Origin of the sequence: Neisseria gonorrhoeae (assembly GCF_003315235.1) — a bacterium.
Classification (GTDB): domain Bacteria; phylum Pseudomonadota; class Gammaproteobacteria; order Burkholderiales; family Neisseriaceae; genus Neisseria; species Neisseria gonorrhoeae.
Genome location: NZ_QNRU01000010.1, coordinates 1 through 56,884 on the forward strand (window position 1 = coordinate 1; position 56,884 = coordinate 56,884).

Here is a 56,884-nt window from a genome sequence, read left to right on the forward strand (position 1 = left end):
TGTGCCATTGTCCGGGCAGGACGGCTTTGAACATGGACGACAGGGGATAGGCGGGGCGGCCGCGGCGGTCTCTGAGGTAACGGGTTTTTTGACGGTTCAGGTATTGTTCGATCGGCTGCCAATCAATCACCTGGTCCAACTCCGATAGCGGGAAGCGGCCGATGTGTTTGGCAGTCATGGCTTGGGCGGTTTGCCGGAAGAAGGTGCTCATGGGAAATCCCCTAAATGCCTTGGTGGGAATTTAGGGGATTTTGGGGATTTTTGCAAAGGTCTCAAGAGATGTGTTTAAGCACGCGGAAGGCTTTCTGTTTGCGTCAGGTCAAATAATGATGCCGTCTGAAAACCGAATCGGCTTCAGACGGCATTTATATCGTAACGGTCGGATTGGGTAGGTTGGCGCACCTGTCCGGTTTTCGGTTTGGCAAACCGTTTTTTTGTTGGGTTCAGTGTTTTCTGATAGGCGGTTGCGGCATCGGATTTGCCCAGCCCCGCCAGTACGCGGATATGCTCGGCAGCAGATTGTGCCAGAGGTTCAAGGGTGTAGCCGCCTTCGAGTACGGATACGATTTTGCCGGGGCAGCTGGATGCCGTCTGAATGATTTTGTGTGTCAGCCAGGCAAAATCCGCCTCGTGCAGGTTGAGCCTGCCCGATTCGTCCAGACGGTGTGCGTCGAATCCTGCCGACAGCAGCACCAGTTCGGGTTTGAATGCGGCAAGCCGGGGCAGCCACTGTCTGCGGACGGCTTCGCGGAATGTGCGGCTGCCCGTTCCCGACGGCAAGGGCAGGTGCACCATATTGCCGCCGTCGGGCATACCGTTGTTTTCGGGGAAGGGGAAAAGGTCGGTTTCAAACAGGTTGAAAAACAGGATACGCGGATCGTCTTTGAATATTTCTGCCGTACCGTCGCCGTAGTGGACATCGAAATCGATGACGGCAATGCGTTTCAGGCGGTATTCGGCAATGGCATGCATGACGCCGGCGGCAACGTTGTTCAGCAGGCAGAATCCGCCGGCTTTGCCGCTTTTCGCGTGATGCTCCGGCGGGCGGGCGGCGCAAAAGGCGTGCCACGCTTTGCGTTTCATGACCATATCGACTGCCTGAACTGCCGAACCGGCGGAAAAACGGGCGGCGGACAGGGAGTTTTTGCTGATAACGGTGTCGTCGTCCAAACGGCAAATCTTGCCGTCTTCGGGTAGGCAAGATTCCAAACGGTTCAGATATTTGCTCGAGCGGACAAGTGCAAGGCGCGTATCGCTGATTTCTTCCGCCTCTACGGTTTGGAGGTGCTGCCAAATACCGGCGCGGCGCAATGCCTGCTCGATGCAGAGGATGCGGTCGGGCGAATCGGGATGGTTTGCCCCGGGGTCGTGCCCGGTGCAGGAGGGGTGGAAAATCCAGGCGGTCTGGGCGTTTTTGCCCAAAAAAAGGCGCAACAGGGCGTAGAGTTTCAGGAACAGGCGGGTCAGCGGCATGGGTTCGGGAAAGGGGGTGCAGACGGCATACGGTTGGGTATGGGCGGCAAACCCGATATATTGTTTACGGTCTTATGCTATTATATACCCCGCTCGATTTTCAATCATATTTAGAAAGAACGGATAAATTATGAATCAAGCTGTTGCACAATTTGCTCCTTTGGTGTTGATTATGGTGGTGTTCTACTTCCTGATCATGCGCCCCCAACAAAAGAAATTCAAAGCGCATCAGGCAATGCTTGCCGCCTTGAAAGCCGGCGACAAAGTGGTCTTGGCGGCAGGTTTCAAGGGTAAGGTAACCAGAGTCGGCGAACAGTTTTTTACCGTGGATATCGGACAGGGTACAAAAATCGAGGTCGAAGTGGAACGCAATGCGATTGCCGCAAAAGTCGATTGATTTGTGCTGACAAGCCGCATCGGGAAAGCCCGAATGCGGCACTTTGTTTTGAATTCCAACCGAAGGCTTGACCATGTTCCGACACGCAGGGCGGCATATTCAGGATGCTGCCTTTCGGTCTTGCCTGGCAGGGAGGGGTTTTGCCTCTTCTGAAATAGCCCGATTCCGACACCACCGAAAGGGTGGGGTTTCAACCATTAAGGAACAATGATGAACCGTTATCCTTTATGGAAATATCTGCTGATTGTGTTCACGATTGCGGTTGCCGCAGTGTATTCGCTGCCCAACCTATTCGGCGAAACGCCCGCCGTGCAGGTATCGACCAACCGACAAGCCATCATCATCAACGAACAGACTCAATCCAAAGTGGATGCTGCGCTGAAAAACGCGGGCATTCAGACCGACGGGATGTTTGTTGTGGATAATTCACTGAAAGTGCGTTTCAAAGACACAGAAACGCAGCTTAAAGCGCGCGACGTTATCGAAAACACTTTGGGCGAAGGGTATATTACCGCGCTCAACCTGTTGGCGGACAGCCCCGAATGGATGGCGAAAATCAAAGCCAATCCGATGTTTTTGGGTTTGGACCTGCGCGGCGGCGTGCATTTCACCATGCAGGTCGATATGAAAGCCGCGATGCAGAAAACGTTTGAGCGTTATTCGGGCGACATCCGCCGCGAACTGCGCCGTGAAAAAATCCGCAGCGGCACGGTGCGTCAGGCTGAAAACAGCCTGACCGTCCCTTTGCAGGATGCCGGCGATGTGCAAAAGGCACTGCCTCAGTTACTCAAGCTGTTTCCTGAGGCAACGTTAAATTCAGAAGGCAGCAATATTGTATTGGCGCTTTCGGAAGAGGCGGTGAATAAAGTACGATCAGATGCGGTGAAGCAAAACATCACTACACTGCATAACCGTGTAAACGAATTGGGTGTGGCAGAGCCGATTATCCAACAGTCAGGTTTGGACCGCATTGTCGTACAGCTTCCCGGCGTGCAAGATACTGCCAAGGCAAAAGACATCATCGGCCGTACCGCGACTTTGGAAGTCCGCATGGTGGAGGACGATCCTGCCAAGTTGCGCGAGGCATTGGAAGGCAACGTGCCGAGCGGTTATGAGCTGCTTTCAAGCGGCGGGGAGCATCCCGAAACTCTGCTGATCAGCAAACAGGTCGAGCTGACCGGCGACAACATCAACGATGCGCAACCGAGTTTCGACCAAATGGGCGCACCTGCCGTCAGTCTGAGCTTGGACAGCGCGGGCGGCAGCATTTTCGGCGAACTGACTGCCGCAAATGTCGGCAAACGCATGGCGATGGTTTTGATCGACCAAGGAAAATCCGAGGTTGTAACCGCACCGGTTATCCGTACTGCCATTACCGGCGGACGCGTGGAAATTTCCGGAAGCATGACGACAGCCGAAGCCAACGATACGTCTTTGCTGTTGCGTGCCGGTTCTCTTGCCGCACCGATGCAGATTGTCGAAGAACGTACCATCGGTCCGTCTTTGGGTAAGGAGAACATCGAAAAAGGCTTCCATTCGACTTTATGGGGTTTTGCCATCGTTGCTGCATTCATGGTGGTTTATTACCGCCTGATGGGTTTCTTTTCTACTATTGCATTGAGTGCCAACATACTGTTCCTAATCGGTATTTTGTCTGCCATGCAGGCAACGTTGACGTTACCGGGTATGGCCGCGCTGGCGTTGACTTTGGGTATGGCAATCGACTCCAACGTCTTGATTAACGAACGTATCCGAGAGGAATTGCGTGCCGGCGTGCCGCCGCAGCAGGCAATCAATCTCGGTTTCCAACACGCATGGGCGACCATTGTTGATTCGAACCTGACTTCGCTGATTGCCGGTATCGCGCTTTTGGTATTCGGTTCCGGACCGGTAAGAGGTTTTGCCGTCGTACACTGCTTGGGTATTCTGACTTCGATGTATTCGTCCGTCGTCGTATTCCGTGCGTTGGTCAATCTGTGGTACGGCCGCCGCCGCAAATTGCAGAATATTTCCATCGGTGCGGTATGGAAACCTGAAGCCGAAACTGCGGCAGGTAAGGAGTAAGCTATGGAACTCTTTAAAATCAAACGCGATATTCCGTTTATGAGCTACGGCAAACTGACAACCTTCATTTCGTTGGTTACCTTTATTGCCGCCGTATTCTTTTTGGTTACCAGAGGCCTGAATTTCTCTGTCGAATTTACCGGCGGTACGGTAATGGAAGTCCAATATCAGCAGGGTGCGGATGTCAATAAGATGCGCGAACGCCTCGATACGCTGAAAATGGGTGATGTACAGGTTCAGGCATTGGGTACGAACAAACACATCATGATCCGCCTGCCGAACAAAGAAGGTGTTACTTCCGCACAGTTGTCCAATCAGGTTATGGATTTGCTGAAAAAAGACAGTCCCGACGTTACTTTGCGCCAAGTCGAATTTATCGGTCCGCAAGTCGGTGAGGAATTGGTAAATAATGGATTGATGGCTTTAGGTTTTGTCGTTATCGGCATCATTATTTACCTGTCGATGCGTTTCGAATGGCGTTTTGCCGTATCTGCCATTATCGCCAATATGCACGACATCGTGATTATTCTCGGCTGCTTTGCCTTCTTCCAATGGGAATTTTCGCTGACCGTCTTGGCAGGTATCCTTGCCGTATTGGGCTATTCTGTGAACGAATCCGTCGTCGTCTTCGACCGTATCCGTGAAAATTTCCGCAAGCCGGCGATGCGCGGACATACCGTGCCGGAAGTCATTGACAACGCGATTACCGCAACGATGAGCCGCACCATCATTACCCACGGTTCGACCGAGGCGATGGTTGTTTCTATGCTGGTGTTCGGCGGTGCAGCCTTGCGCGGCTTTTCTATGGCACTGACCATCGGTATCGTGTTCGGCATCTACTCTTCCGTATTGGTTGCCAGCCCGCTCTTGCTGATGTTCGGTTTGAGCCGCGACAATATCGCCAAGGAAGCGAAACAGAAGGAAGAAATTGTGGTCTGATGTCAAATGCCGTCTGAAACCGGAAGATGTCTCCGTTTTCAGACGGCATTTCGCCGACATCGCAAAATATCGTGCAGAACAGCAAAAATTGTGTGATAATGCGCTGTTCCTGTTTCAGGAATAGGGAGTTTGCCGTTGTCGAGGCTTGGCAAACTTGTCCGAATCCCATTTGGGGTTCTTTTTATTTTTCGGAGTTTTTCCATTATGGCACTGACCGTAGAACAAAAAGCACAAATCGTTAAAGATTTCCAACGTAAAGAAGGCGACACCGGCTCTTCTGAAGTACAAGTTGCCCTGTTGACTTTCCGCATCAACGATCTGACCCCCCACTTCAAAGCCAACCCCAAAGACCACCACAGCCGTCGCGGCCTGTTGAAAATGGTCAGCCAACGCCGCCGCCTGTTGGCCTATTTGCGCCGTACCCAGCCCGATACGTATCGCGCGTTGATTACCCGCTTGGGTCTGCGTAAATAATTGCGCTTTCCGACACCGCCCAGAAAAATGGGCGGTGTTTTCTTTTCTGTTGCTTTCCGACAAGCTCAAACCCATATTTATTACCCTAAAAACCTTATAAACTAATATAATGCGGGGTTCTTTAGAACCCCTTTTTATTTCATGCTGCCCGTGCGCTTCACAAGAGTTTCAGACGGCATCAGACGTTGCGACTCCCGCCAGCAATCAAACAGCTTTTTATCACCCATTCGAAAATCCGTTTTGCCGGTACTCGTCTTTTTATTGGAGTATTGCCATTATGACCGCAACCACAGCGTCTTCAGCCAAACCTTATCTGCAAATCCAAGGTTTGGTGAAAAAGTTTGGTGACAATTACGCTGTCGATAACATCGACTTGAACATTTATCAAAACGAAATCTTCGCCCTTTTGGGCAGTTCCGGCAGCGGAAAATCTACGCTGCTGCGTATGCTGGCGGGTATGGAAAGTCCCAATCAGGGAAAAATCATCCTTGATGGTCAAGATATTACCAAACTTGCACCCTATGACCGCCCCATCAATATGATGTTCCAAAGTTACGCGCTTTTTCCGCATATGACGGTGGAGCAAAACATTGCCTTCGGTCTGAAACAGGACAAAATGCCTAAAGGCGAAATCGATGCGCGCGTCGAAGAAATGCTGCGTCTGGTTCAGATGACCAAATTTGCCAAACGCAAACCGCACCAATTGTCCGGTGGTCAGCAGCAACGTATCGCCTTGGCGCGCAGTTTGGCAAAACGTCCGAAAATCCTGTTGCTTGACGAACCTTTGGGGGCGTTGGATAAGAAATTGCGCCAGCAAACCCAGCTCGAGTTGGTCAATACGCTGGAACAAGTCGGCGTAACCTGCATTATGGTTACGCACGACCAAGAAGAGGCGATGACGATGGCGACCCGCATCGCCATTATGTCCGACGGTCAGTTGCAGCAGGTCGGCACGCCCAGCGACGTGTACGACTATCCCAACAGCCGCTTCACTGCCGAGTTTATCGGCGAAACCAACATCTTTGACGGTGTGGTGATTGAAAATCATGCCGACTATGCCGTTATCGAATGCGAAGGTTTGGAAAACCACGTCCGTATCGACCATGGTTTGGGTGGCCCGAGCGAGCAGGATCTTTGGGTTAGTATTCGACCAGAGGATATTGATTTATATAAAGAAAAACCCGAATATTTGGGCGACTACAACTGGGCGAAAGGCACGGTAAAAGAAATTGCCTATTTGGGCAGCTTCGCCATATACCATATCAAACTCGCCAACGGGCGCGTCGTCAAAAGCCAAGTTCCTGCACCTTACTGGTATGTGCGTAACATCACGCCGCCGACTTGGGATGAAACCGTCTATATCAGCTGGCCGGAAAACCAACCGACTCCGTTGTTCCGTTGATTTAAGGGGAGTGAGATGAACCTTAATAAACTGAAAAACAAACTGTTCCGCCGTCCGGGGCAGCGTGCGGTGATTGCCGTACCGTATATTTGGCTTTTGGTGCTGTTTCTGATTCCGTTCGCCATCGTGCTGAAAATCAGCTTTGCCGAACAAGAAATCGCCATTCCACCGTTTACTCCTTTAACGACGATAGATGAGGATTTGGGTCGCCTGAACATCGCCGTCAGCTATCAAAACTATGCCGATATTTTCCAAAATTTTTGGCATACCCTTAACCCCTTCGGCGACAGTGAAAACAGTAATATCTATCTGATGACTTATTGGTCTTCAATTAAGACTGCGCTGACGACGACGGTGATTTGCCTGTTGGTCGGTTACCCGACCGCCTATGCGATTTCCCGTGCCAATCCTTCCGTCCGCAATGGTTTGCTGCTTGCCATCATGTTACCTTTTTGGACATCGTTCCTGCTGCGTGTCTATGCGTGGATGGGTTTGCTCGGGCATAACGGCATCATAAACAACTTATTGATTAAGATGGGTATTATCAGCGAACCATTAGATTTGTTCTATAATGCGTTTTCGTTAAATTTGGTAATGGTTTATGCCTATCTGCCGTTTATGATTCTGCCGCTTTACACGCAGCTGGTGAAACTGGACAGCCGCCTGCTCGAAGCGGCTTCCGACTTGGGCGCGGGACCGGTCAAATCGTTCTTGACGATTACCCTGCCTTTGTCGAAAACCGGCATTATTGCAGGTTCGATGCTGGTTTTCGTCCCCGCTGTCGGTGAGTTCGTCATTCCCGAGCTGGTCGGCGGTTCGGAAAACCTGATGATCGGTAAAGTATTGTGGCAGGCATTCTTTGATCAAAACAACTGGCCGTTGGCTTCTGCCGTCGCCGTCGTGATGGTCGCGCTACTGGTTGTACCGATTGCCCTGTTCCAGCACTATGAAAACCGCGAATTGGAAGAAGGAGCCAAATAATGCAGAAATCCAAATTATCTTGGTTCTTGAAACTGATGTTGGCACTATCGCTGGCGTTTCTGTATATCCCGCTGGTTGTTTTGGTCATCTATTCGTTCAACGAATCCAAACTTGTTACCGTTTGGGGCGGCTTTTCGACCAAGTGGTACGGCGCATTGCTGGAAAACGACACCATTTTGGAAGCCGCTTGGCTGTCGCTGCGGATTGCCGTTGTGTCTTCGCTTGCCGCCGTCGTTTTGGGCACGCTGGCGGGCTATGCGATGGCGCGTATCAAACGCTTTCGCGGCAGCACGCTGTTTGCCGGTATGATTTCCGCGCCCATGGTCATGCCCGACGTGATTACCGGTCTGTCTATGCTGCTGCTGATTATTCAGGTGCAGATATTTTTGCAGGGCAGCGAATGGTTGCAACATCTCTACTTCGATCGCGGCTTTTTCACCATCTTCCTCGGACATACGACGCTGTGCATGGCATACATTACCGTTGTCATCCGTTCGCGGCTGGTCGAGCTTGACCAGTCGCTCGAAGAAGCCGCAATGGACTTGGGCGCGCGTCCGCTGAAAATCTTTTTTGTCATCACTTTGCCTTTGATTGCCCCTGCCATTGCTTCAGGCTTCCTACTCGGCATTACCTTGTCTTTGGATGATTTGGTAATTACCTCATTCCTCTCCGGCCCCGGTTCATCCACATTGCCGCAGGTTATTTTCTCCAAGATCAAGTTGGGTCTCGATCCTCAGATGAATGTCTTGGCAACCATCCTGATCGGCATCATCGGAACATTGGTCATCATCGTCAATTATTGGATGATGAGGCAGGCAACCAAGCGCAACCGAGAAGCGGCAGAAGCCTACCGCCAAGAAAAATTGGCTGCCGAGAAAGCAAATTAATTAATAAGGCAGGCTGACCGCATGACTGGGTCAGCCTGTTTTTTTTCAACCGATTTTCTGTTTGGACGATATGGCCCGACAGCCTGTATCATTCCGTCCGAAAATATACCCGATAAAGCAAACACAATGATTCGCCCTGATTTTCAAGAATATCTGCCTTCTTATTATTTTAGTTCGGTTAATCCGCATACTGTTTATCCGAAACTCCAATGCCGTCTGAAAGCCGAAACCTGCATTATCGGCGGCGGTTTGAGCGGTTTGTGTACCGCATTGCCGCTGGCGGAACACGGACATGAAGCCGTCGTTTTGGAAGCCGCACGTATCGGCTTCGGCGCGTCCGGCAGGAGTGGCGGGCAGGTTATCAGCGACTACGCCTGCGGTATGGGGGAAATTGAAAAACAGGTCGGCTTGGAGCAGGCGCAATGGTTTTGGCAACAGTCTTTGCAGGCGGTCGAACTGGTGGACGAACGCGTCCGCAAACATGCCATCGATTGCGATTGGCAGCGCGGTTATGCCACGGTTGCCGTCCGTCCGCAGCATTGGGAAGAGTTGCAGCAGTGGCATGAACACGCCCAACGGCATTACGGTGCGAGTCATTATCAACTTTGGGATAAAGCCGAGTTGAAACAGCAGCTTGACAGCGATATGTACCAAGGCGCACAGTTCGATCCCTTGTCCGGGCATCTTCATCCGCTCAATTACACGTTGGGTGTTGCCAGCGCCGCTGCCGAAGCCGGCGCGCAGATTTTCGAGCAATCCCCGATGACGCGCATCGAACCGTATCAAAACGGTTGGCTGGTTTACACGCCTGAAGGCAGCGTCGAGTGTAAAAATGTGGTCTATGCCGTCAATACTTATGTCGGTTTGAACCCGATATTCCGGCCTTTGGAACGCAAGGCGATTGCCGTCAGCACCTTTATTATTGCCACCGAACCCTTGGGCGCGCGCACAAAAGGGCTTATCCGCAACAATATGGCAGTATGCGACAACCGCCATATTTTGGATTATTACCGCCTCAGCGCGGACGGCAGGCTGCTTTTCGGCGGTAAGGATAACGAATTTATCGACAATCCTTCGCGTATGACCGAGCTTGTCCGCCAAGATATGCTTAAAGTTTTTCCGCAGCTTGCCGATGTTAGAATCGAATATTCGTGGGGCGGGGAGTGCGATATTACCGCCAACCTTGTCCCGCATTTCGGACGTTTGACCTCGAATGTTTTTTATACGCAAGGTTATTCCGGGCACGGGATGGCGATAACGGGCATTGCAGGTCTGGCGGTTGCCGAAGCAATTTTAGGGGACGAATGCCGTCTGAAACCGTTTGAACAGTTGTGCCAGCCGAATATTATCCTGCAACCGTTTTTGCGCAAACTCGGTTCTTTCCTCGGCTCGAAATATTATCAGTGGAAAGACAGCCGTTAAGCGTCGCAGGCAGTATGTTTATCCCCATCGGCGGCAAACGTGAAAAATGCCGTCTGAAACCCGATTTTCAGGCTTCAGACGGCATAGCCGTCCTTATTCCACGTGTTCGCCGTGGATATTCAGATCCAAACCTTCGCGTTCGACATCCTTGCCGACGCGCAGACCGCCGCAGATTTTCCCCACAGCCTTCAAAATCGCCCAACTCATCAGCCCGCTGTATGCCGCCATAATGAACCCGTCTTTTACCTGTATCCACAACTGCTGCCAAACTGCCGCATCCCCGCCGAAAATGCGGTTGTCGAAAAAGATGCCGGTCAATATTCCGCCTACCAGCCCGCCGAATCCGTGTATGCCGAAAGCGTCCAAAGAATCATCGTAACGCAATTTGTGTTTGACGACGGTGACGGACACAAAGCACGCGGCGGCAGTCAATATACCGATGGCGGCCGCGCCCGACGGACCGGTAAAGCCGGCGGCAGGGGTGATGCCGACCAGCCCGGAAACTGCGCCGGAAGCCAGCCCCAAAGCAGAAGGTTTGTGTCCCGCTATTTTCTCGCAGGCAAGCCAGCCTGCCGCGCCGAATACGGCCGACACCTGCGTTACCGCCATCGCCATCCCCGCCGCCGCGTCTGCCGCAAGCGCCGAACCAGCGTTAAAGCCGAACCAGCCGAACCACAACATTGCCGCGCCAATCAGCGTCATCGCCATATTGTGCGGAGGCATCGCCTCGCGCCCGTAGCCTATGCGCCTGCCCAAAACCAAGGCGGCGACGAGTCCCGCGATACCGGCATTGATGTGCACCACCGTACCGCCGGCATAATCCAATACGCCGCCCTTGCTCATAAAGCCGCCGCCCCACACCCAATGCGCGCCCGGCACATAAACCAATAAAAACCATATGCCCGAAAACAGCATCATTGCCGAATATTTCATTCGTTCGGCAAACGCGCCGGTAATAATGGCGGTCGAAATAATGGCAAACGTCATCTGAAAAAACATAAATACCGGTTCGGGAACAGTCGGCGCATTGGGCGACACGGTCAGCATCCGTGCGGCAGCGTCTATCTGCATCCCGCTTAAAAATACGCGCCCCAAACCGCCGATAAAGGCATTTCCCGGCGTGAACGCCAAAGAATAGCCGACGGCGACCCAAAGGATGCCCACCAATGTCGCGATGGAAAAGCTGTGCATCATCGTCGAGAGCAGGTTTTTTTTCCGCACCATACCGCCGTAGAATAAAGCCAGCCCGGGAAGCGTCATCAACAGTACCAAGGCAGCCGCAGTCATCACCCAGGCGGTATCGCCCGAATTGACGGCGGAATAAGGTTTCCACCAGTTTAAAGGTTCTGCCGATAGGGATGCCGGCAGCAAAGATGCCGCCCATATGTGTTTTTTCATTTTGATTAAAGTTTCCTTAATGGTTGGGCCCGTCTTTCGGAAAGGCGGGGTCGGGGCTTGTCCGGGATGGGCGCAAGCCCTGCCGGACCGGCGCGGGGATTTTGCCGATGTGCCGCCCTGTGCGTGAAACAAATCCCTTGTTTGAATATGGAAATATCGCATCCTATCCCTTGCCCCCGTTGTCCGGCGGGAGGATTTATCCTTAGGCGGCGCATATGCGGGCGTATGGATTGTCAACAATTTACTGTAGGAAAATATACAGAGGTTTGGGCGATAAGTCAAAAGATTGTTGACAATATTTTTATTTTATAAAATTAATTTATTGATTAATATATTAAAAATTTCTAATTGGAAATAAAAAATAAAATTTATACAAAAATGGGCGCGGTTCGGCGCAACCTTGAATCAAGTTCCCGCATCGGTTTTCATTGCCGGTAGGGATGCGTTCGAGCCGGTTTTGCAAAGGCCGCGCCTTCGGCAGGCGGACACGGACACTGCCGGCGGTTGCGCCGTTAGCGGGGGGGGGGAGCTGCGCCGGCCGTGCGAATGAAAATGTCGTCTGAAACCCGATTTTCAGGCTTCAGACGGCATTTCGCATTAATGCGGGCGGCGCGTTTATTTTCCGCGCATCAGTTCAAAGAAATCATCATTATTTTTAGATGCTTTGATTTTTCCGTTTAAGAACTCGGTAGCTTCGATTTCGTCCATCGGGTGCAGGAACTTGCGCAGTAACCACATACGTTGCAACTGGTCGTTCGGCACAAGCAGCTCTTCGCGGCGCGTGCCGGATTTGTTGATGTTGATGGCGGGGAAGAGGCGTTTTTCCGCCATACGGCGGTCGAGGTGCAATTCCATATTGCCGGTACCTTTGAATTCTTCGTAAATCACATCGTCCATACGGCTGCCGGTTTCAACCAATGCGGTGGCGATAATGGTCAGCGAACCGCCTTCTTCCACGTTGCGCGCCGCACCGAAGAAACGTTTGGGGCGGTGCAGCGCGTTGGCATCGACACCGCCGGTCAGGATTTTGCCCGAGGCGGGGACGACGGTATTGTAGGCGCGGGCAAGGCGGGTAATCGAATCCAGCAGGATGACCACGTCTTTTTTGTGTTCCACCATACGCTTGGCTTTTTCAAGCACCATTTCGGCAACTTGGACGTGGCGTTGCGCCGGTTCGTCAAAGGTGGAGGAGACTACTTCACCTCGGACGGAACGGCTCATTTCGGTTACTTCTTCGGGGCGTTCGTCAATCAAGAGGACGATGAGTTCGACTTCAGGATAGTTTGCGGTAACGGCGTGGGCAATGTTTTGCAGCATCACGGTTTTACCGATTTTGGGCGGGGCAACCAAGAGGGCGCGCTGACCTTTGCCGATGGGCGAAATCAGGTCGATGGCGCGTCCGGTCAGGTTTTCTTCGGACTTTAAGTCGCGTTCCAGCTTCAACTGTTCGGTCGGAAACAGCGGGGTCAGGTTTTCAAACAGGATTTTATGGCGGCATACTTCCGGGTGGTCGCCATTGATGGAATCCAGTCTGACCAAGGCAAAATAGCGTTCGTTGTCTTTGGGGACGCGCACGCTGCCTTCGATGGTGTCGCCCGTATGCAGGTTGAAGCGGCGGATTTGAGTGGGCGAGACATAGATGTCGTCGGGGCCGGCAAGATAGGACGTGTCCGCGCTGCGGAGGAAGCCGAAGCCGTCGGGCAGGATTTCGAGCGTGCCGGAGCAGGTAAAACCCTCGCCTTTTTTCATCATCTGGCGGACGATGGCAAATACGAGGTCTTGTTTGCGGAATCGGTTGGCGTTTTCGATGCCGTGTTCTTCCGCCAATTCTAAGAGTTTGGAAATGTGCAGGGTTTGTAATTCGGAGACGTGCATAATCAATGATATATAGAATAGAAAGGAAAAGACGGGTGGATGCCGTCTGAAAGAAGAAGCTGACTGTTGCCGGTTGCTCGGAGAGGGGGGAATTGTAGGCAGTCGGCGCGTGGGTGTCAAATATTATCGCGGACGGGGCATCGACAGGAAATGCCGTCTGAACGGAGCTGCTTGGAAAAAATACCCCCGCGCTTTTCAGGCTTGGGGGTATGGGAATTGATTATTTGTTCAATTCATTCGCCAAATACAGCCAAGTTTCGATGACGGTATCCGGGTTCAGAGACACGCTTTCGATGCCTTCTCCAACCAGCCATTTGGCAAAGTCCGGATGGTCGGACGGACCTTGACCGCAGATACCGACATATTTGTTCTGCTTGCGGCAGGCGGAGATGGCAAGATGCAGCATCACTTTGACGGCAGGGTTGCGTTCGTCAAACGATTCGGACACCAAGCCGCTGTCTCGGTCGAGGCCGAGGGTCAGCTGGGTCATGTCGTTCGAGCCGATGGAGAAGCCGTCGAAGTATTGCAGGAATTGTTCCGCCAATACCGCGTTGCTCGGCAGCTCGCACATCATAATCAGGCGCAGGCCGTTTTTGCCGCGTTCCAAGCCGTTTTCTTTCAATGCCTTAACCACTGCTTCGGCTTCGCCCAAAGTGCGGACGAACGGAATCATGATTTCGACGTTGGTCAGACCCATTTCGTCACGAACGCGTTTCAAGGCTTTGCATTCCAAGGCGAAACAGTCTTTGAAGCTCTCGGCAACATAACGCGCCGCACCACGGAAGCCCAACATCGGGTTTTCTTCATGCGGTTCGTATACGCTGCCGCCGACCAGGTTGGCGTATTCGTTGGATTTGAAGTCGGACATACGGACGATGGTTTTACGCGGATAAACCGATGCGGCAAGCGTTGCCACGCCTTCGGCGATTTTATCGACGTAGAAGTCGACAGGGGATGCGTAACCGGCGATGCGGCGGATAATTTCCGCTTTCAGTTCGTCGTCTTGTTTGTCAAATTCCAACAAGGCTTTCGGGTGGATGCCGATTTGGCGGTTGATGATAAATTCCATACGCGCCAAGCCGATGCCTTCGCTGGGCAGATTGGCGAAGCTGAATGCGAGTTCGGGATTGCCGACGTTCATCATGACTTTGACGGGTGCTTTTGGCATATTGTCCAAGGCGACATCGGTAATTTGTACGTCCAGCAGGCCGGCATAGATAAAGCCGGTATCGCCTTCGGCACAGGATACGGTAACTTCCTGACCGTTTTCCAAGAGTTCGGTCGCATTGCCGCAGCCGACGACGGCAGGAATACCCAGTTCGCGCGCGATGATGGCGGCGTGGCAGGTGCGTCCGCCGCGGTTGGTCACGATGGCGGAAGCACGTTTCATCACGGGTTCCCAATCCGGATCGGTCATGTCGGTAACCAGTACGTCGCCGGCTTCGACGGAATCCATCTCGGAAGCATCTTTAATCAGGCGCACCTTGCCCTGACCGACTTTTTGACCGATGGCACGACCTTCGCACAAGACGGTTTTTTCGCCGTTGATGGCGTAGCGGCGCAGGTTGCGGCTGCCTTCTTCTTGGGATTTGACGGTTTCGGGGCGGGCTTGCAGGATGTAGAGTTTGCCGTCCAGGCCGTCGCGTCCCCATTCGATATCCATCGGGCGGCCGTAGTGTTTTTCGATGGTCAGCGCGTAGTGTGCCAACTCGGTGATTTCTTCGTCGGTAATGGAGAAGCGGTTGCGGTCTTCTTCGGGGACTTCGACGTTGGTTACCGATTTGCCGGCTTCGGCTTTGTCGGTGAAAATCATTTTGATGTGTTTCGAACCCATGGTCTTGCGCAGGATGGCGGGTTTGCCTGCTTTGAGCGTGGGTTTGAACACATAAAATTCGTCCGGGTTGACCGCGCCTTGTACGACGTTTTCGCCCAGACCGTAAGAGGAGGTAACAAAGACGACTTGGTTGTAGCCGGATTCGGTGTCGAGGGTGAACATCACACCTGATGCGCCGCTGTCGGAACGCACCATGCGTTGAACGCCGGCGGAAAGGGCGACGATGTCGTGTTCGAAGCCTTTGTGGACGCGGTAGGAAATGGCGCGGTCGTTGTACAGGGAGGCGAAAACGTGGCGCATCGCTTTTTTAACGTTATCCAAGCCATTGATATTCAGGAAGGTTTCCTGTTGGCCGGCAAATGATGCGTCGGGCAGGTCTTCGGCGGTTGCGGAAGAGCGTACGGCAACGGAAATGTCCGCGCCGTCGGCATCGGTAACCATTTTGTTCCATGCCGCTTCGATTTCGGCATCGAGCTGTTCGGGGAAGGGCGTGTCCAAAATCCATTGGCGGATTTCTTTGCCGACGCGTGCCAGTTCGGAAACGTCTTCGACATCCAATTTTGCCAGAGCGGCGGAAATGCGTTCGTTCAGACCGTTGTGTGCGAGAAATGCGCGGTAGGCATCGGCTGTGGTGGCAAAGCCACCGGGGACGCGAACGCCTTTTTCGGTCAGTTGACTGATCATTTCGCCCAGCGAGGCGTTTTTACCGCCCACGCGTTCAACATCTGTCATACGCAGGTTTTCAAACCAGATTACGTAGTTGTCGGCCATTTGTGTGTCCAATCCAAAATATGTTAAAAAAGAAACAAATCCGCTTGCTTATTTTAAGCGATTCGTTCCGCCGCTGTCACGTTTTTATCTGTCCGGACAACCGCTGCGCCGTCTGAAAAATAGCGGGTTCCGGCTGTGTAGCGGTTTGAAACCGATGGCAGGCATATTGTTTTTTTCGGGTATTTCCTTTGTAAAACAGATGGTTTTGAATAGGTTAATGTTTTATGCCGTATTTTTCCTGTTTCTTTTTTTTGGAATTTTATTTTAAAGAAATCTGATTTTGAGATAATTTGTTTTAAAATATGATTTGTTTTTGGGTCTGTACCAGATTAGCAGATATGTTGCCCTCGAAATATGAAGATAACACACTGCAAATTAAAGAAAGAAGTACAAAAAGAACCGCTCCGTTCTTTTGTACCGGAAGTTACCGCCCGTTCTGCCGCCGATATTTTGGGTATCCATCCCGATTCGGCGGCACTGTTTTACCGTAAAATCCGCACGGTTGCCAACCATCGTTTGGCCTTGGCTGCCGATGAGGTTTTCGAGGGCCCCGCCGGGCCGGGCGCAAGCTGTTTCGGCGTACGGCGTAAAGGCGGACGCGGTCGCGGCGCGGCAGGAAAAGCGGTTGTCTTCGGCATTCCGAAACGCAACGGGCGGGCCTATACCGTTGCCGCGGACAATGCCGAGCCTGAAACGTTGCTCCCTGCCGTCAAAAAGAAAATCATGCCGGACGGTATTGTTTATGCCGATAGCCCGGGCAGCCGCGGCAAGTTGGACGCGGGCGGTTTTATCCGTTGCCGCATCAACCGTTCCAAGGAATTTGCAGACCGTCGGAACCACATTAACGGCATTGGGAACTTTTGGAATCAGGCAAAACGCGCCTTGCGGAAATACAACGGAATCGATCGTAAACCTTTCCCGCCGTTGTTGAGGGAATGCGAATTTCGATTTAACTCCGGCACACCGTCCCGGCAGCTAAAAATCCTGCGGGATCGGTGTGGAATTTAGGGATAATCTAGTACAGCCCCTTGTTTTTTGGGGTGTAATCCGAGGTAGGGGCGGCTGGGGTGCTTCTCCCTTGTCTGCCGCTGCTGTTATGATGATATTTTTATTCTGTATTTAAGGAGGGGGTGATGAGCAGTCCGCGCCAAGTGTTTTATATTTCCGACCGCACCGGTCTGACTGCCGAGAATATCGGCGAGGCTTTGCTGAACCAGTTTGGCAATCTGTCGTTCAAACGCCATACGCATCCGTTTGTCGATACGCCGGAAAAGGCGCGCGCGGTGGTGGAGAAGGTCAATCGGAGCCGGCAGGAAAACGGTCAGCGTCCGATTGCGTTTGTCAGTGTGGTTGATGACGAAATCCGCCGGATTATTAAAGGGGCGGATGCTTTTCAGATTAATTTCTTTGAGACTTTTTTGGGACTGTTGGAGAAGGAACTCAATACCGAAGCAACGGTATCCGGGCAGGGGCATCACAGTATCGGCAATACGAAGCGTTACGATGCGCGTATGGAGGCAGTCAATTTTTCTTTGAACCATGATGACGGGGTCAGCGATAAGAACCTTCAGGAGGCGGATGTGATTCTGATGGGCGTGTCCCGTTCGGGCAAAACGCCGACCTGCCTGTATCTGGCGTTGCAATACGGTATCCGTGCGGCAAACTATCCGCTGATTCCCGACGATTTGGAATCGGCCGATCTGCCGCGTATGGTCAAGCCGTATAAAGACAAACTGTTCGGGTTGACTATCCAGCCGGAACGTTTGCAGGCCATCCGTCAGGAACGCCGCCCGAATTCGGCTTATGCGCGCATCGACACCTGCCGCAGCGAAGTGGCGGACGCGCAGAGTATGTTCAGACGGCATGGCATTCCGTTTGCGAATACGACGGACAAGTCGGTTGAGGAACTGGCGGTACACATCCTTCAGGCGTGCAAGCTCAAACGCAGGTTTTGACGGGCTTTGATTCGGTTTGAAGGTGGAAATGCCGTCTGAAATCAGGTTTCAGACGGCAGTTTTATGTTTGTGGGGCGGATATTTTTCAGGGCTGTATTTTGTCCAGACATTCGAGCAGATCGAGCGGCGTGCGGATGTGGAAATCCGCCTGCCATGAGCCGGTATCGTCTTCATCGGAAATATAGCCCCATTCGGCGAGGACGGTTTTCATACCGGCGTTGCGTCCGGCTTGGATGTCGCGTTCCGCGTCGCCGACGTAGAGGGTGTGTTGCGGGTCGGCGTGGATTTTTCCGCAGGCGTGCAGCATGGGTTTGATGCTGGGTTTGGGTTCGCCGCAGGTGTCGCCGCTGACGACGGTGGCGGGCGGAACGGCGAATCCGAGTTTGGGAACGAGTTTGTCGGTGAAGCGCATGGGTTTGTTGGTGATGATGCCCCATTTGATGCCGCGTCTGTCGAGTTCGGCGATGAGTTCGTTCACGCCGTCGAAGAGAGTGGTGTCTTGGGCGTAGCGGCTGTCGTATTCCTCCAGATATTCGGTGCGCCATGCGGTATAGTCGGGGTGTTCGGGCGTGATGTTCGCGCCGAGTTTGAGCAATCCTGCCGCGCCGTGGCTGGCTTGGGTGCGGATTTCGTCCATGCTTTTTTCGGGCAGTCCGTGGCGGGCGAGTTGGGTGTTGAGTGCGCCGCCGAGGTCTAGGGCGGTGTCGGCGAGCGTGCCGTCGAGGTCGAACAATACGGCTTGTATCATGTGTTTTCCTTTTTTATAAAGTGCGGGACGAAAGGTTTCAGACGGCATGTTTATTTTGTTTCAAACCCTGCTCGAAATCTTCCAACATATCCAATTCGAAGCGGCTGAAGCCCGCTTTTTCCCGCGCTTCGATGTTCACATAGCCGCGGAAGATAAACATATCGTAACGGGCAATCAGACTGCGGAACAGGGCGACAGGTTCCAAACCGCGTTCGCGGCAGAGGTGTTGATACCACCGGTTGCCGATGGCGACGTGTCCCACTTCGTCGCGGTAAATGATGTCCAACACGCCGCAGGTTGCCGAATCGCCGCGCTGCTCCACCTTCGCGCGTATCCCCGGCGTAACGTCCAGTCCGCGCGCCTCCAACACGCGCGGTACCAACGCCATACGCAACAGCGGGTCGTAGGCGGTTTTGTACGCCATATCCCACAAATGGTTGTGCGCCTCGAAACTGCCGTAATCGAAGCCGAAAGCGCGCAATCTGTCGCGCACCAGGCGGAAGTGGTACACCTCCTCCTTCGCCACTTTCACCCAGTCGCGGACAAACTGAAACGGCAGCGTGCGGAAACGGTATGCCGCGTCCAAAGCCAGATTGACGGCGTTGAACTCGATATGCGTAATCGCGTGCAGCATCGCCGCATAGCCTTCTGCCGTGTTCATTTTGCGCGGGGTCAGTTGCGAGGGCGCGACCAAAACAGGCGTGTCCGGCCGTCCCGCGCGGGGGAAGTCCGCCGGCGGCGCGTTTGCCTCCGCCCCGTCCGCATTTTGAACGGCGGCAAACGCCTCATCCGTCAGCCGTCCTTTTTCATCGGGGTCGCCCGAAAGCAGGGCGCGTTCCAGCAAAGCATAAATATCGGGGTTCATCTCAAGTCCGCCGTGTTCGGAAAACGAATATTATAGCGTTTAAAAAAAACAAGATGAGGCATATAATCTCCGCGATTCGGCATTCCGCGCCCAAACCGTCAAATATAGTGGATTAACAAAAACCAGTACGGCGTTGCCCCGCCTTGCCGTACTATGTTGTACTGTCTGCGGCTTCGTCGCCTTGTCCTGATTTTTGTTAATCCACTATAACGCGGCATACAATTGAAAGGGCAGCGTGGCGTGCCTGCTTTTTCCGAGCGGTCAAAAAAATCAGCCCTCGGAAAACGCGGTTTGCAAAATGCAAACCGCCCGTAACGCCGCCCGTATGATTGTTTTGCCGCGCCGATACTTTGCGCCACACCCATCCCGACAAGGAAAAATAATGATGAAACCGCACAACCTGTTCCAATTCCTCGCCGTTTGCTCCCTGACCGTCGCCGTCGCTTCCGCACAGGCGGGCGCGGTGGACGCGCTCAAGCAATTCAACAACGATGCCGACGGTATCAGCGGCAGCTTCACCCAAACCGTCCAAAGCAAAAAGAAAACCCAAACCGCGCACGGCACGTTCAAAATCCTGCGCCCGGGCCTCTTCAAATGGGAATACACTTTGCCCTACAAACAGACTATTGTCGGCGACGGTCAAACCGTTTGGCTCTACGATGTTGATTTGGCACAAGTGACCAAGTCGTCCCAAGACCAGGCCATCGGCGGCAGCCCCGCCGCCATCCTGTCGAACAAAACCGCCCTCGAAAGCAGTTACACGCTGAAAGAGGACGGTTCGTCCAACGGCATCGATTATGTGCGGGCAACGCCCAAACGCAACAACGCCGGCTACCAATACATCCGCATCGGCTTCAAAGGCGGCAACCTCGCCGCCATGCAGCTTAAAGACAGCTTCGGCAACCAAACCTCCATCAGTTTCGGCGGTTTGAATACCAATCCCCAACTCTCGCGCGGCGCGTTCAAGTTTACCCCGCCCAAAGGCGTGGACGTGTTGAGCAACTGATGCCGGCCGCCCCGATGCCGTCTGAACGCCGCCGAGGCTTCAGACGGCATTTTCACGCAGGCGGAACAATGTCCCGCATTATCGGCCGATCGGGCAACGGAACGGCAAATCCGTGAAAATTAACGGTTGCGCCCCGGCTGTTTTTGCCGTTTAATGCAAACCTTGCTGCACCAAGGGCCAAGAAAGCCGACCGGCCGCCCCCACAGCTTCCGATGCAGGCGGCCCGTCCGTCCCTGCAATGTTTTTTATTTTTGAACGAAAGGTCGAAAACCATGAAAAAAACACTGGTGGCGGCAATCCTGAGCCTTGCCTTGACTGCGTGCGGCGGCGGAAGCGATACCGCCGCCCAAACCCCCTCCGCCAAGCCCGAAGCCGAACAATCGGGCAAACTCAACATCTACAACTGGTCGGATTATGTCGATCCCGAAACCGTCGCCGCCTTTGAAAAAGAAACCGGCATTAAGATGCGTTCCGACTATTACGACAGCAACGAAACACTGGAGGCAAAAGTCCTGACCGGCAAATCCGGCTACGACCTGACCGCGCCGTCCATCGCCAACGTCGGCCGGCAAATCAAAGCGGGCGCGTATCAGAAAATCGACAAGGCGCAAATCCCCCATTACGGCAACATCGATAAAGATTTGCTGAAAATGATGGAAGCCGTCGATCCGGGCAACGAATACGCCGTCCCCTATTTCTGGGGCATCAACACCTTGGCAATCAACACGCGGCAGGTGCAAAAGGCATTGGGTACGGACAAGCTGCCCGAAAACGAGTGGGATTTGGTGTTCAAACCCGAATACACCGCCAAACTCAAATCCTGCGGCATCAGCTATTTCGACAGCGCAATCGAACAGATTCCCTTGGCGTTGCACTATTTGGGCAAAGACCCCAACAGTGAAAATCCCGAAGACATCAAAGCCGCCGTCGATATGATGAAAGCCGTCCGAGGCGACGTGAAACGCTTCAGCTCTTCCGGCTATATCGACGATATGGCGGCGGGCAACCTGTGTGCCGCCATCGGTTACGGCGGCGATTTGAACATTGCCAAAACCCGTGCCGAAGAAGCCGCAAACGGCGTGGAAATCAAAGTATTGACCCCGAAAACCGGCGTAGGCGTGTGGGTGGATTCCTTTATGATTCCGCGCGACGCGCAAAACGTTGCCAACGCCCACCGCTATATCGACTACACGCTCCGGCCCGAGGTGGCTGCGAAAAACGGCAGCTTCGTTACCTACGCGCCCGCCAGCCGTCCCGCGCGCGAGCTGATGGATGAAAAATACACCTCCGACGCATCGATTTTCCCGACCAAAGAACTGATGGAAAAAAGTTTCATCGTATCACCCAAATCCGCAGAATCCGTCAAACTGGGCGTGAAGCTGTGGCAAGGGCTCAAAGCGGGCAAATAACCGGAATCCCTGCCGTCTGAAACCTTTCGGGCGGCAGGAAACGGCGTGTCCGCATTAAGTCAGGATTAGGATTATTTAGAAAGATGAGATGGATATGAATTTAAGTATTGTCGTTCCTATTTATAATGTCGAAAGTTATTTGGAAGCGTGTTTAAATTCTATAGAACCTATATTAAGTAATGAAAATGTCGAACTTATTCTTGTGAATGACGGGTCAAAAGACGGAAGTGAAGATATATGTTATAAATATATAGATAAAATATCAAACACCAAACACCAAACACCAAACACCAAACACCAAACACCAAACACCAAACACCAAACACCAAATACCAAATATATATATCAGGATAACCAAGGATTGTCGGAGGCGAGAAATACCGGAATAAAAAATTCAAATGGAAAATATATAGCATTTATTGATTCGGATGATTTTATTAATTGTCAGGTTTTGCTGGATTTTCTTGGTAAAGATGATAGTGATATGCCGGATGTGGTTTTTTTAAATGCAGTTAAATATGATAAGGGAAGAGTTTCATATTTTGGCGAAGATTATCAGCCTGAAAAAATATTAAATCAATCCAAAGTCGAAGTTTTGAAAGGATTGTGCCGATTTAGAAAATTTCCGGGTTCGGCGTGTAATAAGATTATAAAAAGAGAATTGATTATTAAAGAAAAACTATTTTTTGAAAAAGGAATTTATGCTGAAGATATCGAATGGTCAATGAGGTTGTTTAATGCGGCAACAACTTTTTCTTATTTGGACGGTTGTTATTACTATTATCGGCAGGGAAGAAAAGATTCTATTACGGGAACTGTTTCGGAAAAAGGTATAAAGTCATTATTATATATTTTGGAGAAAAATGCGGAAATGGAATTTAATAGGGATATATCGAGTTATCTTTATTCTTTTCTTTCCTACGAATATCTCGTTTTGCTTTTTATAATGACAAGTAAAAATATAGCGTGTGATTCTGATATAAAAAGAAGGGCATATCATTTAAGGTTTATGCTGTTAAAGTCCAATAAGCTGATATATAAGCTGATATTCCCGATAATCACATTATTCGGGGTCGATATTACAGGCAGGATTTTAAAAGCAATCAGGGGGAATATTTAATAAATCCTTTAACAATATATACCTTACCGAAGGAGGAAAAATGAACGCAATCAGAACTTTCCAAAACCGCACGCCCGAAATCCACGAAACCTGCATGATAGACGAGGCGTGCGTCGTCATCGGCGAAGTCTCGCTTGCCGAAGATGTTTCCGTGTGGCCGTGCGCCGTGTTGCGCGGCGATGTGAACAGCATCACCGTCGGCGCGCGCAGCAATATACAGGACGGCAGCGTCCTGCACGTTTCCCACAAAACCGCCGCCAAACCCGAAGGGTCGCCGCTGGTTATCGGCGAAGACGTTACCGTGGGGCACAAAGTGATGCTGCACGGCTGCCGAATCGGTAACCGCGTCTTGGTCGGTATGGGCAGCACCGTTTTGGACGATGCCGTTATTGAAGATGACGTGATGATCGGCGCGGGCAGCCTCGTTCCGCCGCGCAAACGTTTGGAGGGCGGCTATCTTTATATCGGTTCGCCTGTGAGGCAGGTTCGTCTGCTGACCGATGAGGAAAAAGCCTTTTTGAAATATTCCGCCGCACATTATGTGAAGCTGTCGAAACAGTACGGGATGTGAAATCACATCGGCGTTCTTGCGTCAGTCCCAAATTCACGCGGTTGGGATGCCCGATAACGGTATCCGATGCGCCTTGATTTTGACCGGCTGCGTTTGAGTTGCAGGCAAAAATGCCGTCTGAAAGCCTTTTTTTCGGCTTCGGACGGCATTTTATTGCCGATTTCTTTTTAGAGTTTGACCGAATGTTCGCGCGTTTCGTGGAACACGATGTCCGGCCAACGTTCTTGCGTCAACCCCAAATTCACGCGGTTGGGGGCGAGGTAGGCGAGGTTGCCGCCTGCGTCGATGGCGAGGTTGCCTGCGTTGGCTTTTTCAAATTCCGCCAGTTTTTTCTTGTCGTCGCACGATACCCAGCGCGCCGACCAGATGGATGCGCTGTCGAACACGGCTTCCACGCCGTATTCGTTGGCGAGGCGTGAGGTTACGACTTCAAACTGCAACACGCCGACCGCACCCAAAATCAAATCCGCGCCGCTCATCGGTTTGAATACTTGAACCGCACCTTCTTCGTCGAGTTGTTGCAAACCTTTTTGCAGTTGTTTGATTTTCAGCGGGTTTTTGATGCGGACGCTGCGGAACAGTTCGGGTGCGAAGAATGGGATGCCGGTAAACGCCAGTTGTTCGCCTTCGGAGAAGCTGTCGCCGATTTGGATGTTGCCGTGGTTCGGGATGCCGATGATGTCGCCGGCGTAGGCTTCTTCCGCCAGTTCGCGGTTGTGCGACATGAAGGTTACTACGCTGGAGGCGGCGATTTCGCGGTTGATACGCAGGTGTTTCATCTTCATGCCGCGCTCGAATTTACCGGAGCAGACGCGCAAGAAGGCGATACGGTCGCGGTGTTTCGGGTCCATATTGGCTTGGATTTTAAAGATAAATCCGGAAAATTTCGGCTCGTCCGGCCCGACCATGCGCATGGTCGCGTCGCGCGGTTTCGGTGCGGGTGCCCAGTCAATCAATGAATTGAGGATTTCCTGAATGCCGAAGTTGTTAATCGCAGAGCCGAAGAACACTGGCGTGAGTTCGCCGGCGAGAAATTCGTCGAGATTAAATTCGTTGGAAGCCGCCTGCACCAATTCGATTTCGTCGCGCAACTGCTGGATTTCCAACGGAAAGCGTTGTTCCAATTCGGGATTGTTTATGCCTTTGATGATGTCGAACTCGTGCGGCAGGCGTTCGCCGCCCGCTTCAAAGAGATAGATTTCGTCGTTCAGGATGTGGTACACGCCCTTGAAGTTTTTGCCCATACCGATCGGCCAGGTAACGGGCGCGCAGCGGATTTGCAGGATGTCTTCCACTTCGTCCAAGAGTTCCAAAGAATCGCGCACTTCGCGGTCGTATTTGTTCATGAAGGTAACAATCGGCGTATCGCGCAGGCGGCAGACGTTCAAGAGTTTGATGGTTTGCGCTTCCACGCCTTTTGCCGCGTCGATGACCATCAAGGCGCTGTCCACTGCGGTTAAAACGCGGTAGGTGTCTTCGGAGAAGTCTTGGTGTCCCGGCGTGTCCAAGAGGTTGACGGTGTGGTCTTTGTAGTCGAACTGCATCACGCTTGATGCCACGGAAATGCCGCGCTGCTTCTCGATGTCCATCCAGTCGGAGGTGGCGAATTTGCCGGTTTTCTTACCTTTCACCGTGCCTGCGCTTTGAATCGCGCCCGAAAACAGCAGCAGTTTTTCGGTCAGCGTGGTTTTACCCGCATCGGGGTGGGAGATGATGGCAAACGTGCGGCGGCGGCGCACTTGGTCGAGGATTTCTTGGGACATGGTTTTCTTTGCAAAAAGGTTCAGGCCGCTTTTCAGACGGCCCGGACAGTGTTTGAGACGGCGAAATTGTACAAAAAAATGCCTGATAATTCAATGTTGGAGGCGGTCAGTGCGTGCTGCCGTAAATCTCTTTTTCGTCTTTCAGGACGGCATCGGCGGTTTCCCACGCACCGCCGTTCCATTTTTTGTAAAAGCAGCTTTCGCGCCCGGTGTGGCAGGCGATGCCGCCGTTTTGGGCGATGAGCATCACAATGGTATCGCCGTCGCAGTCGAGGCGCAGTTCGCGGACTTTTTGCGTGTGTCCCGACTCTTCGCCCTTCATCCATTGTTTTTGGCGCGAACGGCTGTAATAGTGGGCAAAGCCGGTTTCGACGGTTTTTTGCAGGGCTTCGGCGTTCATCCACGCCACCATTAAAACACGTTTGGTTTCGGCATCTTGGGCGATGGCGCAAACCAAACCTTTTTCGTCAAATTTGACGGCTTCAAGCAGGTTTTTATCCATATTTCCTTTCAGACGGCATAGTCGGGGCGGTCAGAGGCGCACTTCGATGCCGGCTTCGCGCATAGTGCGTTTGGCTTCGCGGATGGCGATTTCCCCGAAATGGAAAATGCCGGCGGCAAGTACGGCATCGGCTTTGCCTTCGGTTATGCCTTCAATCAGGTGCCGGACATTGCCGACCCCGCCGGAGGCGATGACGGGGATGTCGACGGCTTCGGCAACGGCGCGGGTCAGCGGCAGGTTGAAACCCTGTTTCGTCCCGTCCCTGTCCATACCGGTGAGCAGGATTTCGCCCGCGCCGCGTTTTTGCATTTCGACCGCCCATTCCACCGCATCCAAACCGGTCGGATTGCGCCCGCCGTGGGTAAAGATTTCCCAGCGTGTGTTTTCGGGGTTGACGGCTTTGGCATCGACGGCGGCGACGATGGCTTGCGAACCGAAAAATCCGGCGGCTTCGTTAATTAAATCGGGACGGGTAACGGCGGCGGTGTTGATGCTGACTTTGTCCGCGCCGGCATTGAGCAGGCGGCGGATGTCGGCAACGGTGCGTACGCCGCCGCCGACGGTCAGCGGGATGAAGACTTGTCCGGCAACCTCTTCGATGATGTGCAGGATGGTGTCGCGGTTGTCGGATGAGGCGGTGATGTCGAGGAAGGTCAATTCGTCCGCGCCTTCGCCGTTGTAGCGTTTGGCGGCTTCGACGGGGTCGCCCGCGTCGCGCAAACCGATGAAGTTCACGCCTTTGACGACGCGCCCGTCTTTTACGTCGAGACAGGGGATGATGCGTTTTGCCAGTGCCATAATCGGATGCCTTTAGTCGAGGGAATCTGCCAGTTGCTGCGCTTGGGCAAAATCGATGCTGCCCTCGTAAATCGCGCGGCCGGTAATCGCGCCTGCTACGCCATGTTTTTCGGCGGCACACAGGGCGCGGATGTCGTCCAAGCCGGTCAGTCCGCCGGAGGCGATGACGGGAATGCGGACGGATTGGGCGAGTTTGACCGTCGCGTCGATGTTCACGCCGCTCATCATACCGTCGCGCCCGATGTCGGTGTAGATGATGCTGTTGACACCGTCGTCTTCAAAGCGTTTTGCCAAATCAATTACATGATGCCCGGTTACGGTTGCCCAGCCGTCGATGGCGGCCATACCGTCTTTGGCATCCAGTCCGACGATAATCCTGCCGGGGAAGGCTTTGCACGCTTCGCGCACCAAGTCGGGGTTTTTGACTGCCGCCGTGCCGATAATCACGTCGTTCAGTCCCAAATCCAAATATTGTCCGATGGTTTTCAAATCGCGCATGCCGCCGCCGAGCTGCACGGGGATGTCTTTGGCGACGGCGGCGAGGATGTCTTTGATGGCGGGCAGGTTTTGCGGAACGCCGGCAAATGCGCCGTTCAAATCTACCAGGTGCAGGCGGCGCGCGCCTTGTTCGAACCAGTGCAGCGCGGTGTCGGCGGGCGAATCGGAAAAGACGGTCGCCTCTTCCATCAGCCCTTGTTTCAAGCGGACGCAACGTCCTTCTTTCAAATCGATGGCGGGTATCAGCAGCATAGTTTTTCTCCTTGTGCGGGGCCGTGTCGGGCTTACCAGTTTAAAAAGTTTTTCAACATCGTCAGCCCGGCATCGTGGCTTTTTTCGGTGTGAAATTGCGTGGCGAATACGTTGTCTTTGCCGACGATGCAGGCAAACGGGGACGGGTAGTCGCTTTCGCCCAATATGGTTTCGGGATTTTCGGGGGCGAAATAGTAGCTGTGGACGAAATAAAAACGCGTGTTTTGGGGGATGCCTTGAAAAAGCGGGTGGTTTTGGGTTTGGCGCACGGTGTTCCAGCCCATATGCGGGACTTTCAGACGGCATCCCTGCGGGTCGCGGAGGTCGCGGGCAAAGCGTCTGACTTTGCCGCCGAACCAGCCCAAGCCGTCGGTGTTTCCTTCTTCGCTGTGGTCGAATAAAAGTTGCGCACCGACGCAGATTCCGAAAAACGGTTTGTTTTTTAAGGCATCTTTGACTGCCTCGTCCAAGCCGCCGCGCGTCAGTGCCGCCATACAGTCGGGCATCGCGCCCTGCCCGGGAAAAATGACTTTGTCGGCGCGGGACACGCGGTCGGGGTCGCCGCTTAAAAAGATTTTGGTATTTTTTCCGGCAAGCTGCCCCGCCGTCCGGACGGATTTCAATACGGAATGCAGGTTGCCCATACCGTAATCGATAATGGCGGTTTGCATGGCTTCCTCCTCTTTTTTGCAATATGGCTGCGATTTTAACAAACAAATGTGCCGGGCTGATAAAAATGCCGTCTGAAAACGGGAATCTGTCTTCAGACGGCATAGGGTTCAAACCCGGAAAGCCGTTTGTCAGCCTTCCATTTGTTTTGCCTGAACGGCAGTCAGGGCGATGGTGAACACGATGTCTTCCACCAGCGCGCCGCGAGACAGGTCGTTGACCGGTTTGCGCAGGCCTTGCAGCAGCGGGCCGACGCTCAAGACGTTGGCACTGCGTTGGACGGCTTTATAGGTGCAGTTGCCGGTGTTCAGGTCGGGGAAGACCAAAACGGTTGCCTGTCCTGCCACCGGGCTGCCCGGGGCTTTGGATTTGCCTACGCCCGGCACGGTTGCCGCGTCATATTGCAGCGGGCCGTCGATGGCGAGGTCGGGGCGTTTTTCCCGGGCAAGTTTGGTGGCTTCGATGACGGTATCGACATCGGGGCCGCTGCCGGAGTTGACGGTGGAGTAGGAAATCATCGCCACTTTCGGGTCGATGCCGAAGGCTTTTGCGGAATCGGCAGACTGGATGGCGATGTCGGCAAGCTGTTGCGCGGTCGGGTTCGGATTAACCGCGCAGTCGCCGAACACCAGAACCTGATTTGGTAGCAGCATAAAGAATACGCTGGATACGAGGCTTGCGCCCGGTGCGGTTTTAATCAGTTGCAAAGCGGGGCGGATGGTGTTGGCGGTGGTGTGAACCGCACCGGATACCAAACCGTCCACATCATTTTGCGCCATCATCATCGTACCGAGTACCACGGTGTCTTGCAGTTGCTTGCGCGCGTCTTCGGGTGTCAGGCCTTTGGATTTGCGCAGTTCGCACATCGGCTCGACGTATTGTTCGACCAATGAGGCGGGATCGATGATTTCCAAAGAGTCGGGCAGGCTGATGCCGCGTTCTTTGGCAACGGCTTCGACTTCTTCGCGTTTGGCAAGCAGGACGCAGCGGGCAATGCCTTTTTCGTGGCAGATGGCGGCGGCTTGGACGGTGCGGGGTTCTGCGCCTTCAGGCAGGACGATGCGTTTGCCGGCTTGGCGGGCGAAGTCGATCAGGTTGTAGCGGAATTGCGCCGGCGACAGGCGTTTTGCTTCGCGGCCTGCCAATACGGATACGTCTTTCAGCGCGTCGCTCGAACCGAAGAAGGTCAGGCCGGTTTTCTCGGCTGCCGCTTCGGCAACGGAGGCTGCCGCACCGTCCACGACAAAACCTTCCAATACGCCCGGCGCGGCGGCGAAGAACTGTTTGGCAAGGTTCAATTGGTGTGCCAGCGCGTCGGCATCGGTATTGTCGGAACGGACGGCGAAGACGGCTGCCGCGTCAAGGGACAATGCCAGTTCGACGTTTTTGCCTGCGAGATAGATTTTGTCGGCATCGGGCGCGATGCCTTCGATGACGAGGTTGGCGGCATCGAGTGCGGCAACTTTGCCGACCAGTGCGTCGAACCAGTCGTCGCTTTTGCCTTGCGCGAGCAGGGTTTCGGCGGTTGCGTCAACGGCTTGGAAAACTTGTGCGTCCAGTGCTTTTGCAAAGGCTTGTGCGGCGGCGGAGGTGTTCAGTCCGGCAGATACGGGTACGACGAGTACTTTTGCCATAATATATCCTTTCGTATGCTGCGGTGTGCGGCATATGTGGTTGGAAGGGGCGGCATATGGGCAGAAACGGCTGCCTGCGTGCCGTGCGTGCCGTGTTTGGCTTGGGGCGCGCAGGTTGAATATAGCAAACAAATTCTGTTTCCAACAAGATAAATATCCGCAGGCTTGTGGATGCTGCCGCCTTTCAGAGGGTATTTCCGGGGAAGAACAGGGCGGGACCGTCCAAATGGAGGACGGCGGAAATGCCGTCTGACAGGGTGGGGGCGGAAGGGAGGTTGAGCGTGAGGACGGTTTGTCCGGCCCTGAGGCTGATTTCGGTATGCCGCGCTTTGGGCGTGGTTTTGAGAACCACGGCGTGAATGGAGGCGGCGGGTGCGGAATGGGGGTGAAGGCTGAACTGTTCCGGACGGATGAGCAGTGTACCGCGCGTGCCTGCGGGTGCGCCGCTTTGGACGGGTAGGCGGCCCAATCTGCAATCGGCGGTGCCGTCGGCGTTGAGCGCGGCGGGGAACACGATGCCTTCGCCGATAAACAGGGCGGCATCAAGGTCGGCAGGTTGTCGGTACAATTCGTGAGGGCTTGCGGTTTGGAGGATGCGCCCCTGTTTCATCACGGCAATCCGGTCGGCGTATTGCAGGGCTTCTTCGCGGTCGTGGCTGACAAAAACGGCGGATTTTCCGTTGGCGCGCAGGGCGGCAATCATGTCTTCGCGAATCTGGCGGCGCAACTGTTCGTCCAGCGCGCTGAAGGGTTCGTCCAACAAAATCAGTTCGGGGTCGGGGGCGAGGGCGCGGGCGAGGGCGACGCGCTGTTGTTGTCCGCCCGAAAGTTCGTGCGGATAGCGTCCGGCAAGTTCGGAAATGCCGGTCAATTCCAACATGGCTTCGATGCGCTGTCGCTCTTGCGCCGTCCTGCCTTTGCCGTTGCCGAGACCGTAGGCGATATTGCGGTAAACGGTCAGGTGGGGGAACAGCACGCCTTCCTGTACGAGGTAACCCAAACGGCGTTCGCGGACGGGAAGGTTGGTATTTTTCGAGAAGATGGTTTTGCCGGAAAGCGAAATTTCGCCGGAATCGGGTTGTTCGAAACCGGCAAGGCAGCGTAAAAGGGTGGTTTTGCCGCAGCCGGACGCGCCGATGATAAAGAGGATTTCGCCCGGGTCGAGGCTGAGCGAAATGTCGTTTAAAACCGGGGTGTTTTGAAAACTTTTGGACAGGTGTCCGATGTGCAGGGCGGCGGTCATAGCGGTGCTTCCTCAAGCTGTTATTTGAAGGCGTATTTCTTCAGCAGGAATACGGGTATGCCGGAAAATAATACCAGCATCAGCGCGTAAGGGGCGGCGGCGGCGTATTGTGCGTCCGATGTGTATTCCCAAACGGCGGTGGAGAGCGTGTGGACATCGTCGGCGGTCAGCAGCAGGGTGGCGGTCAACTCTTTCATCAGCTTGAGGAAGACGAGTGCGAATGCGGCGGTAATGCCGGGCAGGATGGACGGCAGTACCAACGTCCTGAAAATAAAGAAGTGTCCGCGCCCCAATGTTGCGCCGACCTGTTCCATCCCTTTGGGGAGTTGTTCCAAGGAAGTCCTCAGGGTGGTTTGCGCCATCGGCAGGTAAAGCATGAAATAGGCAAGGATGACGACGATAAAGGTTTGGTAAACGGCAGGGGTGTAGTTGATGCTGAAATAAACCAAGGATAGGGCGATAACCAAACCGGGGACGGCGTGCAGTAAAAACGGCAGCCTGTCTATCCAAACGGTTAAAAAATTGCGATAGCGAACCGATGCCCAAACAAGGGGCAAGGCACATAATATAGTCAAAATCGCACCTAAAGCCGATACGCTTAAGGAACGGATAAAGGCATCAAATACGGATACGAGCGCGAATGTGCCGGAAGTGCCGACCATCATCCAATGTATCAATACGCCAAAGGGGATAATAATGCCCAAAATCAACAAGCTGCTTAAAAAAACAATCGCGCCGATCTGACCGGGCAGTTTGAGGGTTTTGACGGGATAAGGACGGGCAACGCCTTTGCCGCTGTGGTAAATCTTGGCTTTGCCGCGAAATATGCTTTCTCCAAATACGACGATGCCGCACACCGCCGTCAAAACAGCGGAAAGCAGGGCGGCGGTATTGTTGTTGTAGGACATTTCGTATTCTTGGAAAATGGCAGTGGTAAAAGTGGGGTAGTTCAAAATGGATACCGCGCCAAATTCGACCAGCATATGCAGGGCGATCAGTAACACGCTGCTGCCGATGGCGGGTTTGAGCTGCGGGAGGATGGCGGAAAAAAAGGTTTGCAGGCGGCTTTTGCCCAAGGACAGGCTGACTTCTTCGTAAGACAGGCTGATGCGTTTGAGTGCCGCCTCGACGGGCAGGTAGGCGAGCGGAAACGAGGACAGGCTCATAATCATCACTGTCCCCCAAAATCCTTCGACGCGGAAGGTCAGGCTGATCCAGGTGAAACAGCTGACAAATGCGGGGATGCACAAAGGCAGGGTGATTGCCGTCTGAAAAAAGGTTTTGCCGAAGAAGCGGTAACGTTGGAACAAAAGGGCGCAGGCAATGCCCAAAACAATGGAAATCAGGGTAACGCCCGCCATCATCGTCAAGGTGTTGGAGAGCAAATCCCACATACGCGGGCGGAACAACAGTTCGACGGCGCGGTTGATGCCGACCTGCCACGAACGCATAGCGACATATAAAAAAGGCAGGGTAAGCGGCAGGGCGATCAGTAGGATGAGGCCGGTAAGCCAAATGGGTATTTTTTTAGGAGACATAGTGTTTTTCATCGGCAAAACGGGCGGACAGTATAAATGTCCGCCCGTTTGACAATCCGAAAACGGCTTATTTCATACCGGCTTGCTCAAGCAGCCGGGTGGCGTGTTCTTTTTCGGAAACAGTGGTGGCGGACACTTGGGGTGCTTCCAACTTGGCGATGGGTTCCAAATTGAAGGTGGATACCACGTGCGGATTCAAAGGATATTCGGCACGGACGGCGGTCAGGGCGCGCTGTCCTTCCTTGCCGGCGAGGAAGGCGACGAATTTTTTCGCCTCATCCTTGTTTTGGGAGGATTTTAACACGGCTGCGCCGGAATAGGTAACGAGTGCGCCGGGATCTCTGTGGCGGACGAAATTCAGGCGGGTGTGGACATTTTGTACGCCTTTTTCACGCGCGAAAGCGTGCCAGTAGTAGTTGTTGATGAGGGCGGCATCGATTTCGCCGTTTTCAACCGCTTGAAGGGCGACGGAGTTTTTAGCGTAAGGCTTGCCGTATTCTTTCAGACCTTTGAGCCATTTCAATGCGGCCGCTTCGCCTTTCAGTTTGACGATGGCGACAATCTGTTCCAAGAACGCGCCGGAAGTGGGGACGTAACCGATGCGGTTTTTCCATTTCGGCGTGGCGTAATTCAGGACGGATTTTTCCAAATCTTTTTCAGACAGTTTGCGGGTGTCGTAAACGACGACGCGCGAACGTCCGCTCAGTGCCACCCAGTCTTTTTTGGCGGCAACCGGCACGCCTTTGCCGCGTGTTTCGTTGATGGTGGAGGCGGGCAGGGGCTCTAGGAGGTTGGCTGCGGAAAGGGTGGCGAGTGCCGGGATTTGTTCGGAATAGAATACGTCGGCGGGGCTTCGGCTGCCTTCTTCTTTGATTTGGCCGGCAAGCTGGTCGCCTTTGGCACTGTTGAGTTTGACTTTGATGCCGGTAGCCCGGGTAAAGGCATCTGCAACGGCTTGTGCCGCTTCTTTGTGTTGGCCGTTGTACACGGTAATGTCTGCCAGCGCGGGGGTGGCGGCGGTCAGGGCTGCGGCAAGCAGTGCGTATCGGATAGATGTTTTCATATCGATTTTCTCCTAAATGAATGAGGGTGTATACCTTGTTAAGACATAACGGGGTGTAGTGTATTCCTTCTTTTTTATAAATGCAAATAATTATTTTTTAAATTTGTTATTATCCGATCCGGTTATTGTTTGTTCTGACTTGTATTTTTTCCGTGCATCGCGCCCGTAAGGCGGAAGCGGCGGGCAATGTGTGGCGGAATGTGGGTAAAGGCGGCATTTTGATTTGTCGGAATGCTGGAGAACCTCTCCCTTTAAAACGCCGTCTGAACAAGGTTGCCGGAATAGTATTGCCATCCCGGCAGATACAGTTTGTCGGGATCTTGCCAATATTGTTCATCCAGACTGTTCGGCAGCGAGGCGGTTTTGTTGTCGAGATGTTTTGTTAATCCACTATATATCCCACATTTCTTTTAGGTTTTTACCTTCCGATTGGAGGTGGCGGATTTCTTTTCCCAATGCGTCTGCCGCCCGATGGATCAGCATTGCGCTGTGTACCGCGCCGATTTTTTTCAGAACGGAACAAGTCTTTTCGGCGGCGGGAAAACCCCAGTTGCAGACAAATTGCAGTATGCCGCCGTTGCCGATGTCGGCTTCCGCCCGCCAAATCAAAACCAGCTCCTGTTCCCGTCCGTCCATGCTTTCGAGTTTGCCGTCATGCTGTTCAAAAAGTTTGTCCACCGCCTGCCGCATCATCTGCTCGAAGCGGTCGGCTTGGGTATCCGTATCGGTCATAGTATTCTTGCCTTTTAAAAATGCCGTCTGAACATTTCTTCAGACGGCATTTGGGGGTTAAGCTGACATTTCCCGCCAGCGTTTGACTTGGAGGCGTACCTGTTCGGGCGCGGTGCCGCCCAAGTGGTTGCGCGCGTTGAGGCTGCCTTCGGGTGTCAGAACGCCGTACACGTCGTCTGAAATCAGCTTGCTGAAGCCTTGCAGGGCTTCGAGCGGCAATTCGCTCAAATCAACGCCGGCTTCATCGGCGTGGCGTACGGCTTGGGCGACGACTTCGTGGGCATCGCGGAAGGGCATACCTTTTTTGACCAGATAATCCGCCAAGTCGGTGGCGGTGGCAAAACCCTGCATCACGGCGGCGCGCATATTGCCGGGTTTGACGGTTACGCCGCGCATCATATCGGCGTAAATCCGCAGCGTGTCGATGAGCGTGTCGGCGGTGTCAAACAGCGGTTCTTTGTCTTCCTGATTGTCTTTGTTGTATGCCAAGGGCTGCGATTTCATCAGGGTAATCAGGCCGATAAGGTGTCCGATGACTCGGCCGGATTTACCGCGCACGAGTTCGGGTACGTCGGGGTTTTTCTTTTGCGGCATGATGGACGAACCCGTACAGAAGCGGTCGGCGATGTCGATAAAGCCGAAACGCGGACTCATCCACAAAATCAATTCTTCAGACAGGCGGCTCAAGTGAACCATAACCAGCGAGGCGGCGGCGGTGAACTCAATGGCAAAATCGCGGTCGGATACGGCATCGAGCGAGTTCTGGCAGATTTGTTCGAAACCCAACAATTCGGCGGTGATTTCGCGCTGAATCGGATAGGTCGTACCGGCAAGGGCGGCAGCGCCGAGCGGCATACGGTTGACGCGTTTGCGACAGTCGGCCATGCGTTCGAAATCGCGTCCGAGCATTTCGACGTAGGCGAGCATGTGGTGTCCGAAGCTGACCGGCTGGGCGACTTGCAGATGGGTAAAACCGGGCATGACGGTTTCGGCGTTTTGTTCCGCCAAATCCAATAATGCCGTCTGAAGGTTTTGAATCAGGTTTTGGATAACGGTAATCTGGTCGCGCAGCCAAAGGCGGATGTCGGTGGCGACTTGGTCGTTGCGGCTGCGGCCGGTGTGCAGGCGTTTGCCCGCGTCGCCGATTTTGTCGGTCAGGCGGAGTTCGATGTTCATGTGGACATCTTCCAAATCGAGCGGCCATTCGATTTTGCCGCTGCGGATTTCTTCGAGGATTTCCGACATGCCCCGACGGATGTCGGTCAGATCGTTTTCACTCAGCACACCCGACCGGGTCAGCATCTGCGCGTGGGCGAGCGAGCCTTGGATGTCCCATTCGGCAAGGCGTTGGTCGAAACCGATGGAGGCGGTGTATTGTTTGACGAGTTCGGAAACGGGTTCGTTGAAACGTCCGGACCAGGTTTTGTCGTGCATAAGGATTCCTTGATGGGGTTATTCGGTGCGGTATTTTTCCAAAAGGCGGCGGAAGGGTTCGCCGGTTTCGGGGTGTTTTAAACCGTAGGCGACGGTGGCTTCGAGATAGCCGAGTTTGCTGCCGCAGTCGTAGCGCGTGCCTTCAAAGGGGTGCGCCAAGACAAATTCGTGATCGAGCAGCTTGGCGATGCCGTCTGTAAGCTGGATTTCGTTGCCCGCGCCGCGCGGCAGGCCGGTTAAAAGGTCGAAAATGCGCGGGGTAAGGATGTAGCGTCCGACAACGGCAAGGTTGGAGGGCGCGTCTTCGGGCTTGGGTTTTTCGACAATGCCGGTAATGCGTTGGAACTGTTTGAGCTGTTCGGTTTCGACGATGCCGTATGAGCCGGTTTGCGACGGTTCGACGGTTTCTACGCCCAAAATGCTGTTACCGCTGCGCCCGTACACTTCGACCATTTGTTTGAGCGCGCCTTTGGGCGCATCGATTAAGTCGTCGGCAAGGATGACGGCGAAGGGTTCGTCGCCGATGGCGGCGCGGGCGCACAAGACGGCGTGTCCCAATCCCAGTGCTTCCGCCTGACGGATGTAGAGGCAGGTAATGTTCGGCGGCAGGATGTTGCGGACGTGTTCCAACAATTTGTCTTTATGGCGCATTTCCAACTTAGTTTCGAGTTCGTATGCCTTGTCGAAATGGTCTTCGATGCTGCGCTTGTTGCGCCCGGTAACAAACACCATTTCCGTGCAGCCGGCTTCCACGGCTTCTTCTACGGCGTATTGGATCAGCGGCTTGTCGACGATGGGCAGCATTTCTTTCGGGTTGGCCTTGGTGGCGGGCAGGAAGCGGGTTCCCATCCCTGCAACGGGGAAGACGGCTTTTTTTATCGGTTTCATTCTTTTTCCTTTGTATTGTTTTGATGTTTAAAGGGCGAGTTTGCGAATTAAATCGGCGAGTGCCTGCGCGCGGTGGCTTTCGCGGTTTTTGACCTCCGAATCCAATTCGGCGGCGGTTTTGCCGTGTTCGGGCAGATAAAAATACGGGTCGTAACCGAAACCGTTTTGCCCGAGCGGCGTGTCGTGCCATTGTCCGTGCCATATGCCCTCGGCGATAATCGGGCGCGGGTCGTCTTTATGACGGACAAAAACCAATACGCAGACATAAGAACAACTTTTGTCGGCCTTGCCGGCAAGTTCGGCGGCAAGTTTCAGGTTGTTGGCGGTATCGGATTTGGGATTGCTGCCGGCGTAACGTGCGGAATGGATGCCCGGCGCGCCGTTTAGGGCGGCGGCACAGATGCCGCTGTCGTCGGCGAGTGCGGGCAGCCCGCTGTGTCCGGCGGCGTGCCGGGCTTTTGCCAGCGCGTTTTCGACAAAGGTGGGATAGGGTTCGGGGCATTCGGGTATGCCGAATGCGGATTGCGGCAATACGGTGATGCCGTAAGGTTTGAATAAGTTGCCGAATTCTTTGAGCTTGCCGGCATTGCCGCTTGCCAAAACGATTTTTTCCGGTTTTTCAGACATAGCGGTTTCCCTGTGATGAAGATGGGGCGGCGCGTAGGGATTTGTGCCGCAGGTAGAGGGCGAGTGCGCCGATTTGCCCGAACAGCGCGCCGAATGCGAAAAGGAAGGACGCGACGGCGAAGGTTTTGCTGCCGGCGGTCAGCAGATAAGCACCCAAGAGGACGGGCAGCATAAATGCCAGTGTGAACAAGGCAACAGACAACAGATAGATTTTTCGGCGGTTCATGGCGTTCGGTCGGAAACGGGATGTTCGGATTATAGCCGATTAGGACGGCATTCCCTAGAGGCTGGAAAAATGCCGTCTGAAGCGGCGTTCAGACGGCATGGCGGGCATTATGCCTGTTTGTTCCAACGTTCGATGGATTCTTTGATGACTTTTTTCGCTTCTTCCGCACCGCCCCAGGATTCGACTTTGGTCGTACCCGCTTTTTTCAGGTCTTTGTAGTGGTTGAAGTGGAACTCGATTTGTTTGATGAGCTGTTGCGGCAAATCGGACAAAGTTTTGTAGGCGTTGCCGTTATTGCGGTCGTCGGCAGGTACGCAGACGATTTTGTCGTCCACTTCGCCGTCGTCGACGAATTTCATCACGCCGATAACGCGCGCTTCCAAGAATACGCCGGTTGCCAGAGGTTGTTCGGTAACGAGCAACACGTCCAATTCATCGCCGTCTTCGTCCAAAGTTTGGGGGATGAAGCCGTAGTTGGTCGGTTTGGCGAAGATGGCGGGTTCGATGCGGTCGAGTTGGAATGCGGCGAGTTTGCGGTTCCACTCGATTTTGTGGTTGCTGCCGGCGGGGATTTCGTTGACGACGTTGATGATGCCGCCGTCCACGTCGCCCGGGGTCAGGATTTGGTTGAAGTCTGCCATTTGGTTTCCTTTATTTGGGAAGGTTTGAAGTTTGAAAGTATAGCACAAACGTCCGGCTGGAAATGCGTCCGATGCCGTCTGAAAGGGAAACCGGGCGCGTGTTACCGTTTGCCCAAAAACCTGCCCAGTTCCAAAATCGCGCGCCTGTTGGACGGGGAAAACACTTTTTCCGCCGCTTCTTCCAAGCCGAACCAGCCGTAGGAGACGTGTTCCTCGGGTTGCAGGACGACGGGCGTATCGCGCGGGATTTCGGCCCGGAAGACGTGTTCGCGGTTTTCAAACACGCCTTTGGGGTAGCGGTGCCGCCAGTGGTGGTAGATTTCGTAAACCGTGCTGTCGTGCCGGTCTTGGAGCTGCCCGTCCTCCAGCAGGATGCCGGTTTCTTCCCAAACTTCGCGCCTTGCCGTTTGGGCGACGGTTTCGCCCGGTTCGAGGCTGCCGGTTACCGACTGCCAAAATCCTTTCGGATGCGTGCGTTCGATGAGCAGGATGCCGCCGTCCCCGCTATAAAGGACGACCAGTGCGGAAACGGGGTATTTGAGCGGTTTTGCCATCGGCATCTTTCGGCGGGCTGCGGTAATGAAGGGGCGGATTATAGCAAACGCCGCACGTTATGGCGTTTATCCTTTTCCGTATCCTTTTTTCTGCACGGATGGGACGCGCCGGTGTTTGCCGGTAAATTTTCCTTTGTGTCAAAAAGATAAGGGCGGTTGTGATTTTAATGCTTGCCAAAGTGACGGGCGGAAACTATAATCCGCGACTTACCGAGTCGGAGTGTGGCGCAGTCTGGTAGCGCACTTGCATGGGGTGCAAGGGGTCGAAGGTTCGAATCCTTTCACTCCGACCAAAAATTCCGAAAGCCGCTTTCAAAAGCGGCTTTTTTGCCGTCCGTATGATTATGATGTAGAGTACGCGGCGACAGACATTCAAATGCCGTCCGAAAACCGTTCAGACGGCATCTCTTTATCTTAATAGTGGATTAACAAAAATCAGGACAAGGCGACGAAGCCGCAGACAGTACAAATAGTACGGCAAGGCGAGGCAACGCCGTACTGGTTTAAATTTAATCCACTATAGTTTCATTCCGTACCATCTTAAGGAACATCAAATTGGGCATTTCCCGCAAAATATCCCTTATTCTGTCCATACTGGCAGTGTGCCTGCCGATGCATGCACACGCCTCAGATTTGGCAAACGATCCCTTTATCCGGCAGGTTCTCGACCGTCAGCATTTCGAACCCGACGGGAAATACCACCTATTCGGCAGCAGGGGGGAGCTTGCCGAGCGCAGCGGCCATATCGGATTGGGAAACATACAAAGCCATCAGTTGGGCAACCTGATGATTCAACAGGCGGCCATTAAAGGAAATATCGGCTACATTGTCCGCTTTTCCGATCACGGGCACGAAGTCCATTCCCCCTTCGACAACCATGCCTTACATTCCGATTCTGACGAAGCCGGTAGTCCCGTTGACGGATTCAGCCTTTACCGCATCCATTGGGACGGATACGAACACCATCCCGCCGACGGCTATGACGGGCCACAGGGCGGCGGCTATCCCGCTCCCAAAGGCGCGAGGGATATATACAGCTACGACATAAAAGGCGTTGCCCAAAATATCCGCCTCAACCTGACCGACAACCGCAGCACCGGACAACGGCTTGCCGACCGTTTCCACAATGCCGGCGCTATGCTGACGCAAGGAGTAGGCGACGGATTCAAACGCGCCACCCGATACAGCCCCGAGCTGGACAGATCGGGCAATGCCGCCGAAGCCTTCAACGGCACTGCAGATATCGTCAAAAACATCATCGGCGCGGCAGGAGAAATTGTCGGCGCAGGCGATGCCGTGCAGGGTATAAGCGAAGGCTCAAACATTGCTGTCATGCACGGCTTGGGTCTGCTTTCCACCGAAAACAAGATGGCGCGCATCAACGATTTGGCAGATATGGCGCAACTCAAAGACTATGCCGCAGCAGCCATCCGCGATTGGGCAGTCCAAAACCCCAATGCCGCACAAGGCATAGAAGCCGTCAGCAATATCTTTATGGCAGCCATCCCCATCAAAGGGATTGGAGCTGTCCGGGGAAAATACGGCTTGGGCGGCATCACGGCACATCCTATCAAGCGGTCGCAGATGGGCGCGATCGCATTGCCGAAAGGGAAATCCGCCGTCAGCGACAATTTTGCCGATGCGGCATACGCCAAATACCCGTCCCCTTACCATTCCCGAAATATCCGTTCAAACTTGGAGCAGCGTTACGGCAAAGAAAACATCACCTCCTCAACCGTGCCGCCGTCAAACGGCAAAAATGTCAAACTGGCAGACCAACGCCACCCGAAGACAGGCGTACCGTTTGACGGTAAAGGGTTTCCGAATTTTGAGAAGCACGTGAAATATGATACGAAGCTCGATATTCAAGAATTATCGGGGGGCGGTATACCTAAGGCTAAGCCTGTGTTTGATGCGAAACCGAGATGGGAGGTTGATAGGAAGCTTAATAAATTGACAACTCGTGAGCAGGTGGAGAAAAATGTTCAGGAAACGAGAAGAAGGAGTCAGAGTAGTCAGTTTAAAGCCCATGCGCAACGAGAATGGGAAAATAAAACAGGGTTAGATTTTAATCATTTTATAGGTGGTGATATCAATAAGAAAGGCACAGTAACAGGAGGGCATAGTCTAACCCGTGGTGATGTACGGGTGATACAACAAACCTCGGCACCTGATAAACATGGGGTTTATCAAGCGACAGTGGAAATTAAAAAGCCTGATGGAAGTTGGGAAATGAAAAAAGGAAGGGGCGGAAAACCTATGACAAATCATTCTATGTTCCCAAAAGATTGGGATGAGGCTAGAATTAGGGCTGAAGTTACTTCGGCTTGGGAGAAAAGAAAGGAATTAGAAGGTCAAAAATGGAGAGGTACAAGTAAATCTGGTGTTGAAATAGAAGGATTTACGGAACCTAATCGAACAGCTTATCCACTTTATAATAGTAAATGAAGTATTGATTAAAAAGGTGTTTTTAAATGTATAAAATAAAATGTTTTTATGATCAGTTTAGTTCTGGTGAATTATTTAACTACTGCCAGTTTTTAGATAATTCTTCTAATCAAAAGATAAATACACGAGGAACGGTGTATCAATATATTATTTATGTTTTAACAGGAGACCTTTATCTACAAAAAGACATAGATGAAAATTTAGAATTTATCCATCAAGCAGAAAATAATCCCAATGAAGTTTATTCAGGAGGTGGACAAGGTTTTTGCTGGGATATTTCTGCTGAAAAAGTAGTTTTCTATCACAACGAATTTGATGAAGAAGACGGCTGGCCTGATTTAAGCTGTTCGCTGCATACTTTTAAAACTGCTTTAATTGCTTGGAATGCTTTTTTGCAATTGCCTAAAAGTATTCATTCGGTGGTGGAGACTGTGATTGAGGAATAAGCATAATTAGCTTAATGAATAGAATCAGCGATATAGATTGGACTGCAAATCCACGCTTATACGCTGTGCCATGATTAACAGGAAGAGAGCAACTTGGATGGGCTAGTAGGGATGGTAAGCATTTAAATATATCAATTGATGGAAAGATTACACACAAATGACTAATTTAAAATTAGATTTCTACTCTGAAGTTATTATAAAAGATTCTTGCCCTAATGATTTGTTAGAAAATGGTGAGACTATTAAAGGAAAAAAAGGAGTGGTATTAGGTATAAGCGAAGAAGATGGTATAATCTATGGCTATACTATTTTACTTTTTGATATAAAATATTGTATATATATAGATAAGAAATATATTATACCGACTGGAAAAAAATTCTCTCGCGATGATTTTTATTAGCTAATTTAAGTAATTTAAGCAAGTTTTTTAGATACTGAAACTGGTAATTATGTTTATGTAAGCATAAGGAGTTCAGATTGAAGGATTCTACAGGGCAAATGAGGCTGGCAACCAAGGATTTGGCGGAAGCCATTAAACGAGGAGAAGTACGTAGTTCTGCTTTTACAACAAAGCAACTAAAGGCAATCGAAAAAGGAGAATCTAAAATACCGGATTACACTTGGCATCATCATCAAGACACTGGAAGGATGCAATTGATTAATGAAGACTTGCATCATGATACCGGCCATATCGGTTGGAGAGCGATGAGTAAAGGAAAGTAACTATGTGGAAAATCATAAAAGAGGATAGTGATGATTTAGGATTTGCAATTAAATGCTTATTCTCTCAATCTATTGATTTAAATGAATTCAAGTTATGGATTGAACAAGTAATACGCGATATGCCCATCGAGGACATCCCTTTTTATATTTTTGACTTGGCGGATTTCAATGGGGGAATTGGAGACATTGACAATATTGTAGGTTTTGTTTCGAGTTACAGCCTATCAAAATCGAAAAAAAATGCCTTGACAGGCATTGCCTTCTTAAGGGGGATAGATGTCTATGATCCGCCTATTTCAAAAGAAAAAGCATTAAAAGCCTTAAAAAAACATCCTGAAATTTATCATAAATTTAAACGGTTCTTTCCTTTTGTAGAGCTTCCGCTTCTTTAAAGGACAATATGCCGTCTGAAAAGTTTTCAGACGGCATTTTTATTTCTTCCAGTAGGCGGGGGTGAAGAGGATGAAGACGGTGAAGATTTCCAGCCTGCCCAAGAGCATTGCGGTAACGCAGATCCATTTCTGCATCACGTCCAAACCGGCGTAATTGCCGGCGGGCCCGACTTCGCCCAGTCCGGGGCCGGCGTTGGTAATGCAGGCGATGACGGCGGTAAAGGCGGTGGTAAATTCCATACCGCTCGCCATCAGCAGGAAGCTGAAGAGGACGACGGTCATAAAGTAGATGAAGATGAAGGACATAACGGTCAGCGCGAGGCGGTCGGGTATGGCTTTGCCGCTGATTTTGACGGTGCGGACGGCTTTGGGGTGCAGCAGCACCATCATTTCGCGCAGGCTGAATTTGAACAGGACGAGGGCGCGTATGGTTTTGATGCCGCCGCCGGTCGAGCCGGAGCTGGCGAGGATGTTGGCGAGGAAAAACATCCACAGGGAAATCAGGAGCGGCCATTGTGCGAAGTCGGTGTTGGACAGCCCGTTTGCCAATCCGATGGAGACGAAGTTGAAGGCGGTGTAGCGCAGGGATTCGCCGAAGCCGGCGTAATGGCCGGTGTGCCACAGGTACAGGGCGGCGGCAAGGATGCTGCCGGAGAGCAGCAGCAGCATCGTCCGGCATTCTTCGTCTTTCCAATAGGTTTTGAGGCTGCGGCTGTTGAGGGCGGCGAAATGGCTGGCAAAATTGATGCCGCCGAAAATAGTGAAAACGATGATGACTGCTTCGATGAGGGGGGAGTTGTAATAACCGATGCTGGCATCGTGGGTGGAAAACCCGCCCAGCGAGAGGGTTGCCAGCGCGTGACAGACGGCATCGAACCAACCCATCCCGGCAAAATGCAGGCAGGCTGCCGCGAGGATGGTGATCAGGGTGTAGCCGAACCAGAGTTTTTTCGCCACTTGGGAAATGCGCGGCGACATTTTGCTTTCTTTGTCAATGCCGGGGATTTCGGCTTTGAATAACTGCGTGCCGCCTACGCCGAGCATAGGCAGGATGGCGACGGCAAGGACGATGATGCCCATCCCGCCCAGCCAGTTGAGCATATGCCGCCAAAAGTTGACGGAGGGGGCGAGCCCGTCGACGTGGGGGATGACGGTCGCGCCGGTGGTGGTCAGTCCCGACATCGATTCAAAAAATGCGTCGGTAAAGCCCATATTCGGGAAATACAGGTACATCGGCATCGCAGCCATAGCGGCAAACGCCAGCCACAACATCAGGACGAGGGTGAAGCCGTCGCGCGGGCGCAGTTCGCGCCTGAACCGGAGGGTGGCGAGCCGGACGATGCACGAGCCGGAAAGGGTAACGGTCGCGGTGGTGGCGAATGCGGTGTACGCGCCGTCCGAAAAGGCGTAGGAGAGGGCGGCGGGTATCAGCAGGATAAAGGAAAACAGCATACCCAGGCGGGAGAGGACGTGGGCGATGGGCAGGATTTTGTGCATAGTGGGGCGGTCCGTTATTTTGCGAAGCTTTTCCAGTCTATGCCGCCGGCGGCTTGGACTTGGGTAATTTCTTCCGTTTCGAGGTTGACGGCGGTCAGCTGCCCGCCCCACAGCGCGCCGGTGTCCAGCGAGATGACGTTGTCGGCATTCGTGTAGCCCAGCGAGGACCAGTGTCCGAAGATGATGGTGTGGTCGAGGTTTTGCCGATCGGGGGCTTTGAACCACGGGCGCAGGTAAGGCGGCATTTTTTTCACTGTGGATTTGTAGTCGAAATCCAGTTCGTTTTTAAAGGTCAGGGCGCGCATCCGCGTGAAGGCGTTGACGATGAAGCGCAGGCGGGCATAGCCTTCCAAACCTTCGTCCCATGCGGCCGGTTTGTTGCCGTACATTTTGGAGAAGAATTTGACGTATTTTTTGCCGCGCAGTTCGGCTTCGGCTTCTCCGGCGAGCGATTCGGCTTTGGCTATGCGCCATTGCGGCAGGATGCCGGCGTGTATCATCACGCGGCCGCCCTCGCGTATCAAAAGCGGTTGCGCGCGCAGCCAGTCGAGCATTTTTCCGCCGTCGGGGTGTTTGAGTATGGGTTCGATTGTGTCGCTGCGTTTGAGCGCGCCTTCGCCGCAGCCGACGGCGAGCAGGTACAGGTCGTGGTTGCCGAGGACGATTTGCACGCTGTTTTCGTGCCGGATGCAGAATTGCAGCGTTTCGAGGGATTTCGGGCCGCGGTTGACGATGTCGCCCGTCAGCCAGAGGGTGTCCGTGCCGTGGTTGAAGCCGATTTTGCCGAGCAGCGCGGTCAGTTCGTCGAAACAGCCTTGGATGTCGCCGATTGCGTAATGTGCCATTGCGGGTGTTGTGAAGTGGGAAAGTGTTGCGGTTCGGACGGCACGGTTGGAAATCTTATGCCGTCCGAACGTGGAATTATGCGTTCAAAACGAGGACGGCTTCCGCTTCGACCTGCACGCCTTTGGGCAGCGAGGCAACGCCGACGGCGGCGCGGGCGGGGAACGGCTCGGTGATAAATTCCGCCATCACTTCGTTGAAGACGGCAAAATTGCCCAAGTCGGTCAGGTAGGCGTTGAGTTTGACGATGTCGTCCAGCGAACCGCCTGCCGCTTCGGCGACGGCCTGCAGGTTTTGGAACACTTGGCGCGCTTCGGTGTGGAAATCGCCGTTGCCGACCACAGTCATCGTGGCGGGATCGAGCGGAATCTGACCGCTCATGTAAACGGTGCCGCCGGCGCGCACGGCCTGGCTGTATGCGCCGATGGCGGCGGGGGCTTTGTCGGTATGGATGACGGTTTTGGACATTTCGGATTCCTCAAAAAATAGGGCGGCAGAAGCCGCAGCGTTCGGGATTATCGTACAAAACCGCCGGCTTGTGTAGTTTTAGGCGGTATATGTGCCGGAAACAAAAAACCGCCGAAGGCTCGGCGGTTTGCGGAATAACGCGTATATCAGAATTTGACGCGCACGCCGGCGGACAGTTCGCCGGAACGGACGTTTTTGACAGTGTTGACTTTGCCGACGTAGTTGTAGCGGTAGCCGGCATCCAGATCGACATTGGGTGTAACGGCATAGCTTACGCCCGCCAATACGCCGAGGCCGGCGGAGGTTTTGCTGAAGCTGTCGCTGCCGCCCAAGTGGGCGGAAGCGCGGTTGAGGCTCAAGCGCGCGCCGAAATACGGTTTGACGGGCGATTGGGTGTCGAAGTCGTAAATGACGGACGCGCCGATGCTGTAAAGTTTGAAATCGGTGGATGGGGCTTGTTTATAGTTTTTGTAGCGCGTGTAATCGACGGCGAAGCGGAGGTCGTTGATGCGGTAGCCTGCGGAGATGCGCGGGCTGAAGCCTTTGGCAGAACCTAAAGAGCTTGAGGCTTTGGCGTGTGCGGCACCGGTTTGGACGTAAAAGCCGGATGCGCCTTCCGCCAGTGCGGCGGCCGGGAGTGCGAGGGCAATCAGTGCGGCAAGTGCTTTTTTCATATTTTGGTTCCTTTATGGTCAGGGAGAAAAATTGTTAATAATCCGTTAAAGAATCCTGCCGTATTATACTGAAATTTTCTTTTTGCATCGTAATATTTTCAATGCCTCAAGATACGCGGCGGCATCCGGCTGCTTTGCCGACGGCAAAGCCGTTAACCCGCGCGTTGCCCTTAAACGGCGGCATCACGCGGCGGATGGGTGAAACTTGCAAACGGTTTGGAAAAAACCGCAAAGGCGGGGCGGCGGCATTTGTCAGATTGTTGCAGGCGCAGGCGTACGGTTTTTTGTGTGCGGCGTTACCTTAGGCGTCGGACATTTCCGGCGGCGGCTGTGCCGTCTGAAACGCCCGGCGGGGGATGCGGCTGCGTTTCCCATCGATAGGCATATTTGCCGGCCGCGTTCGGGGCGGGTTTTACCCGGGCGGCCGCCGATTTGTTTGCGCTTATAAAAAACACTGCAACAAATCGTTTAAAAACAAGCGTCCTTTTTCGGTCGGGCGGAATACGGTCGGGTCGGTTTCCAGCAGGCCTTTTTGCCTTGCCGTTTCGATTTGCACCATGATTTTGGCGGCGGGTACGCCCGTGCGCTCCTGCAACATCGCGGCGGGTACGCCGTCGGTCAGGCGCAGGGCGTTCATCATGAATTCGAACGGCAAATCTTCGGCGGCGACGGTTTTGCGTTCGACGGCTTCGCCCGGCTGACTTTGCATTAAGGCGAGGTAGTCGTTGGGGTGGCGGCGGCGGACGGTGCGCTCGATGCGGTCGGGATAGGAGATTTTGCCGTGCGCGCCCGCGCCTATGCCCAAATAATCGCCGAACTGCCAGTAGTTCAAATTGTGGCGGCACTGCATGGTGGGTTTCGCAAAAGCCGATGTTTCGTAGTGGATAAAACCCGCGCCTTCCAGTGTGCCGTGTACCGCGTCTTCGATGTCGAGCGCCGCTTCGTCTTGCGGTAAACCTTTCGGCGGCGTATGACCGAACGGCGTGTTCGGCTCCATCGTCAGATGATATGCGCTGATGTGGGTTGCGTCTGTGGCGATGGCGGTTTGCACGTCGTCTAATGCCGTCTGAACGGTTTGGTTCGGCAGGGCATACATCAAGTCGATATTGACTTTATCAAATAATTTCAGGGCGGTAGCTATGGCGGTTAAGGCTTCCTTGCCGTTGTGGACGCGCCCCAGCCTTGAGAGCATATCGTCGTTGAAGCTTTGTACACCAATAGAAAGCCGCGTGATGCCTGCGTCTTTAAATCCTTGAAACTTCTCGATTTCAAATGTACCCGGATTGGCTTCCAACGTAATTTCCGCTTCGGGCTGCAAGCGCAACAGCGAACGCACGCCGCTTAACAAACGGTCAATCGATTCCGCCTGAAACAGGCTGGGCGTACCGCCGCCGAAAAATATCGTTTCCACCGGCCTGCCCCAAATATTGGGCAATTCAAGCTGCAAGTCGGTCAGCAGCGCGTCGATATAGGCGGCTTCGGGCAATCCGTTTTTCAGGCTGTGGGAATTGAAGTCGCAATACGGGCATTTTTTGATGCACCACGGGATGTGGATATAGAGCGACAGGGGCGGCAGGGCGGTGAGTCGGGTGCGGTTTGGAAAGGAAATGGTGTGCATGGTGCGGTTCGGAAAAGTGGACGATGCCGTCTGAAGGCGGTTCGGACGGCATGGGTTCAGCAGAGCAGGGTAAGCAGTTCGGCTTCGCTGAGGACGGAAACGCCCAAGGCATTGGCTTTTTCCAGCTTGCTGCCCGCGGCTTCTCCGGCGACGACGTAGTCGGTTTTTTTGGACACGCTGCCGGACACTTTGCCGCCTGCGGCTTCGATTAGGGCTTGGGCTTGGTCGCGTTTGAAGGTGGGCAGGGTGCCGGTTAACACAAAGGTTTTGCCTGCCACGGCTTTATTGATGCCGTCTGAACCTTGCGCCGCCTCGTCTTCAGACGGCATTTGCGCGAAGAAGGTTTTTAGGTTTTCGAGCAGGGCGGTGTTTTGCGCTTTGCTGCGCCACGCCTGCCAGTCGGCAGGGAGGGCTTTGTCGTTTTGCAGTCCTTCTATACTTTGTCCGGCGAGTTCCCATAAGGCTTGGGCTTTGTTTTCGCTGATTTTGAAACCGGGCAGGCGGGTAATCCAGCGTTGCGGCCCGGCATATTGTGCGGCAGGCAGGCTGACGGCTTGGGCTTGCGGGGCAACGCCTGCGGCGAGCAGCTCGTCTATCATCGCCTGCTGTTCGGCTTGGGCGAAGAAGTGGGCAATGGAACGCGCCACTACCGTGCCGATGTCGGGCAGGCAGGCGAGGACGGGTTCGGGGGCGCGGCGGACGCGTTCCAATGTGCCGAATGCCTGCGCCAGCGTTTTGGCGGTGCGTTCGCCGACGTGGCGGATGCCGAGCGCGAACAGGAAGCGGGCAAGTTCGGGCGTTTTGCCGGATTCTATGCCTGCGAGGATGTTTTGCGCCCACTTGGTCGGTTGTTTTTTGCCGTTTTGGGTATTGTATTTAGACAGGTCGCCTGAAACCGTTTCTGCGTCGCCGTTTTCGTTTTCAGATGACCCTTTATCCGCCGTTTCCTTCATTTTTTGCAGGGTCGGAATATCGATGCGGTAGAGGTCGGCGAAATGGCGGACGAGGTCTTGGGCGACCAGCTGTTCGATTTGTTTTTCACCCAAGCCGTCGATGTCCATCGCTTTGCGCGAGGCGAAGTGGATTAAGCCTTGCGCGCGTTGTGCCTGACAAAGCATACCGCCGCTGCATCGGGCGACGGCTTCGCCTTCTTCGCGTTCGATTTCGCTGCGGCAGATGGGGCAGCGGGCCGGCAGGCGGTAGGGCTTATGGAGCGGAACGGATTCGGTTTGCTTGGCGGACGGTGTTTCGGCAAACAGGTCGTCCTGCTGATGCCCGATGCCGTCTGAAACGGCAACGGCGGTTTCCTGCATCGGGCGGCGTTCGAAAATCACGCGCACGACTTCGGGAATCACGTCTCCGGCGCGGCGCACGACGACGGTATCGCCGACGCGCACGTCTTTGCGCGATACTTCGTCCTGATTGTGCAGGGTGGCGTTGGTAACGGTTACGCCGCCGACGAATACGGGTTGCAGGCGGGCAACCGGCGTTACCGCGCCCGTCCTGCCGATTTGCACGTCAATCGCTTCGACAATGGTCAGGGCTTCTTCGGCAGGGAATTTGTGGGCAACCGCCCAGCGCGGCGCGCGGGAGATGAAGCCGAGTTCGCGCTGTTGCGCCAAGCTGTTGACTTTGACGACCGTGCCGTCGATTTCGTAGGGCAGTTCGGGGCGTTTTTGCTGCATGTGTTCGTAAAACGCCAATACTTCGCCGATATTTTTGAAACAGCCGAAATTGCCATTGGGCAGACTGAAGCCGAGTTCTTGGAAATAGGCGAGTTCTTGGATGTGTTCTTCAGCTTCGAAACCGCCTTGCTGACGGGCAATCGAATAGGGGAAAAAGTGCAGTTTGCGTTGCGCGGTGATGCGCGAATCGAGTTGGCGCAGGCTGCCGGCGGCGGCGTTGCGCGGATTGGCAAAGGGTTTTTGCCCGTTTTCGGCTTGGCGTTTATTGAGCCCGGCAAAGTCGGCTTTGAGCATCAGCACTTCGCCGCGTACCTCGATGAGTTCGGGCGTATTTTCACCGTGCAGCCGCAGGGGGATGTTGGCGACGGTTTTGACGTTTCGGGTAACGTCTTCGCCGGTCGTACCGTCGCCGCGTGTCGCCGCCTGCACCAATACGCCGTCGCGGTAGAGCAGGCTGATGGCGAGGCCGTCGAATTTGGGTTCGATAACGTATTCGGGATTGCCGCCGTCCAAGCCGTCGCGCACGCGTTGGTCGAAGGCGTACATTTCGGCATGGTCGAACACGCCGTTTTCATCTTGCGGGGAAAAGGCGTTGGTCAGCGACAGCATCGGCACTTCGTGGCGCACTTCGGCAAAGCCTGCCAAAGGCTCGCCGCCGACGCGCTGGGTCGGGCTGTCGGGCAGCTTGAGCTCGGGATGGTTTCGTTCCAACGCTTCGAGTTCGCGGAACAGGCGGTCGTATTCGGCATCGGGTATGCTGGGCGCGTCGAGGGTGTAGTATTCGTAGGCGTAGCGGTTGAGGAGGTCGGTGAGTTCGTGTATGCGTTGTGCGGTCGGGTTCATGGATTCGTACAGGTTCAGACGGCATGGACAAATGCCGTCTGAACGGTAAAACGTGTTGGAAATGGTCGGATTTTACCTGAAAACAAAAGGCGGATGCACCGTTGCCGATGTATCCGCCTTTGTGTTTGCGGAGTTATGAAAACAGGCGCAGGGCGGTTTTGCCGCCCGGTTCGATACCGACTTTGAGCATCTCGGACTGACGCGCCAATACATAAGTGCGTACGTCTTTGAGCCATTGGGTCGAAACTTCTTCCATTTTGTCGTTGACCAGATTCAGGTTCAACTGACCGGACAGGCGTACCGCCAAATCCATAAACAAATCGTCGAAGGTTTTTTCGCCTGCCGGAGAGTGCGGGATGTCGAGCAGCATACTGAAGCCTTTGTAGGACTGGTTGTCCAAAAGGGCATTGGTAAACGGCTCGTTGTTGAGCGAGCAGATGGAGAACATGGTCGAGCCCGACGTGTCGGTATAGTGGAACGCGCCGTCGTCTTCCAAAACGAAACCCACGCCCGTTACGGCGGAACGCAGTTCTACGCCGCTGATGCTGGTCGGCGAAACCAAATGGATGGCGATGGTCTGGTCGACGCGCGCGCAGAATGCGTCCAGTGCGGAAGCCACTTCGATAAAGGCGGCAAGGTCGGTGTGCAGCGTCTGACCGCCCATGCTTTGTGCGAATGCGTCCGCCTGGCGGTTGAATGCGGAGAGTTCTTCCTGCGAGGCAAGTCCGTTGCGGCTGACTGCCTGGATACCCACGATAAATGCCTGATAGCGGATGCCCGGGATGGGTTCGGCAATCTGGAAATGGTCGTCCATGGTGCAGCCGACAATCTGGTAGCGGCAGCGGTTGGAAAGGCGCGGCAGTGCGTGCAGTTCTTTGGCTTCGGTCAGCGCGATATAGGAGATGAAGTCGAAGCGCACGTCAAACCAGGGCAGCTCGACCTTCGACAGCTCTTTGAGCGTAATCAGCGGTTTTGCCGGCGTTTGCGGAACGGGAACGGGTTTTGCCGGCGCGTCGGCAGGTTTCGGTGCGGAATGTCCGGTTTGGGGTTCGGAGACGGTGTGGGCGGAGTTGCCGATAATGCCGCTTTCTTCCAAGGCGGTTTCGATTTCGGTTTTGAACGGGGAGGCTTTTGCCTGTTTCTGCTTGGCGATGTAGACGGCATCCTGTTCTTGCAGGTTGCGCATGGCGGAGTCTTGGGGTTTGGCCGGTTTTTTGACCGCCGGTTGGGGTTTCGGCATCATGACTGGCCCGCCGGACGGTTTGCCGTCGCGGACATGGCTGGTTTTGCTGTTGAGCAGGGCATCTTTGTCGGAGTGTCCGAACTGGTCGCGCACTTTTTTGCGGTATTGGTTTTCCTGATACATATTGTAGGCGACAACGGCGAGGACGGCGGCGAGGAACAGTACGATGTAAATCATGGCAATCACTTTAAATTTCGGGATGCAGGATGCGCAAAGTGCGGGTACTGCGGTTAAATCGGGCTTGCGTTTCCGGCAGTCTGACGGAACGGCCGGTTATAACGTTTGAATTATAACGAAAATTGCAGGGTCTGACAGCAGTGTGTCGAAATAAGCGGAAATTTTCCGAAATGCCGTCTGAAATCTGTGGTTTTCAGACGGCATTTCTGTCCACGGGAAACCCTTTTTCCCGTATCCGCCGCCAGTCGAAAAAATGGCCGGGGTCGGTTTTGCGGCCGGGTGCGATGTCTTGGTGTCCCGTTACCGCCGTGATGGGGTAGCGGCGGCAGAGGGCTGCCAACAGCGTTTCGAGCGAACGGTATTGCGCTTCGGCAAACGGTTCGAAATCGCAGCCTTCCAGTTCGATGCCGATGGAAAACGCGTTGCACTTCTCCCGCCCCCGAAACGAGGATGCGCCGGCGTGGTACGCCATGTCGCCGCATGATACGAACTGCACCGTTTCGCCGTCGCGTGCAATCAGGAAATGGCTGGACACGTGCAAAGTGTGTATCAGGCTGAAGAACGGATGTCCGTCGGGGTCGAGCCGGTTGGCAAACAGCTTTTCCACCGCATCCGTGCCGTATTCGAACGGCGGCAGCGAAATGTTGTGCAGCACGATCAGGGAAACCGTTTCTCCCGTTTCCCTCGGGCTGAAATTGGGCGACGGGGTATGGCGTATGCTTTGAAGCCAGCCGTTTTGCCAGTGTGCTCCGGCGTGATTGTCCATGATGTTCTTCCTGTCCGGCGGGCAATTTGGGTTATACTGTCGCCCGAATTTTAAGACGTATTCCGAATGCTGGGAATCCTACCATGTTGAAAAAAATGTTGAAATGGACTGCCGTTTTTTTGACCGTATCGGCAGCCGTTTTCGCCGCGCTGCTTTTTGTCCCTAAAGACAACGGCAGGGCATACCGAATCAAGATTGCCAAAAATCAGGGTATTTCGTCGGTCGGCAGGAAACTTGCCGAAGACCGCATCGTGTTCAGCAGGCATGTTTTGACGGCGGCGGCCTACGTTTTGGGTGTGCACAACAGGCTGCATACGGGGACGTACAGACTGCCTTCGGAAGTGTCTGCTTGGGATATCTTGCAGAAAATGCGCGGCGGCAGGCCGGATTCCGTTACCGTGCAGATTATCGAAGGTTCGCGTTTTTCGCATATGAGGAAAGTCATCGACGCAACGCCCGACATCGGACACGACACCAAAGGCTGGAGCAATGAAAAACTGATGGCGGAAGTTGCGCCCGATGCCTTCAGCGGCAATCCTGAAGGGCAGTTTTTTCCCGACAGCTACGAAATCGATGCGGGCGGCAGCGATTTGCAGATTTACCAAACCGCCTACAAGGCGATGCAACGCCGCCTGAACGAGGCATGGGCAGGCAGGCAGGACGGGCTGCCTTATAAAAACCCTTATGAAATGCTGATTATGGCGAGCCTGATCGAAAAGGAAACGGGGCATGAGGCCGACCGCGACCATGTCGCTTCCGTCTTCGTCAACCGCCTGAAAATCGGTATGCGCCTGCAAACCGACCCGTCCGTGATTTACGGCATGGGTGCGGCATACAAGGGCAAAATCCGTAAAGCCGACCTGCGCCGCGACACGCCGTACAACACCTATACGCGCGGCGGCCTGCCGCCAACCCCGATTGCGCTGCCCGGCAAGGCGGCACTCGATGCCGCCGCCCACCCGTCCGGCGAAAAATACCTGTATTTCGTGTCCAAAATGGACGGCACGGGCTTGAGCCAGTTCAGCCATGATTTGACCGAACACAACGCCGCCGTCCGCAAATATATTTTGAAAAAATAAACCATGCCGTCTGAAAAGTTTGTGTTTTCAGACGGCATACCCTTACCGGAACTGCAAGCATGAAACCGCAATTCATCACTTTGGACGGCATAGACGGTGCCGGAAAATCCACCAACCTTGCCGTCATCAAGGCATGGTTTGAACGGAGGGGGCTGCCCGTGCTGTTCACGCGCGAGCCGGGCGGAACGCCGGTCGGTGAGGCCTTGCGCGAAATCCTGCTCAACCCTGAAACCAAAGCCGGTTTGCGTGCGGAAACACTGATGATGTTCGCCGCGCGTATGCAGCACATCGAGGAAGTCATCCTGCCCGCGCTTTCAGACGGCATCCATGTCGTGTCCGACCGTTTTACCGATGCGACCTTCGCCTATCAGGGCGGCGGGCGGGGGATGCCGTCTGAAGACATTGAAATTTTGGAACATTGGGTGCAGGGCGGTTTGCGCCCCGATTTGACCCTGCTGTTGGATGTGCCGCTGGAAGTATCGATGGCGCGTATCGGACAGGCGCGCGAGAAAGACCGGTTCGAGCAGGAGCAGGCGGATTTCTTTATGCGTGTGCGCGGCGTTTATCTCGACCGAGCCGCCGCCTGTCCCGAACGGTACGCCGTTATCGACAGTAACCGCAGCTTGGATGAAGTCAGAAACAGCATAGAAAAAGTGTTGGACGGACATTTCGGCTGTTGATGCGGCAAATATTGAAACAAGCGCATCCGCCCGCGCCGAAAACCAAACGGCAGTGCCGCAGGTGAAAATGGCGGTATGCGCCAAACTTTCGGCATGATAGAATTACGCTCGGTTACAAGGCAGGATGCGTCGGCAATATTAACGAACCGCCCGTAACATGATGACCCGAAAGCGTTTCGGACAGTTCGATTCAAATCTTTTTCTCGCAACAGGATTGACACATGGAAAACTCATTGAAAGAAGCCGCCCTCAAGTTCCACGAATTACCCGTTCCGGGCAAAATTTCCGTTACCCCGACCAAATCTCTGGCGACCGACAAAGATTTGGCGTTGGCGTACTCTCCGGGCGTAGCCGCCCCCTGTGTGGAAATCCATGCCGATCCGCAAAATGCCTACAAATACACCGCCAAAGGCAACTTGGTCGCCGTCATTTCCAACGGTACGGCCGTTTTGGGCTTGGGCGACATCGGCGCGCTGGCGGGCAAACCCGTGATGGAAGGCAAAGGCGTATTGTTCAAAAAATTCGCCGGTGTGGACGTGTTCGACATCGAAATCGACGAAAAAGACCCGCAAAAACTGGTGGACATCATCGCCGCTTTGGAGCCGACCTTCGGCGGCATCAACCTCGAAGACATCAAAGCACCCGAGTGTTTCTACATCGAACGCGAATTACGCAAACGCTGCAAAATCCCCGTATTTCATGATGACCAGCACGGCACGGCCATCATTACCGCCGCCGCCGTATTGAACGCCCTGCGTTATACCGGCCGTAAAATCGAAGAAGCGACTTTGGTGTGCTCCGGCGCAGGTGCCGCCGCGATTGCCTGCCTGAACCAACTGCTGGATTTGGGCTTGAAACGTGAAAACGTAACCGTTTGCGACTCCAAAGGCGTGATTTACCAAACCCGCGAAGACAAAGACCGCATGGACGAATCCAAAAAATTCTACGCCGTTGAAGACAACGGCCGGCGCGTACTTGCCGATGCGGTTAAAGGCAAAGACATCTTCTTGGGCCTCTCCGGCGCAAACCTGCTGACGCCTGAAATGTTGAACACGATGAACGAAAAACCCATCGTGTTCGCCATGGCCAACCCGAATCCGGAAATCCTGCCGCCGCTGGCGAAAGAAACCCGTCCGGACGTGGTTATCGGTACCGGCCGCTCCGACTTCCCGAACCAAGTGAACAACGTATTGTGCTTCCCGTTCATCTTCCGGGGCGCGTTGGATGTCGGCGCAACCACCATCAACGAAGAAATGAAACGCGCCTGCGTGTATGCTTTGGCAGATTTGGCGATGGAAGAAGTAACCGAAGAAGTGGTTGCCGCTTACGGTAAGAAATTCGAATTCGGCGCGGAATACCTGATTCCTACTCCGTTCGATTCCCGCCTGCTGCCTCGCGTCGCTACGGCTGCCGCCAAAGCAGCGATGGAAAGCGGCGTGGCAACCCGTCCGATTGCAGATTTGGAAGCTTACGCTGCCAAGTTGGGCGAATGGAAGCTGTAAGCCGTTTGTGGTTAAAATGCCGTCTGAACTGTTTTCAGGCGGCATTTTGTTGTCAGATTGATAAATGAAAGATACTGGAAAATGAAAGAGATGAAACCTGTCCGTTATCATATTGGCGATATACCCGAAACTTCAAAACAAACCGCCCCCGGTCATGACGACAGGGCAGTGGGTGTTGACGATGATTGTTTTCATGATTCCTTTGGTCAATATCGTTATGTTTTTTGTTTGGGCGTTCGGCAGAGGCAACCCCAACCGTGCCAATTTCTGTAAAGCACTGTTCTTATTTACCTTGTTGGTTCGCTTATCGGTTTGATTTTCATATTGCTTATAGGTGGGTCTGCATCGGGTACGCATTATTAATGTGCCGGCTGATTCTGCTTCGAAGATTTGTATCGAATATGCCAAATTTTTTTAAATTTCATACCGTTATCGAACGGCATTGGCAAAAACCTTATCCGGTTTTGTCTTTTCTGCTCAAGCCGCTTTCCGGGCTGTTTGCCAAAATTGCGGCAAAATGGCGGGCGGATTTTTTATCGGGAAAACGGCAAAGCGAAAAGCTGTCCGTGCCTGTGGTCGTGGTCGGCAACATCCACGCGGGCGGGACGGGCAAAACGCCGATTGCCGCCGCGCTGGTGTCGGGCTTGCAGGAAAAAGGTGTCAAGGTCGGCATCATCAGCCGAGGCTACGGGCGCAAGAGCAAGGCGGTTTATGTATTGAATGCCGCGAGCCGTGCGGAAGATGCGGGCGACGAGCCTTTGCTGCTGTTCCGTAAAACAGGTGCGCCGACGGCAGTGGGCAGCAGCCGTGTGGAGGCAGGCAGGGCGTTGCTGGCAGCGCATCCGGAGCTTGAATTGATTGTGGCGGACGACGGTTTGCAGCATTACGCCCTGCAACGCGATGTGGAAATCGCGGTGTTTCCGGCGGCGGATACGGGGCGTACGGATTTGGACTTGCTGCCCAACGGCAATTTGCGCGAACCTTTGTCGAGATTGGAAAGCGTGGATGCGGTGGTGGTCGGCGGCAGGGCGGCGGATGGTTTTATGCCGTCTGAACATTTGTTCGGCAGCCGTATTGAGGCGGGTGCGGTTTACCGTTTGAACCGTCCGTCTGAAAAACTGGATATTTCGACATTGTCAGGGAAGCG

At 53.7% G+C, this 56,884-nt stretch carries 54 protein-coding genes, 1 tRNA gene and 2 pseudogenes (1 of these 57 cut by a window edge); 26 read left to right on the plus strand and 31 right to left on the minus strand.

The features are described from left to right. Both DFR77_RS05875 and DFR77_RS05880 read right to left on the minus strand, forming a co-directional pair. Positions 1-211: transposase (locus DFR77_RS05875; protein WP_488472647.1), on the minus strand; the 211-nt coding region annotated here is incomplete at its 3' end. A gap of 143 nt (positions 212-354) precedes the next feature. After that, positions 355-1,473, minus strand: coding sequence for a histone deacetylase family protein (locus DFR77_RS05880; protein ID WP_003704473.1), 1,119 nt, complete (start codon positions 1,471-1,473; stop codon positions 355-357). A gap of 130 nt (positions 1,474-1,603) precedes the next feature. Here DFR77_RS05880 and yajC point away from each other — a divergent pair, with 130 nt between their 5' ends. From yajC to DFR77_RS05925, 9 genes are all read left to right on the plus strand, one after another. Continuing rightward, complete coding sequence (gene yajC / locus DFR77_RS05885; protein WP_003687494.1) at positions 1,604-1,870, plus strand: preprotein translocase subunit YajC; 267 nt, start codon at positions 1,604-1,606, stop codon at positions 1,868-1,870. Between the two features lie 210 nt (positions 1,871-2,080). Next, positions 2,081-3,934, plus strand: a complete 1,854-nt coding sequence (gene secD / locus DFR77_RS05890) for a protein translocase subunit SecD (RefSeq protein ID WP_003687495.1) — start codon at positions 2,081-2,083, stop codon at positions 3,932-3,934. A 3-nt stretch (positions 3,935-3,937) separates the two neighbouring features. After that, a complete protein-coding gene (secF, locus tag DFR77_RS05895; protein ID WP_003699504.1) occupies positions 3,938-4,873 on the plus strand; it encodes a protein translocase subunit SecF in 936 nt (311 codons plus the stop codon). Then, positions 4,863-4,997 carry a hypothetical protein gene (locus DFR77_RS14370; RefSeq protein WP_010356960.1) on the plus strand — a complete coding sequence of 45 codons (135 nt, stop codon included), beginning with the start codon at positions 4,863-4,865 and terminating at the stop codon, positions 4,995-4,997. Before secF ends, DFR77_RS14370 begins: the two co-directional genes overlap by 11 nt. An 80-nt stretch (positions 4,998-5,077) precedes the next feature. Then, positions 5,078-5,347 (plus strand): 30S ribosomal protein S15, encoded by a 270-nt coding sequence (gene rpsO / locus DFR77_RS05900; protein WP_002217790.1) that lies wholly within the window; start codon positions 5,078-5,080, stop codon positions 5,345-5,347. Between the two features lie 277 nt (positions 5,348-5,624). Further along, complete coding sequence (locus DFR77_RS05905) at positions 5,625-6,749, plus strand: ABC transporter ATP-binding protein (protein ID WP_010359796.1); 1,125 nt, start codon at positions 5,625-5,627, stop codon at positions 6,747-6,749. A gap of 15 nt (positions 6,750-6,764) precedes the next feature. After that, the gene (locus tag DFR77_RS05910) at positions 6,765-7,730 is read left to right on the plus strand and encodes an ABC transporter permease subunit (RefSeq protein ID WP_003699507.1); all 966 of its coding nucleotides are present in this window, start codon (positions 6,765-6,767) and stop codon (positions 7,728-7,730) included. Continuing rightward, on the plus strand, positions 7,730-8,617 hold the full coding sequence (locus DFR77_RS05915) for an ABC transporter permease subunit (RefSeq protein ID WP_003687503.1): 888 nt from the start codon (positions 7,730-7,732) through the stop codon (positions 8,615-8,617). Before DFR77_RS05910 ends, DFR77_RS05915 begins: the two co-directional genes overlap by 1 nt. Positions 8,618-8,743: 126 nt before the next feature. After that, entirely contained in the window at positions 8,744-10,039 is a 1,296-nt protein-coding gene (locus tag DFR77_RS05925; RefSeq protein ID WP_033910276.1) for an NAD(P)/FAD-dependent oxidoreductase, read from the plus strand. A 93-nt stretch (positions 10,040-10,132) separates the two neighbouring features. Here DFR77_RS05925 and DFR77_RS05930 read toward each other — a convergent pair whose 3' ends face one another. The 3 genes from DFR77_RS05930 to ppsA form a co-directional block, all read right to left on the minus strand. Then, positions 10,133-11,437, minus strand: coding sequence for an ammonium transporter (locus DFR77_RS05930; protein WP_003687507.1), 1,305 nt, complete (start codon positions 11,435-11,437; stop codon positions 10,133-10,135). Between the two features lie 615 nt (positions 11,438-12,052). Beyond that, positions 12,053-13,312 carry a transcription termination factor Rho gene (gene rho, locus DFR77_RS05940; RefSeq protein ID WP_003687508.1) on the minus strand — a complete coding sequence of 420 codons (1,260 nt, stop codon included), beginning with the start codon at positions 13,310-13,312 and terminating at the stop codon, positions 12,053-12,055. A 220-nt stretch (positions 13,313-13,532) separates the two neighbouring features. Beyond that, a complete protein-coding gene (gene ppsA, locus DFR77_RS05945; RefSeq protein WP_003690694.1) occupies positions 13,533-15,917 on the minus strand; it encodes a phosphoenolpyruvate synthase in 2,385 nt (794 codons plus the stop codon). A 354-nt stretch (positions 15,918-16,271) separates the two neighbouring features. Here ppsA and DFR77_RS05955 point away from each other — a divergent pair, with 354 nt between their 5' ends. After that, entirely contained in the window at positions 16,272-16,925 is a 654-nt protein-coding gene (locus DFR77_RS05955) for an IS1595 family transposase (RefSeq protein WP_113852060.1), read from the plus strand. A gap of 125 nt (positions 16,926-17,050) precedes the next feature. Then, positions 17,051-17,872 (plus strand): posphoenolpyruvate synthetase regulatory kinase/phosphorylase PpsR, encoded by an 822-nt coding sequence (gene ppsR, locus DFR77_RS05960; RefSeq protein ID WP_003687512.1) that lies wholly within the window; start codon positions 17,051-17,053, stop codon positions 17,870-17,872. Between the two features lie 85 nt (positions 17,873-17,957). On the opposite strand, the gene DFR77_RS05965 is transcribed toward ppsR, so the two are convergent. Beyond that, positions 17,958-18,620 (minus strand): HAD family hydrolase, encoded by a 663-nt coding sequence (locus DFR77_RS05965; RefSeq protein WP_003687514.1) that lies wholly within the window; start codon positions 18,618-18,620, stop codon positions 17,958-17,960. Positions 18,621-18,657: 37 nt separating this feature from the next. Next, entirely contained in the window at positions 18,658-19,485 is an 828-nt protein-coding gene (locus tag DFR77_RS05970; RefSeq protein WP_047923812.1) for a ferritin-like domain-containing protein, read from the minus strand. A gap of 382 nt (positions 19,486-19,867) precedes the next feature. Here DFR77_RS05970 and lolA point away from each other — a divergent pair, with 382 nt between their 5' ends. The 4 genes from lolA (at position 19,868) to DFR77_RS06000 (ending at position 23,591) form a co-directional block, all read left to right on the plus strand. Next, a complete protein-coding gene (lolA, locus tag DFR77_RS05980) occupies positions 19,868-20,491 on the plus strand; it encodes an outer membrane lipoprotein periplasmic chaperone LolA (protein WP_003687518.1) in 624 nt (207 codons plus the stop codon). Between the two features lie 272 nt (positions 20,492-20,763). Further along, positions 20,764-21,900 (plus strand): polyamine ABC transporter substrate-binding protein, encoded by a 1,137-nt coding sequence (locus DFR77_RS05990; RefSeq protein ID WP_010951012.1) that lies wholly within the window; start codon positions 20,764-20,766, stop codon positions 21,898-21,900. A 94-nt stretch (positions 21,901-21,994) separates the two neighbouring features. Further along, positions 21,995-23,020, plus strand: coding sequence for a (galactosaminyl)2-N,N'-diacetylbacillosaminyl-alpha1-diphospho-di-trans,octa-cis-undecaprenol synthase PglE (gene pglE / locus DFR77_RS05995; protein ID WP_047951386.1), 1,026 nt, complete (start codon positions 21,995-21,997; stop codon positions 23,018-23,020). 40 nt (positions 23,021-23,060) lie between these two features. Next, positions 23,061-23,591 (plus strand): gamma carbonic anhydrase family protein, encoded by a 531-nt coding sequence (locus tag DFR77_RS06000; protein ID WP_003687524.1) that lies wholly within the window; start codon positions 23,061-23,063, stop codon positions 23,589-23,591. A 167-nt stretch (positions 23,592-23,758) separates the two neighbouring features. On the opposite strand, the gene DFR77_RS06005 is transcribed toward DFR77_RS06000, so the two are convergent. From DFR77_RS06005 to nudB, 16 genes and pseudogenes are all read right to left on the minus strand, one after another. Further along, positions 23,759-25,354 (minus strand): peptide chain release factor 3, encoded by a 1,596-nt coding sequence (locus DFR77_RS06005; RefSeq protein WP_113852061.1) that lies wholly within the window; start codon positions 25,352-25,354, stop codon positions 23,759-23,761. Positions 25,355-25,460: 106 nt separating this feature from the next. Beyond that, complete coding sequence (hisI, locus tag DFR77_RS06010) at positions 25,461-25,856, minus strand: phosphoribosyl-AMP cyclohydrolase (protein WP_003687532.1); 396 nt, start codon at positions 25,854-25,856, stop codon at positions 25,461-25,463. Between the two features lie 30 nt (positions 25,857-25,886). Then, positions 25,887-26,654 carry an imidazole glycerol phosphate synthase subunit HisF gene (hisF, locus tag DFR77_RS06015; protein WP_003690707.1) on the minus strand — a complete coding sequence of 256 codons (768 nt, stop codon included), beginning with the start codon at positions 26,652-26,654 and terminating at the stop codon, positions 25,887-25,889. 12 nt (positions 26,655-26,666) lie between these two features. Next, on the minus strand, positions 26,667-27,404 hold the full coding sequence (hisA, locus tag DFR77_RS06020) for a 1-(5-phosphoribosyl)-5-[(5-phosphoribosylamino)methylideneamino]imidazole-4-carboxamide isomerase (RefSeq protein ID WP_003687535.1): 738 nt from the start codon (positions 27,402-27,404) through the stop codon (positions 26,667-26,669). 32 nt (positions 27,405-27,436) lie between these two features. Further along, positions 27,437-28,075, minus strand: coding sequence for an imidazole glycerol phosphate synthase subunit HisH (hisH, locus tag DFR77_RS06025; protein ID WP_003687537.1), 639 nt, complete (start codon positions 28,073-28,075; stop codon positions 27,437-27,439). A gap of 129 nt (positions 28,076-28,204) precedes the next feature. Then, the gene (pta, locus tag DFR77_RS06030) at positions 28,205-29,707 is read right to left on the minus strand and encodes a phosphate acetyltransferase (RefSeq protein WP_010357022.1); all 1,503 of its coding nucleotides are present in this window, start codon (positions 29,705-29,707) and stop codon (positions 28,205-28,207) included. A gap of 184 nt (positions 29,708-29,891) precedes the next feature. Beyond that, entirely contained in the window at positions 29,892-30,950 is a 1,059-nt protein-coding gene (fbpC, locus tag DFR77_RS06035) for a heme ABC transporter ATP-binding protein FbpC (protein WP_003687540.1), read from the minus strand. A gap of 20 nt (positions 30,951-30,970) precedes the next feature. Further along, positions 30,971-32,488, minus strand: a complete 1,518-nt coding sequence (fbpB, locus tag DFR77_RS06040) for a heme ABC transporter permease FbpB (RefSeq protein ID WP_010357027.1) — start codon at positions 32,486-32,488, stop codon at positions 30,971-30,973. 67 nt (positions 32,489-32,555) lie between these two features. After that, on the minus strand, positions 32,556-33,551 hold the full coding sequence (gene fbpA, locus DFR77_RS06045; RefSeq protein WP_003687545.1) for a heme ABC transporter substrate-binding protein FbpA: 996 nt from the start codon (positions 33,549-33,551) through the stop codon (positions 32,556-32,558). A gap of 251 nt (positions 33,552-33,802) precedes the next feature. Next, a pseudogene (locus tag DFR77_RS06055) lies at positions 33,803-34,283 on the minus strand (DMP19 family protein). Between the two features lie 57 nt (positions 34,284-34,340). Beyond that, a complete protein-coding gene (argH, locus tag DFR77_RS06060) occupies positions 34,341-35,717 on the minus strand; it encodes an argininosuccinate lyase (protein WP_003692658.1) in 1,377 nt (458 codons plus the stop codon). 18 nt (positions 35,718-35,735) lie between these two features. Further along, complete coding sequence (gene galU / locus DFR77_RS06065; protein ID WP_003687550.1) at positions 35,736-36,605, minus strand: UTP--glucose-1-phosphate uridylyltransferase GalU; 870 nt, start codon at positions 36,603-36,605, stop codon at positions 35,736-35,738. A gap of 27 nt (positions 36,606-36,632) precedes the next feature. Continuing rightward, complete coding sequence (gene rdgB / locus DFR77_RS06070; RefSeq protein WP_003687551.1) at positions 36,633-37,232, minus strand: RdgB/HAM1 family non-canonical purine NTP pyrophosphatase; 600 nt, start codon at positions 37,230-37,232, stop codon at positions 36,633-36,635. After that, positions 37,225-37,458, minus strand: a complete 234-nt coding sequence (locus tag DFR77_RS06075; RefSeq protein ID WP_003704827.1) for an NGO_0222 family membrane protein — start codon at positions 37,456-37,458, stop codon at positions 37,225-37,227. The genes rdgB and DFR77_RS06075 overlap by 8 nt, the downstream gene beginning before the upstream one ends. 107 nt (positions 37,459-37,565) lie before the next feature. Beyond that, complete coding sequence (locus DFR77_RS06080; RefSeq protein ID WP_003687553.1) at positions 37,566-38,099, minus strand: inorganic diphosphatase; 534 nt, start codon at positions 38,097-38,099, stop codon at positions 37,566-37,568. 101 nt (positions 38,100-38,200) lie between these two features. Beyond that, on the minus strand, positions 38,201-38,659 hold the full coding sequence (gene nudB, locus DFR77_RS06085; RefSeq protein WP_003687554.1) for a dihydroneopterin triphosphate diphosphatase: 459 nt from the start codon (positions 38,657-38,659) through the stop codon (positions 38,201-38,203). 210 nt (positions 38,660-38,869) lie between these two features. Here nudB and DFR77_RS06090 point away from each other — a divergent pair. The 7 genes and pseudogenes from DFR77_RS06090 to DFR77_RS06125 all read left to right on the plus strand — a co-directional run bounded on the left by DFR77_RS06090 (position 38,870) and on the right by DFR77_RS06125 (position 42,662). Further along, positions 38,870-38,946: transfer RNA gene (locus tag DFR77_RS06090), tRNA-Pro, on the plus strand. Positions 38,947-39,208: 262 nt separating this feature from the next. Next, the gene (gene mafB, locus DFR77_RS06100; protein WP_113852062.1) at positions 39,209-41,101 is read left to right on the plus strand and encodes a polymorphic toxin MafB class 2; all 1,893 of its coding nucleotides are present in this window, start codon (positions 39,209-39,211) and stop codon (positions 41,099-41,101) included. Positions 41,102-41,127: 26 nt separating this feature from the next. Further along, positions 41,128-41,547, plus strand: a complete 420-nt coding sequence (gene mafI / locus DFR77_RS06105; protein WP_002214231.1) for a protein MafI — start codon at positions 41,128-41,130, stop codon at positions 41,545-41,547. A gap of 77 nt (positions 41,548-41,624) precedes the next feature. Further along, positions 41,625-41,708 (plus strand): annotated as a pseudogene (locus tag DFR77_RS14675) (polymorphic toxin type 17 domain-containing protein); the annotation flags it as partial. Continuing rightward, positions 41,705-41,947 (plus strand): Imm31 family immunity protein, encoded by a 243-nt coding sequence (imm31, locus tag DFR77_RS06115; RefSeq protein WP_002232149.1) that lies wholly within the window; start codon positions 41,705-41,707, stop codon positions 41,945-41,947. The pseudogene DFR77_RS14675 and the gene imm31, both read left to right, overlap by 4 nt. 77 nt (positions 41,948-42,024) lie before the next feature. Then, a complete protein-coding gene (locus tag DFR77_RS06120) occupies positions 42,025-42,270 on the plus strand; it encodes an HNH endonuclease (protein WP_002217735.1) in 246 nt (81 codons plus the stop codon). Between the two features lie 2 nt (positions 42,271-42,272). Beyond that, a complete protein-coding gene (locus DFR77_RS06125; RefSeq protein WP_003692667.1) occupies positions 42,273-42,662 on the plus strand; it encodes a hypothetical protein in 390 nt (129 codons plus the stop codon). Between the two features lie 39 nt (positions 42,663-42,701). On the opposite strand, the gene DFR77_RS06130 is transcribed toward DFR77_RS06125, so the two are convergent. The 8 genes from DFR77_RS06130 to ampD all read right to left on the minus strand — a co-directional run bounded on the left by DFR77_RS06130 (position 42,702) and on the right by ampD (position 52,476). Next, complete coding sequence (locus DFR77_RS06130; RefSeq protein WP_003687562.1) at positions 42,702-44,159, minus strand: TrkH family potassium uptake protein; 1,458 nt, start codon at positions 44,157-44,159, stop codon at positions 42,702-42,704. Positions 44,160-44,173: 14 nt separating this feature from the next. After that, complete coding sequence (locus DFR77_RS06135; RefSeq protein ID WP_003687564.1) at positions 44,174-45,004, minus strand: symmetrical bis(5'-nucleosyl)-tetraphosphatase; 831 nt, start codon at positions 45,002-45,004, stop codon at positions 44,174-44,176. A 76-nt stretch (positions 45,005-45,080) separates the two neighbouring features. Then, entirely contained in the window at positions 45,081-45,470 is a 390-nt protein-coding gene (locus tag DFR77_RS06140) for a RidA family protein (RefSeq protein WP_003687566.1), read from the minus strand. 146 nt (positions 45,471-45,616) lie between these two features. After that, a complete protein-coding gene (gene nspA, locus DFR77_RS06145; RefSeq protein ID WP_003706672.1) occupies positions 45,617-46,144 on the minus strand; it encodes an outer membrane beta-barrel protein NspA in 528 nt (175 codons plus the stop codon). 442 nt (positions 46,145-46,586) lie between these two features. Next, complete coding sequence (hemW, locus tag DFR77_RS06160) at positions 46,587-47,762, minus strand: radical SAM family heme chaperone HemW (protein ID WP_003692674.1); 1,176 nt, start codon at positions 47,760-47,762, stop codon at positions 46,587-46,589. 56 nt (positions 47,763-47,818) lie between these two features. Then, entirely contained in the window at positions 47,819-50,290 is a 2,472-nt protein-coding gene (gene ligA / locus DFR77_RS06165) for an NAD-dependent DNA ligase LigA (RefSeq protein WP_017146732.1), read from the minus strand. 133 nt (positions 50,291-50,423) lie between these two features. Next, on the minus strand, positions 50,424-51,710 hold the full coding sequence (locus DFR77_RS06170) for a cell division protein ZipA C-terminal FtsZ-binding domain-containing protein (protein WP_003692678.1): 1,287 nt from the start codon (positions 51,708-51,710) through the stop codon (positions 50,424-50,426). 193 nt (positions 51,711-51,903) lie between these two features. Then, positions 51,904-52,476: a 1,6-anhydro-N-acetylmuramyl-L-alanine amidase AmpD gene (gene ampD / locus DFR77_RS06175; protein ID WP_003687579.1), complete on the minus strand. Its 573-nt coding sequence runs from the start codon at positions 52,474-52,476 to the stop codon at positions 51,904-51,906. Positions 52,477-52,559: 83 nt separating this feature from the next. Here ampD and mltG point away from each other — a divergent pair, with 83 nt between their 5' ends. The 4 genes from mltG to lpxK form a co-directional block, all read left to right on the plus strand. Next, positions 52,560-53,555: an endolytic transglycosylase MltG gene (gene mltG, locus DFR77_RS06180; RefSeq protein WP_003687581.1), complete on the plus strand. Its 996-nt coding sequence runs from the start codon at positions 52,560-52,562 to the stop codon at positions 53,553-53,555. 59 nt (positions 53,556-53,614) lie between these two features. Beyond that, positions 53,615-54,235, plus strand: coding sequence for a dTMP kinase (tmk, locus tag DFR77_RS06185; RefSeq protein ID WP_003687582.1), 621 nt, complete (start codon positions 53,615-53,617; stop codon positions 54,233-54,235). Positions 54,236-54,456: 221 nt separating this feature from the next. Next, entirely contained in the window at positions 54,457-55,737 is a 1,281-nt protein-coding gene (locus DFR77_RS06190) for a malic enzyme-like NAD(P)-binding protein (RefSeq protein WP_003692680.1), read from the plus strand. 401 nt (positions 55,738-56,138) lie between these two features. Further along, positions 56,139-56,884, plus strand: the 5' portion of a protein-coding gene (gene lpxK, locus DFR77_RS06200; protein WP_003687587.1) for a tetraacyldisaccharide 4'-kinase. Its footprint extends 286 nt past the window's final position; 746 of the gene's 1,032 nt are visible here — the first part of the coding sequence; it begins with the start codon at positions 56,139-56,141; its stop codon lies off the right edge, out of view.

Excerpts from the sequence above, each read along its gene's own strand:
- DFR77_RS05880 (WP_003704473.1), bottom strand. The coding sequence starts at position 1,473 with ATGCCGCTGACCCGCCTGTTCCTGAAACTCTACGCCCTGTTGCGCCTT.
- yajC (WP_003687494.1), top strand. The coding sequence starts at position 1,604 with ATGAATCAAGCTGTTGCACAATTTGCTCCTTTGGTGTTGATTATGGTG.
- secD (WP_003687495.1), top strand. The coding sequence starts at position 2,081 with ATGAACCGTTATCCTTTATGGAAATATCTGCTGATTGTGTTCACGATT.
- secF (WP_003699504.1), top strand. The coding sequence starts at position 3,938 with ATGGAACTCTTTAAAATCAAACGCGATATTCCGTTTATGAGCTACGGC.
- rpsO (WP_002217790.1), top strand. The coding sequence starts at position 5,078 with ATGGCACTGACCGTAGAACAAAAAGCACAAATCGTTAAAGATTTCCAA.
- DFR77_RS05905 (WP_010359796.1), top strand. The coding sequence starts at position 5,625 with ATGACCGCAACCACAGCGTCTTCAGCCAAACCTTATCTGCAAATCCAA.
- DFR77_RS05910 (WP_003699507.1), top strand. The coding sequence starts at position 6,765 with ATGAACCTTAATAAACTGAAAAACAAACTGTTCCGCCGTCCGGGGCAG.
- DFR77_RS05915 (WP_003687503.1), top strand. The coding sequence starts at position 7,730 with ATGCAGAAATCCAAATTATCTTGGTTCTTGAAACTGATGTTGGCACTA.
- DFR77_RS05925 (WP_033910276.1), top strand. The coding sequence starts at position 8,744 with ATGATTCGCCCTGATTTTCAAGAATATCTGCCTTCTTATTATTTTAGT.
- DFR77_RS05930 (WP_003687507.1), bottom strand. The coding sequence starts at position 11,437 with ATGAAAAAACACATATGGGCGGCATCTTTGCTGCCGGCATCCCTATCG.
- rho (WP_003687508.1), bottom strand. The coding sequence starts at position 13,312 with ATGCACGTCTCCGAATTACAAACCCTGCACATTTCCAAACTCTTAGAA.
- ppsA (WP_003690694.1), bottom strand. The coding sequence starts at position 15,917 with ATGGCCGACAACTACGTAATCTGGTTTGAAAACCTGCGTATGACAGAT.
- DFR77_RS05955 (WP_113852060.1), top strand. The coding sequence starts at position 16,272 with ATGAAGATAACACACTGCAAATTAAAGAAAGAAGTACAAAAAGAACCG.
- ppsR (WP_003687512.1), top strand. The coding sequence starts at position 17,051 with ATGAGCAGTCCGCGCCAAGTGTTTTATATTTCCGACCGCACCGGTCTG.
- DFR77_RS05965 (WP_003687514.1), bottom strand. The coding sequence starts at position 18,620 with ATGATACAAGCCGTATTGTTCGACCTCGACGGCACGCTCGCCGACACC.
- DFR77_RS05970 (WP_047923812.1), bottom strand. The coding sequence starts at position 19,485 with ATGAACCCCGATATTTATGCTTTGCTGGAACGCGCCCTGCTTTCGGGC.
- lolA (WP_003687518.1), top strand. The coding sequence starts at position 19,868 with ATGATGAAACCGCACAACCTGTTCCAATTCCTCGCCGTTTGCTCCCTG.
- DFR77_RS05990 (WP_010951012.1), top strand. The coding sequence starts at position 20,764 with ATGAAAAAAACACTGGTGGCGGCAATCCTGAGCCTTGCCTTGACTGCG.
- pglE (WP_047951386.1), top strand. The coding sequence starts at position 21,995 with ATGAATTTAAGTATTGTCGTTCCTATTTATAATGTCGAAAGTTATTTG.
- DFR77_RS06000 (WP_003687524.1), top strand. The coding sequence starts at position 23,061 with ATGAACGCAATCAGAACTTTCCAAAACCGCACGCCCGAAATCCACGAA.
- DFR77_RS06005 (WP_113852061.1), bottom strand. The coding sequence starts at position 25,354 with ATGTCCCAAGAAATCCTCGACCAAGTGCGCCGCCGCCGCACGTTTGCC.
- hisI (WP_003687532.1), bottom strand. The coding sequence starts at position 25,856 with ATGGATAAAAACCTGCTTGAAGCCGTCAAATTTGACGAAAAAGGTTTG.
- hisF (WP_003690707.1), bottom strand. The coding sequence starts at position 26,654 with ATGGCACTGGCAAAACGCATCATCCCCTGTCTCGACGTAAAAGACGGG.
- hisA (WP_003687535.1), bottom strand. The coding sequence starts at position 27,404 with ATGCTGCTGATACCCGCCATCGATTTGAAAGAAGGACGTTGCGTCCGC.
- hisH (WP_003687537.1), bottom strand. The coding sequence starts at position 28,075 with ATGCAAACCGCCATTATCGATTACGGTATGGGCAACCTGCATTCCGTA.
- pta (WP_010357022.1), bottom strand. The coding sequence starts at position 29,707 with ATGGCAAAAGTACTCGTCGTACCCGTATCTGCCGGACTGAACACCTCC.
- fbpC (WP_003687540.1), bottom strand. The coding sequence starts at position 30,950 with ATGACCGCCGCCCTGCACATCGGACACCTGTCCAAAAGTTTTCAAAAC.
- fbpB (WP_010357027.1), bottom strand. The coding sequence starts at position 32,488 with ATGTCTCCTAAAAAAATACCCATTTGGCTTACCGGCCTCATCCTACTG.
- fbpA (WP_003687545.1), bottom strand. The coding sequence starts at position 33,551 with ATGAAAACATCTATCCGATACGCACTGCTTGCCGCAGCCCTGACCGCC.
- argH (WP_003692658.1), bottom strand. The coding sequence starts at position 35,717 with ATGCACGACAAAACCTGGTCCGGACGTTTCAACGAACCCGTTTCCGAA.
- galU (WP_003687550.1), bottom strand. The coding sequence starts at position 36,605 with ATGAAACCGATAAAAAAAGCCGTCTTCCCCGTTGCAGGGATGGGAACC.
- rdgB (WP_003687551.1), bottom strand. The coding sequence starts at position 37,232 with ATGTCTGAAAAACCGGAAAAAATCGTTTTGGCAAGCGGCAATGCCGGC.
- DFR77_RS06075 (WP_003704827.1), bottom strand. The coding sequence starts at position 37,458 with ATGAACCGCCGAAAAATCTATCTGTTGTCTGTTGCCTTGTTCACACTG.
- DFR77_RS06080 (WP_003687553.1), bottom strand. The coding sequence starts at position 38,099 with ATGGCAGACTTCAACCAAATCCTGACCCCGGGCGACGTGGACGGCGGC.
- nudB (WP_003687554.1), bottom strand. The coding sequence starts at position 38,659 with ATGCCGATGGCAAAACCGCTCAAATACCCCGTTTCCGCACTGGTCGTC.
- mafI (WP_002214231.1), top strand. The coding sequence starts at position 41,128 with ATGTATAAAATAAAATGTTTTTATGATCAGTTTAGTTCTGGTGAATTA.
- imm31 (WP_002232149.1), top strand. The coding sequence starts at position 41,705 with ATGACTAATTTAAAATTAGATTTCTACTCTGAAGTTATTATAAAAGAT.
- DFR77_RS06125 (WP_003692667.1), top strand. The coding sequence starts at position 42,273 with ATGTGGAAAATCATAAAAGAGGATAGTGATGATTTAGGATTTGCAATT.
- DFR77_RS06130 (WP_003687562.1), bottom strand. The coding sequence starts at position 44,159 with ATGCACAAAATCCTGCCCATCGCCCACGTCCTCTCCCGCCTGGGTATG.
- DFR77_RS06135 (WP_003687564.1), bottom strand. The coding sequence starts at position 45,004 with ATGGCACATTACGCAATCGGCGACATCCAAGGCTGTTTCGACGAACTG.
- DFR77_RS06140 (WP_003687566.1), bottom strand. The coding sequence starts at position 45,470 with ATGTCCAAAACCGTCATCCATACCGACAAAGCCCCCGCCGCCATCGGC.
- nspA (WP_003706672.1), bottom strand. The coding sequence starts at position 46,144 with ATGAAAAAAGCACTTGCCGCACTGATTGCCCTCGCACTCCCGGCCGCC.
- hemW (WP_003692674.1), bottom strand. The coding sequence starts at position 47,762 with ATGCACACCATTTCCTTTCCAAACCGCACCCGACTCACCGCCCTGCCG.
- ligA (WP_017146732.1), bottom strand. The coding sequence starts at position 50,290 with ATGAACCCGACCGCACAACGCATACACGAACTCACCGACCTCCTCAAC.
- DFR77_RS06170 (WP_003692678.1), bottom strand. The coding sequence starts at position 51,710 with ATGATTTACATCGTACTGTTCCTCGCCGCCGTCCTCGCCGTTGTCGCC.
- ampD (WP_003687579.1), bottom strand. The coding sequence starts at position 52,476 with ATGGACAATCACGCCGGAGCACACTGGCAAAACGGCTGGCTTCAAAGC.
- mltG (WP_003687581.1), top strand. The coding sequence starts at position 52,560 with ATGTTGAAAAAAATGTTGAAATGGACTGCCGTTTTTTTGACCGTATCG.
- tmk (WP_003687582.1), top strand. The coding sequence starts at position 53,615 with ATGAAACCGCAATTCATCACTTTGGACGGCATAGACGGTGCCGGAAAA.
- DFR77_RS06190 (WP_003692680.1), top strand. The coding sequence starts at position 54,457 with ATGGAAAACTCATTGAAAGAAGCCGCCCTCAAGTTCCACGAATTACCC.